Raw genomic sequence first — 57,671 nt, 5'->3', positions numbered from 1 at the left:
CGATCGTAGCCAAGGCTTCCTCCCAGTAGACCTCCAGAGGCAAACAGGTCTTACCATTGAGAAGCACTTCAATCGCTGTGGGAGGTATACAGCAATCGCCGCCTAGTTTACCTTCCTCCTAAACTTGAATTTATTTGGATTCGCAATCATCATCAAAGCCTTTGAATATCAAGCAGGCATTAACGCCTCCAAACCCGAACGCGTTAGAAACAGCAGCAGAAATTTTCACATCTCGTGCCTTACCGGAGATATAATCTAAATCGCAATCAGGGTCGGGAGTTTCAATATTCATCGTAGGCGGCAACCGACCTTCTCGCAACGCCAGTGTGGTGAAAATGGATTCTATCCCACCAGCGGCCCCCAACAGATGGCCTGTCATAGACTTTGTCGAACTGACTGGAATGGTATACGCCCGCTCTCCAAAAACTTGCTTAAGAACCCTGGTTTCTACGGTATCGGCAAACGTCGAGGTTCCGTGAGCATTAATATACCCAATATCATTTTTTGACACCCCTGAATCCTGGATAGCACGCTCTAAACATTTTGTGGCTCCGCTGCCATCTTCAGGCGGTGCGGTAATATGGAAGGCATCACTGTTCATCGCATACCCTGCGACCTCGGCATAAATTTTTGCACCTCGAGATCGAGCCTGTTCTAATTCCTCCAAGACCAGCACTCCAGCACCTTCACCAATCACAAAGCCATCACGATCCTTATCAAATGGACGGCTGGCATGTTCAGGATCATCGTTCCGCCGCGACAAGGCCTTAGCCGAAGCAAAGCCAGCCAGCGCAGTAGAACAGATCGTACTTTCGGCCCCTCCGACAATCATCGTATCCGCCTCACCATGTTGAATCAGACGAAATCCGTCACCGATGCAATTATTTCCTGAAGCACAGGCTGTGACCGCACATGAGTTCGGGCCCTTGGCACCAAAACGAATGGCGACCTGACCAGACGCCAAATTAATAATCACCATGGGAATAAAAAATGGCGTGACACGATCTGGTCCGCGCTCGAGCAACACTTTATGATACTGCTCAATCGCCGGCAGTCCTCCTATTCCTGACCCGATATATACGCCTACCCGATCTTCGTTTTCTTTCGTAATCTCAAGTTTGGCATCATCGACGGCTTCCTGGCTCGCGGCGACGGCATACTGGATGAATGTATCCATCTTCTTAATTTCTTTTTTCTCGATAAAGTCGGCTGGATTAAAGTTTTTCACTTCTCCAGCAATCCGAGAAGGGTAGTTAGTCGCGTCAAAACGGGTGATAGGGCCGATGCCGGATTGTCCGGCACATAAAGCCTTCCAGGTTTGTGTTACCCCAACTCCCAACGGCGTCACCAACCCTATGCCGGTGACCACAACTCGACGTTTTTGGTAATTGGTCATAGTTTAACAACACCTCTTTGCTCATCCGAATCAACAAGAAAGATGTTCGACTGGAACATGAGAGTAAAAGATAACGACCACTCGACGAACACAGAGGCCCTCCGGATAACACAATGGCTTTCCCCTGTGAAATTCATTACACTTTTTCTTTAATGAAATCGATAGCCCCACCAACGGTCTGAATTTTCTCGGCATCTTCATCTGGAATTTCTACATCAAATTCTTCCTCTAAAGCCATGACGAGTTCAACCGTATCTAACGAATCGGCACCGAGGTCATCAACAAACTTTGCATCATGGACCACTTCATCTTCTTCAACACCTAATTGTTCAGCAATAATTTTCTTAATGCGATCTTGCACTTCCATAGCCCATCCTCCTAAATGTCAGATTGTAACCTGAGTATCATTGATCTCCAGAAACTTCGTTATACCAGTTTAGCGTCATTCATGCCATGTGCATGCCACCATTGACATGCAGGACTTGCCCCGTCATATACCCCGCGGCCTCAGACGCAAGAAAACACACGGCTTCAGCAACATCAGTGGGCTGCCCCAGCCGTTGCAGGGGTATTTGCTTTAAAAGCGCCTCTTTGACGTCTTGAGAAAGACCTTGCGTCATGGCCGTATCGATAAATCCTGGCGCCACAGCATTGACCGTCACCGTTCGGCTCGCATATTCCCGTGCCACGGTCTTCGTAAACCCAATGACGGCCGCCTTGGACGCCGCATAATTGGCTTGTCCTACATTCCCGATCGTACCCACAATTGATGCAATATTAATGATACGGCCGGAGCGCTGTTTGCTCATAGAAGACAGGCAGGCTTTCGTACAGTGAAACGTTCCGGTCAAATTCACCTGAAGAACCAGATTCCAATCTTCCTCTTTCATCCGCATCAGTAACCCATCTCTCGTAATTCCTGCATTGTTGACTAAAATGTCAATATGTCCCCATTCTTTTAGAACCTGGTCCATGCTGGCCTTCACGGAGTCCCACTCAGCAACGTTGACTTGTAACGACATGGCCTTACGGCCCGCCCCTTCAATAGCCGCGACCGTATCCTTACATCGCTCAACATCAAGGTCCATCACCGCAACATCTGCGCCGTCTCGGGCAAGACAGGTGGCAATTGTTTGACCAATACCTTGAGCCGCGCCAGTGACCACCGCAACTTTTCCTTCTAACGTCATAATGGTTTCTCCCGACTTACCGTTCTTAAGTACGTCATCATGAAGCCAGAGACGATCGAACGGATTGAAAAGATTTCGTATCAGCAACATTCCAGATCGTCGCATTGGGGAGAATGCGTTTCACAAGCCCTGACAAGACTTTTCCGGGACCAACCTCAATAAAGGTATCAACCCCCATCTTTGCCATACTCTGGATTGATTGCGACCATTGAACCGGCGACGGAAGTTGCCGAATTAACGAAGTACGAACATCTTCAATCTTTATCAATGCCGTTGCTTCAGCATTATTCACCAGCGGGACGTTGAGGTCAGACCAATCCATGGTCGCAACATCCGCCTGTAAACGATCTGCCGCCACTTGCATAAGCGGCGTATGGACTGGAACACTCACGGGAAGTGGCATGACCCGACGAGCTCCCCGTTCTTTTAACAGCGAAATCGTTTTTTCCACGGCCACCTTTTCTCCAGCAATGACAATTTGACCAGGACAATTAAAGTTGGCTGGTGCCACGACTCCCTCAGACTTCGCATCTTCGCAAGCTCGTGTAACTTCTTCTTCAGATAACCCAAGCACCGCCGCCACCAACCCTGTACCTGGAGCCACGGCTTCAGACATGTATTGTCCTCGCTTTTGAACCAGTTTGACGGCCTGAGAAAAAGAAAGCCCTCCCGCTGCCACAATGGCCGAATACTCACCAAGGCTATGTCCTGCTACCGCTGAAGGTTGACATTGAAGCTGGTCAAATAAAGACCGCGCCGCAAGACTCGTGACAAGCAAGGCTGGCTGAGTATATTCAGTGAGATTCAGTTTTTCTGAAGGTCCCTTAAAACACAACGCGGCTATATCGTAACCCAGAACCTGGCTCGCCTCCTGGTACAACTCACGAACATGGGGATCAGCCTCATACAAAGAACGCCCCATGCCAACACTCTGAGAACCTTGCCCCGGAAAAAGGAGCCCAATTGAATTTGTCATAGATTTATAATGTCATAAACGACGGTTGATTTACTTAACAGAGAATCCTAGTGGCCCGTTTTGGTTAATTCATTCCGCTCGGTTGCAACACTGAGTTGACCTAACAAAAAGACAACTCACAGCGTATGGCTGGTTTCCTAACATTTTTAGTACGGGCCCTAGTGGCCCGTTTTGGTTAATTTAGGCAGTGACATTGTTGTCCGAGTCAGGGTCACATAGTGAACTGCCATATTGTTTCACTGGTTTACTAATTTTCGTGGTACAAGCGCTAGTTTCCTGTCACGGTTATTTACGGCAATACCAGCGTTAACGTTGGGTTGAACAACACAATAAGACAGACTCCATAGTAACATTGGGTTGCTAATTTTATAGGTACAGGAAACTAGTCAACAATAAACTCTCCTCCATCGACGCAGATGACGTTTCCTGTTATCCATTGGCTTTTGGGCTGACTCAAAAGACCAATGGCATCTGCAACATCCTTAGGCAACGTGAGTCGTCCGGAAGGATTCTTACGTTTCGCAAGATCAATCATTTCTGCAGATCCTGGGATTTTTCGCAAGGCTGGCGTATCCGTGACCCCGGCCATAATAGCATTCGCGGTAATCCCTAGAGGAGCCAGTTCAAGAGCCAATTGACGAGTGTGAGATTCTAACGCAGATTTGGCCGCAGAAACAGCACCGTAGGTTCGCCAGACACGAGCCCCTCCTGCACTTGTCATTGAAAAAATTCGACCACCACGCCCCATTAATTGCTGCTCAACTAACGCTTGGGTCCAATAGACTAAACTATTAGCCATCACATCTAACGTCATATCAACTTGTGACTTTGAAACCGCTTCTGCTTGAGATTGCGCAATAAATGGCTTTAATGTTCCAAAAGCCAATGAATGTAAGAGGACGCGTATCACAAGGGGAGAACCTGCTTCTTCGGACTTCGCTCGTATGGCAGAAAGAATTTCACCTCGTTTTTCAGAATCAGCAGCATTGGCATTAAAAAATACGGCTGTCCGTCCTAAGGCTTGAATATCTTTAACAATTCGATCCACATTCGGAAGGGTGGTTTTCCGATCTAAGTGTACGCCGAAAATATTTAACCCTAACGAAGCCAATTCCAAGGCAACAGACTCTCCAAATCCACTCGAAGAGCCTAAAATTAACGCCCATTCCCCTTCAAGGGGTTTGATAGTTTCGCTCATAACACCCCCACTTTCATCGTCATCTCGACATCAACAACACCCATCATGATCTCCTTGTTGTCACAGGCTCATGCTATGAGAGGCCGCTCATGATACCCATGAGACGTTCGAGCTGCCTTTATCTTCCTACCATCGAATAAGTCCGGATGCCCACGTGAGCCCCGCACCAAATGCCGCCAATAGCACCAGGTTCCCCTGGCGAACCCGACCTGCCAATACCGCTTCGTCAAGAGCTAACGGAATTGACGCAGCTGACGTGTTCCCAAATCGATCAAGATTGACAACCGTTTTTTCCAACGGAAACTTCAGTCGTTGTGCCACCGCCTTTAAAATACGAATATTGGCTTGATGTGGAACAAAAACATCCACATCATCAGTAGACACGTGATTGAAAGTCAAGACTTCATTGACGGAATCCTCCATGGTCTTGACCGCCACCTTAAAGGTTTCGTTCCCCTTCATTTTGACAAATTGAAGTTTCGCATTCAGGGTGTCCTCTGAGGCCGGAATACGTGATCCTCCACCAGGAACTTGGATGAGTTCCGCATGGTCTCCATCACCATGAAGATGAATAGAGAGGATGCCATCTTCTCCCTCTGACTTTCCAACAACCACCGCTCCAGCACCATCGCCGAACAATACGCAGGTATTGCGATCGGTCCAGTCTGTAATCGACGACATGACTTCTGCACCGATGACCAGAACATAACGCAGTCCTGTTTTGACATATGAGTTTGCTAATGCCAGGGCATACACAAATCCACAACAGGCCGCATTGAGATCAAATGCCGCGGCTCGTGTCGCACCAATGCGCTGTTGAACGAGACAAGCCGTAGATGGGAGAGGAGAATCTCCGGTACACGTTCCAACGATGATCAGATCAAGCTGTGATGCCTGGAGACCGGCCTGGGCTAATGCTTTTTCCGCGGCTTTCGTGGCTAAATCCGAACAGGCTTCCCCTAGTCCCACTAATCGACGCTCTCGAATTCCCGTTCGTTCGACGATCCAGGAATCTGACGTTTCCACCATTTTCTCGAGGTCAGCATTCGTCAGAATACGATCAGGCACATACGAGCCCGTTCCAAGGATTCGACTGTTCATGGCTGAACAACTGGCGAGTGTTCGGGAACGGCCACCTTGAGTCCCTCAGCAATATCGGCGCGAAGCTGTTCAACAAATCCGCCATCTGCGAGCTTATGGGCTCGACAAATGGCATTCTTGATCGCTTTCGCTGAAGAACGACCATGACAAATCATACTGATGCCATTCACTCCGAGCAGCGGGGCCCCGCCAAATTCAGCATAGTCAGTCCGACGACGAAGACGCAGCAACGGACCGGCAATAAAAAGATAGGATAAGCGCCCGAGGCGAGATTGTGCGATCTCTTTCATCAACATTTTCTTGATGGCATCAGCAAGACCTTCAGAGATTTTCAAAGCGACGTTTCCTAAGAAGCCATCACACACAATCACATCGGCATTACCACTGTACACATCACGACCTTCGATATTGCCAATGAAATTAATAGGACTATTCTTCAATAACCGAAAGGCTTCTTTCGTGACTTCATTCCCTTTGGTATCTTCTTCACCAATACTTAAAATTCCCACTCTAGGCTTAGCGATCTCCAAGATATGCTTGCCATATTCATTCCCCATAATGCCAAACTGATAAAGCTGTTTCGCGGTACAATCAACCGTCGCGCCAACATCCAACATCACCGCATTCCCTTGCCGGGTTGGCAGGCTGGCCGCAATAGCAGGACGTTCGACCCCTTGAATCGACCCAAGAAGAAAAAACGCCGAGACCATCGTGGCCCCAGTATTTCCGGCACTGACGACAGCTTCAACATCTCCCGTTTTCACAAGATTTGTCGCAACCCAAATGGAGGAGTCACGCTTCTTTCTCGCAATTGAAGCCGGCAACTCTTGCATCCCCACGGTTTGGGATGCATGGCAAATGTCGAGAGAAGTTTTTTTCCCTTTGATGGTATCGAGGTGGGCTCGAATTTTCTCTTGATCCCCAACTAGAATGATTTCATCGCCAAGCTCTTTGGCGGCTTGCATGGCTCCATCGACGAGTGGAGGTAATCCGAAATCACCCCCCATCGCATCAAGTGCAATTTTCATAATCTAACTGAGTTTTAGTGAGTCACACGATATGGAAAGAGAGACTCATTATCCCTCTTCAACGGCAATAATGGCCATACCCTTATACGTACCGCAATTCAGGCAAGTGGTATGTGGAAGCTTTGGTTCATGACATTGAGGACAAAGGGAGAGATTGGGAGGGGAAAGTTTGATCTGCCCTCGCCTTTTATCTCGACGGGCACGTGATATTTTGTGTTTTGGATTTGCCATGGCAAATTCACCTTCCTGGTCTAGAGACTGAGCCCATTGTATTGTTCGACAACATTCTACTCTATTTAAGGAAAATTTATAATTTCTTCTTTAATTGTTGTAAGGCAGCTACCATTGGGGAAAAATTCATGGTGTCAGCACAGGCACAAGACGACTGGTTGAAGTTCGTTCCACAATGCTGACACAATCCACGACAATCAGATCGACAAAGTCTCTGAATAGGTGTACTGAGAATACACTGCTCACGCAACATGATATCCAGTTCAACTCGTTCGTCTTGGCAGGGATATATTTCCTCAATCTGTTCAAATCCGACATCGGACCACTCATCATCAAGTACGACGGTTGTCGACTCGACTTTTGTCTGGTCCCCTTGAAAAAGGCCTAGACAAGGAATGACCACCAGTTCTTGATAGTCTCCCAGGCATCGGACACATTCACGAATAACGGTTCCGGATAAGGTACCCTTAACACAGACCCCTTCAGGGCTATGATGTACATCACAATCTAAATGAAGAGTACCTGAAATTCGTCCGTCATCCCGGGTGAGCTCTAAGTCATCCTGACTCACATCGTAGCTTAAATGAAACCCCTCATGAGGAATATCCTGAACCAGGAATTTTAACGAGGTCGGCGCAATAGATACTTTTTTCTTCACCATCTCGATCTCACTCTTTGCCTTATACCCGAATCAATACTGTGTAGCTCGATAGACAGGTCTAGGATGATATCTATCGTTCTTCTGCAAACGAGAGTAAAGCAATTTGTCGAGCACGCTTGATTGCAACAGTTAAACGTCGCTGATGCCGCAAGCAATTTCCAGATGTTCGCCGGGGAATGATCCGCCCTCGCTCAGTCAAAAAATTTCTCAGTAACCCCACGTCTTTGTAATCGAGGGGAGTACTATCATGACAAAATCGACAGAGTCGACGTCGTTGAAACAATCGTCCACGTTCCACAAATACTTCTCCTATCTACCCTCAGGAGGAATAATAGTCTGCATCATACGAGGGTTCTTCAACCATATCAGCTTCTCCACTACCTTGCTGGGGGCCGCGCTTTGGCATAAACGTCACATTTTGGGCCACAACTTCATGCTTGCTGCGCTTTTGACCATCTTCAGTTTCCCAACGACGTTGCTGGAGTCGACCATCTACAATCGCTCCGTCCCCTTTGCTCAAATATTGCCCACAATGTTCGGCTTGCCGACCAAACACCACAATATCCACATAGCATACCTCTTCCTTGGGTTCATCAGCCTGCTTATAGCGTCGATTCACCGCGAGAGGAAAATTCACAACAGGAGTACCACTTGGAGTGTACCGAAGTTCTGGGTTTCTCGTCAGATTCCCAATGAGAATGACCTTATTGAACCCGGTCATCTGCCGACCCTACTCCAACTTTTACAGTTTCTTCATTTTCTGTCGTTTCCGTTGTATCGGCTGATGTTTTGACCTGGTCAGGTTGAATTTCAACAGTCAGAAATTTCATAACCCCATCTTCCATGCGATGGAAACGCTCCAGCTCACTCACCGCATTTCCTTTTCCCTCAAATTGAATAATGAGGTAAGTTCCTCGTCGCTCATGCTGAATATCGTAGGCGAGCTTCTTTTTACCTTCATTACTGATATTCAGCACCGAGGCACCAGATCGCACCACAGTCTCTGTAATTTTTTCCGTCAACTTCGCTATCTCTTCGTCAGTTTGCGACGGAGACACAATACATACCGATTCATAGACTTTCATAGATTACCCTCAACAGGATCGCTTAGATAGTTAGGTCTATTCAGGAGGACAAGGGATGAAAAATATCACAGGTGAAAAGAGAGAGTCAAACAATCATATGTTGATAGACCCAACAAGTCAAAAGTCTTTCTTCTCAACCAAGATATGATAGTTCAAGAAGCATGATATTTTGTAGATTCAGTTTCAACTTTTCCTATCATTACTCCAAAATATCACTGAAGACCAAGCTTATGCTTCTGCCTCTGGCTTCTGCTGAATATTAAATTGATTCATCGCAGCTTCAGGCCCGTTCAGGACCAGGACCTCAAGCGCATCAACCGCTCTCGAGAGAACCGCTTCCAAAGAGGCAACTTCAGAGGAAGAAAACGGTGAGAGCACATAATCAGCCACATTAGTATCAGAAGGGGGATGTCCAATACCAACTTTTAAGCGAGAAAACTGATCTGACTTTGAATAGGATAAAATGGAACGGATGCCATTATGCCCACCCGCACCTCCTCTCGTCTTGATCCGCAATGTCCCAAAACTCAAGTCTAAGTCATCATACACAACGACTAAATCGCGGCTCGAGACTTCGTCGCGAAGAAAAAGATCCTCTATGACTACGCCAGTCTGATTCATCCAGGTTTGAGGAAGAACAAGCTTGATATCATGCGAGTCGATTGCTCCGACTCCCTGAAGGGCCTGAGTCCCTTGCCTGAAAGGAATATGCCGTTTTTCGCCAAAACGTTCAACAACCATTCGTCCAACATTGTGACGGGTCGCTGAATACTGTGCTCCAGGATTACCAAGGCCAATGATACACAACAAGAGCTACTTCTTGGCCTCCTTCGCCTTACTTTCCCCTTTCGCATCCCCGGTAGGTGCGGCGGCTTCCGCTTTATCTTTATCAACCCCCTCAGCCTTGGGCTCGGCTTGGCCTCCCTCTTCAACCTCACGAGATAACAGAGCTTCAAGTTTTGCTTCAGAAATTTTGGCAACGACATGTGTCACCATCAACTCTTCGTCATCCAGAACCTTTACTCCCTCAGGAACAACGACGTCTTTTACGTGAAAGCCCTCACCAATGTTCAAGTTTGAAGTATCAACTTCTATATGGTCGGGGATTTGAGCTGGAAGACACTCAATATGAAACTCACGAAGTACATTTTGGAGTACTCCGCCCTCCTTCACGCCAATCGGCGTCTCTCCCATGATCGTCACAGGCACTTTGACACGAAGCGGTTTATCCATCGAAACTTCAAAGAGATCAACATGTAGAATCGTTCCAATGATTGGATCAAGTTGATAGTCTTGTAAGACCGCCACTCGTTGCTCTTGCTTCCCATCTCCCGTCACCTGGACAGTGAGAAGACCGGTGTGACCAGCTTGAGAGAGAATGACATCTCTCGCTACTTTGGGTTCCATTGACAACAACAGAGATTGACCACTTCCATACAATACCGCCGGGATTCTCCCTAAACGTCGCAATTCACGGGCCGGCCCTTTGCCAGCCTTCTCTCGCCTCTCTACATTAATTTCAAATTTCATCGAAAGTTCCTCACTTTGCTCGAACTATTGGCAATCAACGCTTCTCAATGGTCTCTTTTTTTACTACGAAATCTACTTCATACGAGTCAGTCTTCAACAGCGAGTACCGTGAAATTTCATTTATACGAACAAGGATGTAACGGACTCTTCACGATGAATCCTCAATATCGCTTCCCCTAGTAACGGTGCCACTGATAATGCACGAAGCTTGGAACATTGCTGATCTCTGCCATCGAGTGGAATCGTATTCGTCACCACAATTTCACTCAAACACGAGTTCTGCAGCCGATCAAGAGCAGGGCCGGATAAGACCGCATGCGTACATCCAGCAATGGCACTCACGGCTCCGTTATCAATACAAGCTTGAGCTGTTTGGACAATAGTTCCAGCGGTATCAATCATATCATCCAGCAACAGTACACGCTTTCCTTTGACTTCTCCGATAATATTCATCACCTCTGCCTTATTGGCCACCTCACGTCGCTTATCGATTATCGCTAAAGCAGCATCTATCCGCTTAGCAAAGGCTCGAGCTCGCTCTACGCCGCCAGCATCTGGAGACACGACCACAACATCTTCATAGCCCTCTTTTGTAAAATGCTCCAATAACACTGGAGTCGCATAGAGATGGTCTACCGGAATATTGAAAAATCCCTGAATGGGGCCCGCATGAAGATCCATCGTCAAAATCCGTTGAGCCCCTGCAACGGTCAGGAGATCGGCCATCAACTTCGCGCTGATGGGCACTCGTGGTTGATCTTTTCGATCTTGTCGTCCATAGCCATAATAGGGAATTACCGCCGTAATTCTGGATGCAGAAGAACGCTTCACGGCATCCAGCATAATTAGCAATTCCATAATTGATGTATTGACTGGGGCACAGCAGGATTGAATAAGAAAGATGTCAGCTCCACGTACATTTTCCTCAATCCTGACATGGATTTCACCATCACTGAACGTGGTCACCATCGCTGCGCTTAACTCTTGGCCAACATACGCGGAAATCTCCTTGGCCAGGGCCACGTTTGAATTTCCGGTGAATAATTTCAGGTCTTTAGGCATCAAACACCCCTTACTGTCACGACGCAAACACACAACGGCACACCCTTCCTTTGCGGAAAGATGGCAAAGCGTTGTACGTTAATTCGATTTTTATCAGATTGTCAACTGAGAATATTTCAAGGCTGTTGAACGTACACAAAATCTAATTACAGGTCTATTATGACTTAATTCTGAACGAGCGCAAGCCTCGTAGAACGTGTCGGCACACAAAATACTTGTAATTCAGGAGCATTGGTCATCTTATCCCGGGCTTTCACAGCTGCTTGCTCTTCAGAAAACATCCCAAATACCGTCGATCCACTGCCAGACAATAGAGCAACTTCAGCCCCATGGGAACGCAACTCTTCTTTGATCTCACCCAGTCGAGGAGTCTTGGGAAAGAGAGCAGGCTCAAAGTCATTTTCAATGTGCGGAAGAATATCTTGAAAGTCCAAAGCTTCTCTCTGATCAAGTGAGGTTAATTCAGCAGAGAGCTGAGGCACCTGCGATCGAGACTGCGCTATTTGCTGATACGCCCACCCAGTCTCGATCGGGAATCCTGGGTTCACCAACACAATCCATCGAAACCCTGATATCGCAACAGGAACCACTTCTTGTCCCCAACCACGGATGAGAGCTTGTGGCCCGTAGAAAAAAAATGGGACATCACTCCCCAATTCTGCTCCGAGAACCGCCATCTCAGACCAAGACCATTGTAATTGAAACAGTTGCACAAGACCAAAAATGGTGGCGGCAGCATCACTACTCCCCCCACCTAATCCTGCCCCCATTGGAATATGTTTTTCTAAATGAATTGCAACGCCGTCATCAATCCCTGCCTTTTTCAAGACAAGCGCTGCTGCGCGATACACAATATTGTCGACTCCCTGAGGAACGCGACTCGGCTGACACTCCAGCTGAATACCTTGAATAGAGGGCACGGTACGGAGAGACACGTGATCGAAAAGGTCAACCGTCTGCATGATTGACCATATTTCATGGTAGCCATTGGGCAGACGCCCAAGAACCTTGAGGATCAGATTAATCTTGGCTGGAGCCCTGACCTGAACTTCGTAAACGTTAGGCCCCAATGTCATACTCTTTGGGATGGTGTATTCGAAATATTCGCATCTAAATTAAGGAGCCCATAGAAAACAACGGGAGATACATCGCCACAACCATGACACCAATTCCCAAGCCAATCAGGAGAATAACCATCGGCTCCAACAACGAGGTTAACATGGTGACAGTTCGATCCATTTCCCGCTCATACAAATCAGCAATCTGCTCGAGCATCGAATCTAACGCGCCCGTAGACTCACCAACACGAATCATATGCGTGACTAAGGACGGAAAAATCGCGCTTTGCGCAAGAGGCTGAGCAATTGTTTCACCTTCACGAATTCTTAGACGCACATGCTGAATCGCTTCTTCAACAATCCGGTTGCCTGAGACTTTTCCTGCAATCATCAATCCTTCAAGGATGGGAACCCCACTATTCAATAACATTCCCAGCGTGCGGGTAAATTGGACGACACTCGACTTCTGGAACAACCGACTCACAAGAGGTGCTGTAAGAAGAAAAGCATCAACGGTCCTTCTTCCCTTCGACGTATGGTATAGTCGTAATCCTGCAAGTACGAGCACAACACACAACCCTCCTAACAGGAGGACATGTTCTTGAATCCAAATGCTCAAATCTAACACAACCTGAGTCAGCCAAGGCAGCGTATCACCAAATTCGATAAACATCTGATCAAATAACGGCACCACCCACATGAGCATAAACAGGAGAACCAGACATGCAACTCCGAGTAATGTCACAGGGTATGCTAATGCAGAGAGAATCCGCCCTTTGAGCGTTGCCTGCCGTTCCATATATGCCACCAAGCGAAGCAATAACGAATCCATCATGCCCGTGGTTTCGCCCACTTCAATCATATTGACATAGAAATCATTAAAGACTCGCGGGTACTTTCGGAGGGACTCGGCTAACCCCACTCCTCGCTCAATATCTTGATGAACACCACTTAAAATGCGCCGAAGTGACGGACTTTCAGAATGTCGAGACAGCATCGCAAGACATTCAAGAAGTGGAATTCCCGCTTTAAGCATTGTGGCGAATTGTTGCGTAAATGATAAGAGATCTTGAGCTTTAACTCTGGTCGTTCCAAGGTCTTGTATCCATTGATTCCAATTCATGAAACCAGTAGATTTCTGATGCATATGCGTAATCAATACTTGGCGTTGTCGTATCACGGAAACTGCCGCTTTGGCACTTTCCGCAATAATCTCCCCTCGGACCATCTGACCGCCTGGGCTTTTTCCTGTGTACGTAAAAACGGCCATATCATATTCCTATGACGAACGCACCCCGTTAACGAATAAATGACGTGCGAACACAACCATTGGTTCAGTGAGATCGAAGTTGAGTCAGGCGACCGGACATCATTCGCTCTCCACTAGATCGATCGAGTAAACGCGACAGCTCTTCAGGCTGAGGAGTCGAAGCCAACGCAGCCTGGATGGTAATCATTCGACGTCGACAAAGATCCGCTAGCGCTTGATTCATGGTTTGCATCCCATGCTTGGCCTGCCCTGTTTGCATCATAGAGTATATTTGATGAATTTTATCTTCTCGAATTAAATTCCGGATCGCAGGCGTGGGCACTAAGACTTCAATAGCCAGCACACGCCCCCGACCAGTGGCACTGGGAATCAAACGTTGCGAAATGACGCCTTCTAACACCATGGAAAGCTGCGCACGTACTTCATCTTGTTGATGAGGAGGATGGGCAGAAATCAGTCGATTCAGAGTTTGAATAGCCGAATTGGTATGAACGGTCGCAAGAGTCAAGTGGCCTGTCTCTGCGACCGTCAACGCCGCATGAATAGTGTCAAGATCGCGTAACTCGCCAAGACACACGACATCAGGATCCTGACGCAATACTCCTTTTAACGCGGTATGAAAATCCGTTACATCCGTGCCGATTTCTCGTTGCGTAATGAGCGATTTTTTCTGGACGTACAGAAATTCGACAGGATCTTCAAGTGTTACGATATGCGCAGACCGGACTCGATTCACACCATCAATCATGGCCGACAGTGTCGTACTTTTTCCACTTCCCGTAGGTCCGGCAACGAGGAGTAACCCCTGTGGTCTGTTCATTAAGTCCGATAACACAGGAGGAAGATCCAACTCTTCAAAGGAAGGGGCGCGGTGGGGAATCACTCTTAACGCTATAGCGGTCGAGCCACGTTGTGTATACAGGTGACACCGAAACCGCCCATGCGGTTCCACCGTGAGCGAACAATCAACTTCTTTATGTTGAGTGAGTTGCGCCTGCTGTTCATCCGTTAACAGTTCCTTCAGGTAGAGCTGAACTTCTTGATTGGTCAGTGGCGGGCCTTCAAGAGATTGCAATTGCCCATCGACACGAATACGCGGAAGACTTCCCACAGCAAGATGGAGATCCGAGCCTGTACGATCGACCACCATTTGACAGAGACCTTGAAGGGTTCGCATAGAATACTCTCAACACTTATTGTACGTTATCCGCAATAGTGGCAACCAATACTTCATCCACCGTGGTTATTCCGAGTTGTATTTTTTGTAAGCCACTTGCCCGCAATGATGTAAACCCCGAACGCCGGACACAAGCTTTCAGCTCATGAGCCGGAGCACGCAGAAGAATTCGGTCATGCAATTCTTCAGAGAGGGAGAGGACTTCAAGAATCGCCACTCTTCCCTTGAACCCGGTACCATGACAATGAAGACACCCTCGCCCCCGCATCGGCACTACACAGTCTGCCTCTTCTTTGCTAAACCCTAATAACGTTAATTGATGACTAGACACCGAATCCGGTTCTTTACAGGATTCACAGATTTTCCGAATAAGTCGCTGAGCGATAACCAGAGAAAGCGCGGACGAGACAAGGAAGGGTTCAATCCCCATGTCTACTAATCGTGTCACGGCCTGTGGAGCATCAGTCGTATGCAATGTGGAGAGAACGCGGTGACCAGTTAACGCAGCCTGCACCGCAATATTTGCGGTTTCTTGGTCACGAATTTCTCCGACCATCATGACATCGGGATCTTGCCGAAGGAAGGAACGAAGTCCAGCAGCAAATGTCATTCCAATTTCTTCCTTGGTTTGAAGTTGATTAATGCCTGCCAATTGATATTCAACAGGATCTTCTACCGTGACAATGTTCACGCTGGGTGAGTTAAGAAACTGAAGGGCGGAATATAATGTGGTCGTTTTGCCACTTCCCGTTGGCCCAGTGACTAAAATCATCCCATGCGGATCTTCCAATGCCGACATCACTCTCGCAAGACTCTCTGTATCAAACCCCAATTGCGTCAGATCCAGATTGAGATTTGATTGATCAAGAATCCTCAAAACAGCCTTTTCCCCGTAAAAACAAGGAAGAATCGAGACACGGACATCATAGTCTCGGTCGCCAGACCACGTCACTTTCATTCGGCCATCTTGCGGGAGTCGCCGTTCCGCAATATTCAGGTTAGACATGATTTTGATCCGGGCAGTTATGGCCCGATGGACATTTTTCGGAAGATGCATCACTGTACGCAACACACCATCTAAACGAAATCGGACACGAACAAAAGCCGCATACGGTTCGATATGAATGTCACTGGCTTCCGCTTCTCCTGCTTGCTCAATCAGTCGATTCACAAGATGAATAATTGGTGCACGTTCTTCGGCAACATCGACTCCACCTTCGATCTCTTCACCTGATGGCAAGGAAGACGTCACGTCTTTTAAGCAAGCTTGAAGATCGGCAAACATCGGGAGAGAACCTCCCGCATCACCCGCAAATCCTTGGTTCGCACCGTGCGGTGATAAATAATGGTGATTCGGTGCCGTGCTCGACTCATTTGAGGGTATTTCCTGTCGGTTCGCACCATGATCCTCAAAATATTCATTCGGCCGATAGAGTCGACGAATGGCCGCTTGAATATCCGATTCCATCGCCACAATCGGGACGACATGGACGCCAACAAGAAACTTAATTTCATCAAGCACACTGGTATTGGAAGGGTCTACCATCGCTAACATTAGTCTCGAACCAGTCTTACGTACGGGAACCACCGTATATTTTTTCGCCATATCGACGGGAATCAGTGCAAGAAGATCACGGTCAACCTGACATGTCGACAAATCAATCGTGGCAACGCCATACTGCTGACTGAGAAACTGCAGTAATGTCGCTTCTGAGACCGCGCCCATCTCAACAAGAATACTCCCCAAGCGGCTGCCACTCAGCTCTTGAACTTGAAGGGCCGTGCGAACCTGTTCCTCAGAGATTAACTGTGCTTCCAACAAGAGTTGTCCCATCCGCTCACGTATCATAACTCACGCCTATCCTCGTGTTACCCTTAGCTATTAAGACTCATAACTCCTCGATAAAGATAATGAGCACCCGAAGCAACCGTTAATGTAGCCATGACTCCCAATACCGGTTGAATCGTGTAGGCAGGCACATGACCGGTCATCATGAGGACAACCATCGTAATGTAGATCAATTGAAACAAGGTCGTGCCTTTCCCAAGCACGGTCGGGTCAATGTTAACGGGCGATTCCGTCACACGTGCCAACAATGTCCCGGCCAATAGGATGACATCACGACTCACTACCAAGATCACGGCCCAGACCGGCACCAGATGTAAGACCGATAACGTTAAGAAGGCTGACATTAAGAGAATTTTATCGGCAAGAGGATCGAGATAGGCCCCGATTCGGGTTTGTTGATTGGCCATTCTCGCGATCGCCCCATCCAGGCCATCGGTTATAGCAGCAATGATCAGCGTCAGAAGAGCTTGGTTGTAGTGCTCATAGATTAAAAAACCGACAAAAACGGGAACCAAAATGATCCGAAGCACGGTGAGGCAGTTGGGAATATTGAGCGGAATTCCATCAGAAAGTGATACACGGTCCATTTGGCCATCCCAACATAACGTGAAAAACTTTGGCAGGCTTACGTACCCTGCAGAAAGAGTAAGTGTTGCCTCTTTTGGAAGTCAACCAGGAACCTGTTTGCGATGAAACTATTTCACGACTTGCGAGTCGCCTCGTTCAAACCTATAATCACGATCAGGTTCAATCATGAAGTCATTCGATCCGTTTGACACCTATGGAGTTTTCATCATGAGTACCCTTCCCTTATCATTCCGAGTACGAAATGCCGTCGTCGAAAAACATCAATTAGAAGGCACTGATCCAAGCGATCGATATTTTAATCGCTTAATGCCTGTGAAACGTGTCGACCGGGGGTATACCACAAGCATCATGTACGAGGCCTTGATTGTTGAGAGTGACAACCATCGAACAGTCCAAGCTGCCATCACCGATGTCGTGAATAAACTGCAAGAGCACGGATTCACAAAAATCCGAACCAGGATCAATTTCAAAGGACAACGATACCTGGCCGAAAAAGAAACGTGGATCGATTATCCAGACGCCTAACATCACCTGATTGTTACAATCCACACCACAACCGTTTCCTTCTCAACCAACACACTCCTACCCCGTCAACAGATAAGGGGACGTATTTGAGGAGAGCCCCTTATCATCCATCGATTCACATTCATAACGTCATGGTTCATTATTTAAAAACTTATTCGAGGAGTCAGCGCAGATGAAAACACTCAACCCGTATGCTGTCTTATGGTTCTGCCTCTTCGTCGTCGGCTTGTCATTGACGACAGCCGGGGAAAGTATTGCAGACAATGATCTACAGAAATATGAAAATCATGGGTTGTCCTTCCACTATCCCTCCAACCTCAAACCCATGGGCCCAGCCAGTACCAAGAAAATTCAAGGCATGCTCAATCAACAACTCCATGGCATAGGGAATACTCAAGTTTCCGTGATCGCCCTGGATGTGTTGTTAGATCTCCCTGCCTTTCGCGTGATGATCGCGAAAGAACGCTTCGTGACAGAGCCGACGCCCCGCTTCCTGATCGAGGAACGGCAACACTTTCTCGTAGAAGCGCAGAAACGAGGAATGGTCACGTCCTATGGCGAAATTAAAGAAACCACGATTGCCGGCCATTCCGCAATCAAATTTCTCGACCTCGACAAAGGTACTCAAGGCTATGGCAGTCGCGCGAGAATACTCTGTGGAAAAGATACGTGGAATATCACATTCACGGGGCAAAGCCGTGACGCCTACCAACAATATCAAAATCATGTAACCCAGATGTTAAATTCAGTTGCCATTTCAGAAACCTGTTCATAAATGAAAGGAAAGCCCATGCCTACTTTGATTGAAAAAAACTCTGTCGTCCGTATGCATTATACGCTCAAAGACAATGACGGCAATGTCATTGATCGTTCAGAAAAATCGAAACCCCTGTCATACTTACATGGAGCCGGAAATATTATACCCGGACTGGAAAAAGCGCTGACGGGAAAAGGAGAAGGAGACTCGCTGCAGGTCAAAATTGAGCCCACCGACGGCTATGGCGAAGTGGACCCTGAATGTATCAAGATCATCGAAAAGTCGGCATTCGAAGGCGTCGAAACGCTTGAAGCCGGCATGACCTTTGAGGCCAAAGCCCCAGACGGGACCTCACAGCAGATCATCATCAAGAAAGTCGAAGGAGACAATGTCACCATTGACACCAATCATCCTTTAGCCGGGATCATCCTTAATTTTGATATAGACATTGTCGGTGTACGAGAAGCGACAAAAGAAGAACTCGACCATGGGCATACACATGATGGCCATAGCCATTAGATTTCCACGGACGCAACATGATTGCCGCTAATTAGTCAAAAAAGAGTTGCCCTCGATTCGCTAAATTTTGATAGAAAGTTTCTGGCGTATCGCTAATTGAAAACCAGTCAGTGAGTCAGGAAGTGAGCCATGTTCAAAGCCATCGTAGGGACGAGAGGAGCGAGCCGTATCCCAGAGTTTGCTGGTCCCACCTGGGTTTGGCTTCAGTATTTGCTTGGGTTACGAAAACTCGGTATCGAGAGTGTTTGGCTCGACTTCTTGAATTCTACCGATCTGGTTAATCATCACCACAGCTTGGATTATCTCATTGAAAAACATGCCCAGACTGCGCGGAATTTTGGGCTTCAAGATCATTACTGCATCAACTACAACAATGGAGAACGCTACTTTGGAATGACGGAAAAGCATTTGCTGCAGATCGTGGCAGATGCGGAGCTTCTCATTAACATCAGTGGGCACCTCCCACGTCAATCCCCTCTTATACGCATTCCCCGCCGAGCGTATATTGATGTCGATCCTGGATTTGTGCAAATTTGGGCACAGACGACTGATATGGCTCTGGATCGTCATAACTTTTTCTTTACTGTGGGACAGAATGTGGGACATCCAAGCTTTACGATCCCAACGTTGAACATTAACTGGCACACGATTGTCCCTCCGGTGGTGTTAGATGAATGGCCACCACATATCGATGAGCAATTTCAAGGTTTTTCGACCATTGCAGATTGGCGTGGGTCTCAGATCGCCATATTCGACGAGGTGCAATACGGGGGAAAGCGCGAAGAGTTTCTGAAATTTTTACAATTGCCTTTAGTCACAAAGCAAAAAATAGAGCCTGCATTATGTATTGGGTACGATGAGTATGAAGACCTCGCTCTACTCGATCAGCATAATTGGAAAATTAAAGATCCGTATTTTTATGCAGGAGACCTGTATAGTTATCGCGAATTCATCCAATTCTCTAAAGCTGAATTCAGCGTCGCCAAAAACGGGTATGTTAAATCGAACAGCGGCTGGATTAGCGATCGGACAGTTTGCTATCTGGCTTCAGGGAAGCCTGCCCTGGTGCAATCAACGAAATTCGAAGAGCATTTGCCTACCGGCAAGGGCTTAATAACCTTTCAGACATTCGACGATGCCGTAAAGGGAATAGCCGCCATCAATAATGATTACCAATCACATTGTCATGCAGCTCGACAGATTGCGGAAAAATATTGCGATTCAGACCTTGTCTTGGGGTCAATCCTCGAGCAAGTAGGGTTGGAATAAGAAGAAAGCTATCCAGACTTGCCAAAGTATGAAAAGCCTAAAAGTCGTTGCATGTCAAACACATAACTTCCTAAACATCCCGCTTCCAAGATAGATCTTCCTCAAGAATTTGACAAAAATAGGCTTCCAGAAAAAATACGACTGAGCAGGGCATTTCGATAAGATCTTCTTACCTTACCCTCATAATTGTAATTTTCACCATTATGCAGTTCCTTCATACGCTCATTTTCATCAATACAATCCAAGTAATCATTCCATTCAACCTCTCCAGAACTTAGCAGAAAAAATTGTAGTGGAGTTGCCAAAATCTGTGTCGGGTATGTGCATGATGGGAAAGAGTACGTCGATACTGCTCATGATAAATATTATTACTTAATCACAGGCTATGTACGTATCAAGGGTTTTGAAGAGTTATTTCCAAGAATAAATACGTTATCCTAATTTCATCTAATAATGATTCTAACTTTCCAGTGTTCATACAGAAATTTCCACGATGTCTTATAGCGGACAACGCCGCAGTTTAAAGGAAGGTAAAACATTATGAAATTTTTACGAGCTTCTACAATTATGACTACCGCCTTTGCAATCATCCTATCTATTGTAGGCATTCCAGGACCCGCACTGAGTCAGGATGGGAATTACGATTATAATTTCGAACCCTACAATCACCTTCATTACTATGAGGATGAAATTCTTTCAGACCGGGAGCTACGTACCCGCATCATGACGGCACTGTTCATGAGTTCGTTTGTCGAAGATAGCCGTATAGATGTTTCGGTTGACAAAGGCATCGCCACACTCTCCGGTATCGTAGAAAATCGAAAGGCAATGATTGACGCCGAGATAACAGCCTATGATGCTGGAGCATGGAGAGTCCACAATCAGTTACGAGAACCTGGCATGAGGGATCGGTCGTGGAGCTCTAGACGAGATTTTGAACTCAAAGAAAAAATCAAAGACGAGCTGACGTATAGCCTTTTCGTCAATGAAGATCAAATTAACGTGAATGTGCAAAACGGCGTGGCAACTCTCTATGGTGGAGTTGAAAATCGAGAGGAAATTGCCGATGCCATCGATAATGCGTATGAAGCCGGAGCGGAGCGTGTGAAAAGCAGACTATGGATCGATCCAGATCTGTTTTAGACCAATCTTACTATCACCACGCAGATCATTTTCATGCTTAGATGAGGTCAAGGATATCACCATTGACTCCCAATAATCTTGCCGGTGTCGCACTGAATAATGATGAAGACGTTGTTGGCGTTTGGGAATCGACAAAAAATGCCTTAAGGCCCTGCGCATTAAATTCTACCGTTATTTTTCTTTTTCCATGGATTGATCAGGTTAATTTCACATCCTGTAAAGTCTTTAATATTACGCGTGGCAATCGAGGCGTTGTAGTTCTTTGCAATAGAAGCAATCATAAGATCCACTGGATCGGCCTTCAGGCCACCCTGTTCCCGCCTAGCAGATAAGCCCCCATATAAAAGAGCAGCGGCTTCATCAAAAGGGAAGATACGTCCTCCAAAAGCATCCTGAACAAAGGCCCAAAAGTTCTGTTCTAAGGCTTGACGCCGCTTGCCTTTTGGCAAACGAGACAATCCCCGCGTGATCGCAGCGATTGCAATAGCTGTCAACGCAAGATCCTGAGGCCTTTGTGAGCCAATCCATTGTTTAACTTGTGTATCAGGCTGATCTTTCATCAGTTCGGAAATCACATTGGTATCCAAAATAATCATGAACTGAAATCAACCGGCTTGCGGACCGACCCGCGCTTAGGCAGTTTCAGAGCAATGCCTTTGCCACCGCCAAAATACTTATCGACCAATTCAAGAATATTAACAGACTTTAATCCCTTGCCTGTAGAGGCTTGCTGAAGAATATGACGGACATGCGCCTCCAAAGAAAGTCCCGCCTGAGCCGCTTGTACCCGCAAAGCCTCTTTGGCTTTGTCTGATAGTTCACGAATAGTGATTTGTGCCATGAACATCTCCTCATTCACTTATCATCGTAATATTTGATATCAATGATGTAAATACGTTCATTGACATCGAACGCAAAGTAACAGGGTAATAACGGTGATTTAATTTTCTTGTAAATAGAGACCTTACTTGATCTTCTAGGTCATGTAATTAAAATAGAAGGGAATAGAACCGGGCAGTCGGACAACGACCATTTTTTATTAACCCTGACTTATATATTCAATAATAAGAGACCATAAGTATTTGAAAGAAACTGTTGTGTCTACCATGATTATCAATTGTATTTGGTGTGGTAATGAGTTAGCTAAAGAAACCGAAACTAAAGACCATGCATTCCCTCGAGGACTCGGAGGGACTTTAGATGAGAACCTATGGGTGCCGTCGTGTAAGGACTGCCAGACGAAAATTTCTCATGCCGAAACGGAAGTTCTGACTCGATCGGAATTTGCCATTCATAGACTTGCAAAAAATCTCAAGCCAAGAAAACCAAACGTGCTGGCCAGCGGACTCATCGAACCCAAGATAAGCCTTGTTAAGAACCCTCAAATCAAGAAATACATAGTAGTGAGCTTCAGGCTGGGTGAAACTCACCCAAAGACACTTCCAGCTCTCGAGATAGACCCAAAGTCGGGAGAGGGTTTTATTCATGCAGAGAAAGCAGATGACGCCAACCGCCTTCTCAGAAGCATCAAGGATGAGCTCTCTAAGAAACCCCGAGAGAATAAACTCGTCTTTGAGATGGGCACTCACCTACTCCAAAGGCTTGATCAGGAGGTCCCCGCCGACCCAGACTTCCACCCACGAGTCTACCTCTCTCGCAGGGATCGCCTTTATGTCTGCGCAAGAGATCCAGAAGAGGCGCTGGCACTGATGCGAAATATCGTGGCTCTCGAAGCAGCTGGCACACTCAGGGAAAGAGACCAGGGTAATTGGCAAACCTTTGAGATTCCAGCGAAAACGTCCCACAAAATCGTCTTCGTATACAAACAAGAGGCTCTTAAGCGTGTCTTGCTAAAGATCGCCTACGCCATCACAGCTGCGCACCTTGTGAGGGAAGGTCAGAAACCACTTGATCTTCCACATATCACACAGGCTGTCATTGGCACAAATGCTCCGGGGCCGGACATCAGGCAAGCCCTAGAGGCAAATACTGAAAAATTGGTTGCCTGGACGGACTGCCTAGTGTGTGTTGTTGCGCCAATTGATGAGCGTCTCCTAGGAATAGTCGGCATATATAGCTCTTGGTTTCTTGTTGATCTCGGTTCTATCAAAGGGGCTCCACAATTATCAGAGCCGTTCGGCGCAAAGTGTAAAGCTGTCAGCAAAAAGAAGCAGAGATGGCTCTCCAAGCAAGAAGCTAAAGAGCTACTAGCAATTTGTCGAAGAGACATCTTTTGAGTAGAAGACATGTCCACTCAAGATAGACTACCTGAATAACTTCTAGAGTTGAGCATTCACCTGAAATGTGGAAGAAGTTATGATCAAGTCTTTTGTCTACTCAATAGCTCTACCAAATTTGATTTTTATGATAAGCACGTTTGAAAAAGAGTCGACTCCAACAGTAATTACGAACCTCACTCCCACTTTATCGTGCTTTAACTTTTCACTTAATTCTCATACTACCGAATCTTCTTTCTAAGAAAAGGCCTCGTCGACAGGAAGCAAGTGGGGTAAAGTGATGGATCTATCTTCCTTTAAGAATTCTAGGCTAGAAGGAGATATGGCGAATGACTTTGGTTATTGGTCTCAAATAGAGATTCCTTTATGGTGTGAACGTCAACATAACTTCATGAATAAACGATCGGCAAATCTTAGTTGTATGGTTGAAATTTTTTGACGTAAAGATGTTACGACCGATCTGGGGCCACATTTATGCACAGAATTACCCGTTAGCCGGATAATTTAACAAAACACCGAAACTTACATATAAGACCCCCTTTTAAATAAATGAGATGATATTTCATCGAAAATAACAATCGTTAAAACCAGCTTTGTAACCGCGCATAGCCTATCCGTCCAGGAAATTCGGATTTAGCCGATAGCCTTTAAGACAGAAGGCGGATCATGCGTAGAATTTGGTTGTCTGGACTTCTTGGAGCGTGTATGTTTAGCAGGTGTGCTGGAGCTCATCACGCGACAGATGGTGAACTCGCGGATCTCTATCTCAGCACATTAGACGATAAACATTTCGTCTGGTGTACGGCGAATTTAGATCAGTGCCAAAAAGATATTGATAACTGGCAACGGACTGAACGAGGCCGTGCAATCTTACGTGAGCATGCCGATGACTTTACTGGTGCTATAGAGATAGGTCATGTCAGTGCGATTCCGGCCAAGTATGGCCCTAATTTATTTCCGAAGAACGGTACTGAAAATCATACACTTAGAAACGCGGTGCCCTATCGTCGGGGTAATAACCAGAACCCCACCCGTTCTTTATTCTAAGTCCTCTCTTCTAACCTACCAGGTTAGCAATACTTATATGAAAAACTCCTGTTTCGTAGGCCTCATTTCGCAAAGGTACTAAGGCACGTGAGAGGTAAGTTTTGAGAACGCAAAACCAAGTAGGAGGAGGCATCCAGTCATGTTTGTTTTGGTTCATTGGTTCCTCTTCCCATGCACAGCACGGAAAAGGCGAAGTTGGCCGTAGTCATAGAGGTCGTGGAGAAGTTCTTTAGCTCCGGTTAAATTTCCAAATCCGGTCTGTGCAAAGGCTGCGGCGATGCGTGTTTGGTGGGCAGGGGTTAATAGCTGATTAATATCGATGGACTCACCGGCTTGGATGGCTTGCTCAAGATGACTATAAATGGTGCTCGTCACCAGGCCACGTTGTTTAGCAATTTCCTCAACCGATTTTCCTGATCGAAAACTGCGTAGGGTCTCCTGAACGGTATTTCCGAGGCTCTTTTTTCTAGCAGCTAACGGTGACTGATTGACTGAAGACTCTTTCGGAAAATTCTGACGTGAATGGGCTCCTAAGTGTTCAGTAATAGTTGAAAGAAAGATTGCCCCGAACTCTTCCAATTTCCGGCTTCCGACGCCGCTAACCTGTAGAAACTCTCGGTCATTGGTCGGATACTCTCGTGCCATCTGACGTAGGGCCACATCGGAGAATACGACATAGGCTGGAACATCTCGTTCATCAGCGACTTTCTTTCGTAGCTGACGTAAGCGGTTAAAAAGCTCCTCGTCATGAGCCAAGTCACCGGACGGTGCAGCCTTCCGTTCTGGGGCACTCATGGGCTTGGTCAGCATGACAGGCTGACGCACTTGGAGGAAGTCTCGGCCTTGAGGTGTCAGTTCCAAAATGGTGAAGGGTTCGGTCGTTTGCTGGAGATACCCAAGTTTGATGAGTTCTCGACAGATGGCGGCCCATTCGGGTCGGCTGTGAACATTCTTCCCTTTTCCATACGCGGCCAGCCGCTCATGGCCCCATCGTCGGACTTTTTCGGTCTTTGCTCCGCTCAATACTTCGATCACATGATTTTGTCCCACACCAAATCCGCTTTTTAGTCGAATCTGCGCAACGCATGACAGAACCGTGATGACGTCTTCTGTCCCGTCATAGGCATCCCTGGGTGAGAGACAGTTATCACAGGCACCACAGTTTTCCTGTGCCACTTCCTCTCCAAAATACCGTAACAATTCGACACGCCGACACGTCGCACTTTCGGCATATTGCACCATTTGCTCTAACTGCGCACGAGCTATTTGCTGCTCCTTCATATCCGGCTTCTCATTGATGAAGCGTTGCTGCTTAACCGTATCCCCGGCACTAAATAGCAGCACACAATCACTTGGCAACCCATCACGTCCGGCGCGTCCAGTTTCCTGATAATAACTTTCAAGATTTTTAGGTAGATCATAATGAATGACAAACCGCACATTGGATTTGTTGATCCCCATTCCAAACGCAATCGTCGCACAGATCACCTGAATTTCATCACGTAAGAATAATTCTTGATGGCGTATACGTTCCTTGGTCGGCAGACCCGCATGATACGGTTTGGCTAAAATGCCATACGCTTGTAATCGTTCGGCAAGCTGTTCCGTGGCTTTTCGGCTCTGGCAATACACAATTCCACTTTCGTGCGGTTGCGCCTGGAGCACAGCCAGCACTTGCTCAGAGGGATTGACCTTGGCTTGCACTCGATACCTAAGATTCGGCCGATTAAAACTGGCCACATAGGAAGCTCCATCTTCCAGTCTGAGAAGTGTACGAATGTCGTCTCGTACCCGGATCGTGGCTGTCGCGGTCAGTGCCATAATCGGTAAGGCAGGAAATCGATCTCGCAGTTCAACCAATCGCCGATATACCGGACGGAAATCATGACCCCATTCACTGATGCAATGGGCTTCGTCGATCGCGAGAAGATTGACTTGCCATTTCAGAAGATCATTCAAGGAACCTGGCAACATAAGCCGTTCCGGCGCAATGTAGAGTAACCGGTAGTCACCACGATGCAAGCTCTGTAACCGATCATGTGACTCCTGCGCCGTTAACGAAGAATTGAGAAAGGTCGCGGCAACGCCATTGGCTTGAAGAGCATCCACTTGATCTTTCATCAGGGCAATCAGTGGTGAAATCACCACGGTGAGTCCCGGTCGGGCCAAAGCCGCCAATTGAAAGCACAGTGACTTCCCTCCCCCTGTTGGCAAAAGCGCAACAACATCACGCCCTGCCAAAGCATCACGTATGATTTCTTCTTGTAACGGTCGAAATGAGGTGAACCCAAAATGTTCTTTTAGCAGAGAGAGTAGAGCAACTTGATTCGATATGCTCGCGTGAGATGAGTTCATGAGGAATTACTATTCGATCACTAAAATGGGTAACATTGAGAAAGGGGATATTCAACTAGAAGGCTTCGGTCAATAAGTCTTCGCAGTTCGTAAATAATCGGCGTTCAGTCTTTACGTTGTTGTTCAATGCTTTCAAGAAAAAAAACATAGCACTACACGATTAGCTCGTGTAAAGTCCTTTATTTGGCGGTACATACCATGTATTCCATTCATCTCTCCCTCAAACAACCATTTCTCCGTATATAAAGGTAATGAAGTAATAGCCACGTTGGAATGCGCAATAGGAAAGTTTAACGAAATGAAAGCCAAGACCGAATAATCTTTTCGAATCTGTCATTTACTCCCGACCAACAGGCCAGACATTCAGACAGAAGCCTAGCGCGAGTCTGGCCTAATCTTTTTCATACCCTCAGGTAAACGCCTCATCATTTACCAATCAAATGTCAGAATCCAAACAGCCTTTCATACGCTCAAGATTCATTCAATCATTAATAGTAAAATTGTACATCAATGAACCGAACACGCTGCTTGCCTCGAATTGTTGAACATTCAGTCCTTCGCATCCACGTTTAATCTGAGGGCAGACTCTAAATTACAACGAACCAAAGAGACTTAATGTTTCTTTATAGCCGCTTTTCCCACGAATGTCATAAAAAAGACAAAGCTGGACGGAGTCTTACATTGAGTACCGACTTGACTCTTCGCTCCCCTCTCTCGGTGATCCATCCAATACACAGTTTCCATCAAATACCTTCGCACGTAGCTGCTTAAAGGCAGAGGGATCTTCCGGGTTGGCTTCATTGCTTCCTCCTTGCTCGCGCTTTTCATGTTCTTTCATCAAAATTGTCCAACCCCTCACTCGATTCCAAACCAATGATCGAGGTCTTAGAAACACTAATCTGGCACAGCTTTAAAAAATGTGATTAGCTGAATAATCCAACGCGCTGGCCTGATTACTAGTCTGTCAGGCCATTAGAATTAAATGTTTGTTCTTGCAGCCTTTTTTTCAGACATGCACGGCTTTCCTGTTCTGCCAGACGATTGAAAATTACGAATGAATACTATTCATTCTTGAGTACAAATTTCACTACGGTCATTTTTGTTTAATGATTATCTCATTGGATTCGACCAAGTATCTGATTAGATATAAAACTGCGTCGCGTTCAGTCCAGCAAGGCACCTTTGATCTACAAAAAACCCTTCGATTTTCTCTCGAGTCTTAAAATAAGTCTGATAAATCAAACCAATCAAATAACGAACAAAATGATGGCACTACACTTGCTCCAATTTAGCTCTTAGAAAGTACTTCTTACATGTACCCAGGCCTGGGAAACGAGAGGAGGAGACGACGGATGAGAAAAGAATAAATCCTCTGAATACGGAGTAGAGGCCACAACCCTAATCCTCTGTCCAACTGGAATTAAAGATGGGCAAAGCCAAAAATTTCTACCATAAGTAACGACGTATTCAGAGGAATGTCAATTACCGTTTCTATCATGAAACCCATGCAGGACACCTGCAAGGAATACTTAGATTAAAGTCGAAAACATTATAAGATATGGGAGATATACCATGGCTATTGATAACCAACTCACTATCAGCAGTAGCACAATCGATGTTTTAACTCAAAACCCTGGCCTCAATTTAACCCTCGGCGATGCTGCGAATTTCACTCTAGAGGGTGGATGCATCCGTCTAATGCGTTACGAAGAGAATTCAGAGGACTTGAATTATATCTTGTTCGACAACGGAAATTCGCTTCGTTCTAGTCAGACTCCGGGATTGAAAGACTTTCGTCAATCCTTCGAATGCGCCGCGAAGCACGGTATGGCAGTGACATACTGTATTTCGACAGACCGGAAGAAAATCAGAATGGTCAATCTGTACCCGTGCCTTTGCTCTTGTGGCTCTAAAGAAGGCAAAGGAAATGGGCGGCGTGCCAACGAAATATTAGGTTTGTCTGGAAGCTAGTCTACCCAGTGGGCCACGGCTGGGCCAACTCGTTTGGCCCAGCCGTGGGTATTGGAATTTTACGCAAGGAAATGGTATTCGATTGTAGGGCCCCTGTGATACTCGCCTTACTTCAGCTCCCGGGCATACGGCAACTATTGAAGTGTTTTTAGTAACTCTCCCTCGTTTAGTAATTACGCTTTTCTTAACAGCTCGTCATAAACCACATCATGAATCATTGGACGAAACTCACGAATCTTATTATTTTCGCGCGTAGGATGCACCCGGTTGGTGAGAAGAATAACTTCCAATTCGACTTCCGGATCAATCCAGATTGACGTGCCGGTAAAGCCAAGATGCCCAAAGGCTAATGGAGAGAAATGTGTTCCCGAAGAAGAGGGGTGCGATGGGGTATCCCAGCCAAGAGCCCAGCTCGAATCTTTGGGCTCTCCTTGTCGTGATGTAAATTGCAGGACAAGCGTCGGATCAAGCAACGAATCACGCCAATGATAGGCGTCTAACCATGCCTTGGTTATAATGCTCACAGCTTCTGTCGTCCCAAATAATCCAGCATGCCCGGCCACCCCACCTAGCACGTACGCATTTCCATCATGAACTTCACCTTGCAAGAGCCGTCCTCTCCAAGATTCCTGCTCCGTTGGGACAATATCCGACAATGACCGTTCATGAGAAGACGAATCATAGACCTCTTCTTTAAAGACTAGCATGCGTGCATTGAGGGGATGAAAAATTCGTTCCGCACAATACCGGCTCAACGATTGTTGAGTCACGGATTCAATCGCAAGTCCTAAAAGAATAAATCCAAGATCGCTATAGACACTTTTGGTTCGAGGCTGATATTCCAACGGTTCTTGAGCAATGGCTCTCAAGACATCATGACAACGTGCCTGTCTTGTCGTGTCTTTTGATAACACTCCATTCTGAAGCACGACCCTCTCATAATACGGTCGCCAAGCCGGCAGGCCTGATCGATGACACAGCAAATCACGAATGGTTGCATGTTCAATTGAGCTTCCATGTAATTCCTGCAAGATCGACCCGATGAATTGCTCGATCTTCAGAACGCCCTCTTGGACCAGGCAAAGAATGGCGGTTCCCGTGGCCAAAGGCTTCGTCAAGGATGCCAGATCGTAAACGGTATGCAGAGTCGTCGGGTGATTGAGAGTAGAACGAGAAGTTAGGCCGACCGCCTGATGATACTTGATTTCCCCATGGCTCCTGACCAATAAGACAGCACCAGGAAAAGCCTGGCCATCGACTCCTGCCTGCAATGCCCGGGTGATGGGATCGGTCTTGTCCATCGGACACTGATCTGGAACATGCACAAGAATGAGTTAGACTTCTGGAAGGCTTTCTTGATCGGCATTGTAGGCCGACTCTTCAACTACGTCAGGAATGGGATCGGCATGTTCTTCGACTTCGATCAAGCGATGAAACGCGCCCAACGTTGAACGCAACCGCTCAAGAACAAGAGCCCGCTGGCGACGAAGATCCGCAATCATTCGTCTGAGCTCCATCAAATCGGTGCGACTTTGGGCAAGAATTTCTTCGGCTTTCAACTCGGCCTCCTTCACCACAAGTTCCGCGTCGCGTTCGGCTCCCCGTTTCAATTGATCCACGAAAGTTTGTGTCGACATTAACGTATTCGTCAAGGTGGACTCGGTCTTTTTGAGATTAACGAGCTCATCGTCCTTGGACGACATTTTCTCTTTCAGTGCAGTATTCTCCCGCGTGAGGCTTTCAACCGTTTCTGCGACTTCCTCCAAAAACTGGTCGACTTGCCGCTTCTCGTAACCACGGAATTGTGTATCAAAAACTTTATGTTGAATATCAAGTGGTGTAATTTTCATGATGAACTCTCTCAATGCATCCGTACTGCCAGTTCAAACAAAGAACGTACCACGGCATATTGCAAAAACATAATGATGAGGATAGCAATAATTGGAGAAAAATCAATGGTCATACCATATCCCAACCGTCGTCGAATTGCAAAAAGTACAGGTTCCGTCGCTCGGCTGAGAAACTGCACAATGGGATTATAGGGATCAGGATTCACCCAGGAAATCAGCGCACGCGCAATGAGGATGTACATGTAGATGGTTAAAATCCAATCCAACACATGAGCCACGCCTTCGAGTATATTGCCGGCAATAAACATAACCCTCCTTGCAGTACGGCTTCGTGAGCCAAACCTTCTTTCGATCGTCTATATTTTTTCTACAGGATTCCTGGTGCCAAAGAGAGCCGTTCCTACTCGTACGATTGTGGTGCCTTCTTCTACAGCAACCCGATAGTCCCGGGACATTCCCATAGACAGTTCATCCATCTTCGTACGCTGAAAGTCTCGTTGTTTAACGGTATGGGCCATCTCACGCAGTTCACGAAAGTATGGTCGTGCGGTTTCACAATCTTCAGACCATGGTGGAATTGTCATGAGGCCTCTCACCGTCACATGCATCATACGTTCAAATTCCGGCAAGGCGTTCAACATGTCAGACGATGAAAACCCACCCTTCGTCGACTCTCCACTGACATTCACCTGCAACAAAATATCCTGCGTGATTCCCATATCGTCCGCATGTTTGTCCATGGCTCTCGCTTGCTCAAGGCTTTCTACTGAATGAATGAGGTCAAATTGCCCAACCACATCTTTAATTTTCCGACGTTGGACCTGTCCAATAAAATGCCAGGACACATCAACAAGATCCTGCAAGGATTCTTGTTTCTGCTGAGCCTCTTGAAGTCGATTTTCCCCAAAAGTCCGAATGCCAGCAGCATGCGCATGACGCAATCGTTCAGCCACAACCGTTTTCGTGACAGCGACTAATAGGATGTCTTGGGGATCTCGCCCCGCAAGTAGTGCTGCCTGATGAATCGACTGTGTAACGCGTTGAATATTATCTGCAATTGAACAAGACACAGGCTCCGGCTTCACCATTCAAAATTCAATGATCAAATTCGCGTTGATTCTATTGTAATCCGAAATTGCGGTTTCGTCACTCGACGATCTTCAATCTTATGGTTTTAGCATGATTCCACTCAACATCGTTCCGTTAACCCGTCCCTCTCTTCTGTACGAAAAATATTTACTCGCATCGCATTGCGTACAGGCATCACTCCGACTAATGGATGTCACCGCTATGCCCTGATGCTGTAACTGCTGGAGTATGAGTTCTTTCAGATCCACCTTGGCATGTGTTGCAGAAGTTGGCATTAATACCTTGTTCCAAAAGGGATAGTTCGCTTTAATAGGACTGATGACTGGATCATCAACCTCAAAACAACAAGCCCCAATCGAAGGGCCAATCGCAACACGGAGATGCTCCTCTTTCGTCCCATACTGATGCTTCAGAACGGAAATCGTTTCTCCTACGATTCCAGCCACGGCACCTCGCCATCCAGCATGAACCGCCGCCACTACACGCAACTTCAGATCGGCAAAGAGGACGGGCACACAATCAGCCGTGCGGACGACGAGCAGAACATTCGGCTGTCTGGTGACGAGCGCATCCCCTTCTTGAGCAATCGTCGAATTGGCGTCAAGCTGTTCGTCAAAGACTAATACTGTTTTCTCGTGCACTTGCTTGACAGAAATCACGCAGGGATAATCCGGTGGGACAGGGGTGACCTGTCCCACTTGGACTGTCTTGACGAGAGCAGCCGGACTTTGTCGTGTTCCAAAAAAATGGACAAAACCGTGCTCGGAAGGAAAACACTCAGGGAATGAAAGAGAGTCCACGTCCTTGACCTTTACTTAAGGCTGGGCTCTCTTCAGGAGCCTGTCTCTGATAAAGAGCTGACCTTCGCTATCTCCCTATGAATCTGATGATTTCCTCAAAAAGGTTGGCACATCCCAATCGTCATCGACGAGCAGATTCCCATTTTCTTGATGAGCCCGTTTGGGAGCGTACCGCCGCATGAACGTCGGACGATCTAATTCCTCATCCGCATAACCACGGTCATTGGCCACAGGTGCGAGAAGCGGTTCATCGGCTGACTTCACAGCCAGAGCTGGAGCTTCGCGTGGAGGCGGAGGAGGAGTCTCTCGGACAACCTCTCGCTGCTGAGTACGAGTAAACCCTGTATCTTTTTGCTCAAAGCCCGTCGCGATCACCGTCACGATAATTTCATCACCTGCCTCAGGATTGATGACTTGCCCCACAATGATATTGGCCTGAGGATCAGCGGCTTCCTTCGCAATCGTCGACGCTTCATCAACTTCATGCAGGGTCAAACTGGGTCCTCCAGAAATGTTCAAGAGAAGGCCTCGAGCCCCTGCAATACTTCCATCTTCCAATAGAGGGCTCGAGATGGCCTGCCTGGCAGCTTCACTCGCCCGGCTCGGACCTCGCCCAACACCTAACCCCATCACCGCTCGCCCGGAATAACTCATCACGGTTCGCACATCCGCAAAATCAACATTCACAAAACCCGGCGTCGTGATCACATCGGAGATGCCTTGGATTGCTTGACGCAACACATCATCTGCAACCTTGAAGGCCTCAAGAAGAGGAGTACTTTTATCGACTAAGGTCAGAAGTTTTTGATTGGGAATTACCAGCAACGAATCGACATGTTTTTTTAATTCACGCAAGCCTTCTTCTGCATAGGCCGTTCGTCGATGACCTTCATACTGAAACGGTTTCGTCACCACGCCCACGGTCAACACGCCTAATTCACGAGCAATTTTGGCAGCAATCGGCGCCCCACCGGTCCCAGTTCCTCCACCCATTCCGGCCGTCACGAAGACCATCTCGGCATTCTCGAGGGCATCTCGAATTTGCCCTTCGCTTTCCAAAGCCGCTTCTTTCCCCACTTCGGGTCGTGCGCCAGCGCCTAATCCGCGCGTCCGCTCAGGACCTAACTGAATTTTAAACGGAGCCTCAGACTTTTCCAGAGCCTGAACATCCGTGTTCGCGACCACAAACTCAACTCGATTGAGCCCTGCCGCAATCATCGTATTCACCGCATTACAACCCGCCCCACCTACTCCAATCACTTTAATGCGAATGGCAGATGAATCTTCCTCTGAAAATGAAAACATGATGGCCTCCTTTCGCCAAGCTCAATAACCGAACCGTAATAAAACACGTGTAGACTTATCGTTTCGTCAATATGGAAATGCCGATCTTCAGTACACTCAACATCATGGACCTTAGAAGAAACTCATGACCCGGTCTTTCATGCGATCCAAGACCGAAGACCACCGTCCTCCTCCTATGCTTATTCCTCCGACTCCCACCCCTTGCAACACATGTTCATGGCTAATCGCATGTAGAATCAATCCGACTCCTGTTGCATACATGGGATTGCTCACCACATCTCGTAATCCCCCAATACCGGTCGGACCTCCACTTCGAACCGGTAAGTCCAAGATTCGTTCTGCGGCTTCCGCCATACCGGGAAGCAGCGAAGTCCCGCCGGTAATGACTCCACCAGCAACGAGCATGCCATCATACCCTGCACGACGAATTTCTCGACGGACGAGATCAAACATCTCCTCCACCCGCGGTTCAAGGATCTCAGCAATACGACTGCGTGAGACCAACCGAGGCGGGCGACCTCCCACACTCGGCACCGCAATGCTCTCTTCATCGCTGACTTGTTCAGATAATGAGACGCCATGCAGGATTTTAATTTTTTCAGCATCAGCATGAGAGGTGTGCAAGACCACCGTCAGATCCCTCGTCAAATGATTTCCCCCGATCGGAATCACGGCCGAATGACGAATACTCCCGTCGACATAAATCGCCACATCTGACGTCCCGCCGCCAAGATCAATCATCACCACTCCAAGATCCTGCTCTTCCGGTGATAACACCGCCGCACTGGACGCCAACGGTTGCAGGACAATATCAGCCACATCAAGTCCAGCTCGATTGACACACCGAACAAGATTTTGCGCAGATGTCACCGCCCCGGTCACAATATGGACATCCACTTCTAAGCGTGACCCGGCAATCCCAATCGGATCACGAATGCCTTCGAGGTCATCCACGATAAACTCGCGCGGCAGCACATGAAGCACGCGACGATCAGCAGGAATAACGGCACCACACCGGGCCGTTTCAATCACCCGATTCACATCACCATTCAAGACTTCTCGTTTTTTCAGCGCCACCACCCCGTGCGTACTTTCGCTCGCAATGTGACTCCCGGCAATACCGGTATACACCGAATTAATTTGCACTGCGGCCATCAACTCCGCTTCTTCCACCGCCTTCTTAATGGACTCGACGGTGCTCTCAATGTTGACGACCACACCTTTACGAAGTCCACGCGACGGGCTGTTTCCGACACCGATCACATTGATCGAGGTATCGTCAAGAACCTCTGCCACCACGGCACAGATCTTTGTTGTTCCGATGTCTAAGCCGACAACGATGCGCTCTTTCTTCGACATGTCTATCACTCCCTTTTTCGAAGAATCACTTTTCCTGGATACCGCAAATCCACTTCTGTCGCCTCATGAGTTATTTGTGTTTCAATGGAAGGATACAACGCTTGAAACCTCTGCCACTGGGCTTCAATCGAATCTCCGAATTGAAAACGAAGATCTTGTGTGTCCGCGACAATTATCGACGGCTGGTCGACATGTATTGTCGGAACGGCGGTCAATCCACTCGACAATAAACGTCCGATCAGAATGCCATCACGAACCTTCTGCTGAACCTCGTGATCTCCAGCTACAGCAAAATCTCCAGGAATCCCAAGTAACGTCGGTAATCCAGGAAATTGATCCTTCTTGGACACAGAAAGAACGTGGGCCTGATCATCGAGGAGATAGCGAACATTTTCAGACTGCCAAATGGCTGCCGGTACTCGTTCATCAATTCGAATAGCCAAAGTATGCGGGAAGACTCGTTCAACCACCGCATTCCGAACCCAAGGATGTGACTTGAGATGCGAGATAATCGATTCCGGCTGAACCTCAAACAAGCTTGTTTCAGGCGAGAGATCAAGTTTCGCCAAGACGTCTTTTCGCTCTAATTCCTTCAATCCCACGATCGTGACATGCTGAACAGTGGTCAAACTCATGGCCACAGATTCAACTCGATCAAATTCCCACACTCCCACGATGCAAAGAGTCGCTAACACCATGACCATGACCCAACGCATCAGTTTCTGCCAAATGGTTTTCTTCCGAGTTTGGCGTCGTCGTACGGGGCTGCGAACGGGTTGATTTTTTCGTACTTTATTCTGGCGAGGGCGAAGCATCAGCAGACCTTTCTTTAGGCAAAGAGACTCGGTTGATTCTTCATCGCACTCTTGAGCATACGCTCAACAAGTTCATCGTAGGTTAAACCAGCCTGAGCCGCGGCCATTGGAAGCAGACTTCGCTCGGTCATACCTGGAATGGTATTAATTTCCAAAATGACTGGACGACCTTGCCGGCTCAGCCGAAAATCCACCCGAGCCGCCCCTTCACAGCCAATAACCTCATACGCCTGGACCGCCAGAACTTGCATTCGATTCAATGGCCCTTTCAGTAATGACGCAGGACAGACGTAGCGAGTATCAGACTTCTTATATTTCGCCTGATAATCATAGAATCCCCCAGGCGCTTGAATTTCGACTGCAGGAAGGGCTTTGCCGTCAATAACACCAATGGCAATTTCACGGCCTTCGATATAGCTCTCGACAATGGCCTTCGAATCATATCGATACGAACGACGAAGGGCCGAGCGCCACGTCTTGGAACTCCTGACAATCGAAACCCCAATCGTGGAACCTTCGCTACTGGGCTTCACCACCACAGGCCACTTGAGTCCTGCAGGGAGGATTCGCTTGGGATATTCACGATTCAAAACAATCCCGCGAGGAACAGGAATACCATTCGCCTGTAAAATTGATTTCGTCGACGCTTTATCCATGGCAATCGCGCTGGCCCGCACACCCGAACAGGTATAGGGAATTCCCAACACTTCAAGAAGACCTTGTACCGTCCCATCTTCACCCCCACGACCATGCAAGGCGAGAAATGCGACCTCGATCTTTTTGGACCGTAACGACCAGGGTAAGGTTGAATCAGCTTCAATTGGTTTCACGTGATAGCCTCGCCGGGTCAGCGCCGCACACACGGCATTCCCTGTCTGTAACGAAATGTCACGTTCCGCCGATCGCCCTCCCATAATCACGCCAACACGAATACGTTTTTTAGTCATCATTACCCTACGCACACCTATGACGATTCTCCAACAGTCTTTAATTCGAGCTCTAAAGTCACTCCGGATTTTTGCGATACGATGCGCCGAATTTTCCGAATGAGACGCATCACATCCCCTGCCCGGGCTTGACCCACATTGACGATAAAATTTCCATGTTTCGGGGATATTTGAGCATCGCCAATTCGAGTCCCTTTCAGTCCTGCCTGTTCAATTAACGATCCTGCAGACTGTCCTTGAGGATTCTTAAACACTGAACCGGCATTCGGCAATGTCAGCGGTTGAGTTTCCTTCCGGTACCGAAGATAGTGCTTGGTGAGTGACTCCACCTGCTCCTTCGTGGTCTGAGTCAACTGAAACCATGCCCCGACAATGACGCGCTTAGGCACACGGGCATATCGGTAAGCAAACGATAACTTTGACGCGTCAATGCATTTACGTATTCCAGCATCTGTTACGAGTTCTATCGCCGTGAGCACATCCCGCATTTCCCCAAGCTTCGTTCCCGCATTGGTGATCACGCCCCCTCCCACTGTGCCAGGAATACCAGCAGCCCATTCGAGGCCTGACAACTGATGACGAGTGGCATACCCTAATACCGTCGGCATACGCGCACCGGCCTGAGCATAGAGCACATGATGGGGTTCAAGCCGAATTTGGTTGAGTTGTTTTAGTTGAATCACAATACCTCGAATTCCTCGATCTCGGATCAACACATTCGTGCCGCCCAAGACAAACACCGGCACGTTGCCCATTTTGGCCTGGCGAACAAGCCGACATAGGTCGTCAACATCAGCTGGAAAGACCAAAGCATCAGCAGGCCCACCAATCTGCAAGGATGTATAGGCGGCCAAGGGCTCATGAAATTTGATTTCTCCATTAATACCTTTCAGCACTTGTCGAAAAGACCGTCTATCAAATACGTCGGTGTGCCCCATTGCGTCATAACAACATGCGGCTATGAGAGACTCGCTAACAAGTCTTTACCAAACTTCCAAATGTCTCCAGCGCCAAGCGTGATGACGACATCACCCGGCTGTAAATTCTTTTTCACCTGCTCAACAAGATCCGAACTTCCATTGACCCAATAAACCGAAGCATGCCCGGCTCCCCGAATCTTATCCGCCACTAATTCTCCTGAAATTCCAGGAATCTCAGCTTCTCCTGCTGGATAAATATCGGTCACATAGACGTCATCTGCCTGTTCAAACGCTTTAGAAAATTCATCAGCGAGATCGCGAGTCCTCGTGTAACGGTGCGGCTGAAAGACAGCCACGACTCGACGATCCCATGCCGACTTTGATGCCGCAAGCGTGGCCCGAATTTCTGTCGGGTGATGACCATAATCATCCACCACCATAATCCCAGCCTTTTCACCTCGTATGTGAAACCGCCGCTCGACTCCCGAAAAGGCGGCCAACCCATTTCGTATGAGGTCCACCGACACATCCAATTCCAACGCAACGGAAATAGCAGCCAACGCATTCGACACGTTATGACTGCCCGGAATGGGTAGACGAAACGGCCCTAATTTTTTCCCTCGAAAATGTGCACGAAATTCAACGGCTCGATCATTCGCTTTCATATCCGATGCATAGACATCTGGCGTGAGCGATCCGCCAAAGTCATGCAATCCATAGGTTTGATACCGTTTCGTTATCTTCGGAAGGAGACCGCGGACCCACTCATCATCTGCACAAAGAATGGCCAAACCATAAAACGGAATTTTATTAATGAATTCCAAAAAGGCTTCTTGAATGCCTTCCATAGTCCCGTAATAATCAAGATGCTCACGATCTAAATTCGTGACCACCACAATTGATGGGGAAAGACGAAGAAACGACCCATCACTTTCGTCAGCTTCGGCAATCAACAGATCACTTCGCCCAAGACGAGCATGTGTCCCAACGGCATTCACTTTCCCGCCAACGACAAATGTTGGGTCAAGCCCTGCTTGCGCCAAAATCGTGGCGACCATTGACGTCGTTGTGGTTTTCCCGTGAGCACCCGCAATCGCGACGCCATATTTCAACCGCATCAATTCGGCCAGCATTTCAGCTCGTGGAATAACTGGAATGACTTTCGCTTTTGCAGCTCGGACCTCCGGGTTAGAGTCCGGAACCGCGGAGGAAACCACCACGACTTGCGCGCCTTCCACATTCGATTCCTGATGACCAATGAACACTTTCCCTCCGATCGCTTCCAAGCGACGGACTGTATCCGATTGATTCATATCGGACCCAGACACTTTATAGCCTAAGGTCAGCAGCACTTCGGCAATCCCGCTCATGCCGCTTCCCCCAATTCCTACAAAATGAATATTTTGAATTTTCCTAAACATAATTCCTCTTTCCGCCCTCGGCGACGCGTTTCTCGTCTTACGCCATCGAACGCATCAAGTGCTGACATTCCTGAATCATGAGCATGGTCGCATCAACCTTACGACCGTCCAGGCTTTTCGCACTCATTTCTTCCAAGCGTTCTGGCTGACTCAAAAGTTGTTCAATCTCTTGAGCCAGGCGTTCACCCGTGAGCTCAGATTCGAGAATGACCGCCGCTGCCCCCGTCGCCTCCACGGCCCTTGCATTTTTTTCCTGATGGCCATGTGTCGCGTGAGGGTATGGGATCAAAATTGATGGTTTCCCACAGGCCGCCAGCTCCGCGAGCGACCCTGCCCCCGATCGCGAGACCACGAGATCAGCTGACTTGAGTACCTGAGGCATGTCATACAGGAAGGGCACAACCTCCACCTCGAACTCGGATTTTTTGTAAGCCGACTGTATCCGTTCATAATCAGACACACCGGTTTGATGTATGAAGGAACACGTGTCCTGAAGAACAGAGGAAACTCCAAGTGCTTCGACCACGGCCGTATTAATCGCCTTCGCCCCCTGACTTCCTCCAAATACCAACACGATTTTCTTCTGTTGATCCTGTCTCTTTTCCGTCTTTTGAAAAAATTCTTCTCTCACCGGAGTTCCCACAATCCGAACTTTGGCACTGTTAAAATGCTCTTTGGCTGTGTCAAAGGCCAGAAAAACACGATCAGCAATCGGACCTAACACTCGATTGGCTAATCCAGGCACAGCATTCGGCTCCATGATGATGCGACGGATGCCCAACAAAGCTGCTGCAAAAACCACAGGCGGACTAAAATACCCGCCGGTTCCAATCACCAAGTCTGCCGATCGATCACGCAGAATTTTCATCGACTGCCAAATCGCTTTGGGAAGCAACAGGACACTTCGTACACCACCCCAGACTCCAAGGCCCACAATCCCCTTGACATCAATATGGGCTACAGCAAACCCTTCATGAGCTAAAATAGTGTTTTCTAAATGTTTTCCAGATCCGACAAATGTGATCATATTCTCAGGATTTTGTCGTTTAAATTCTTTTGCCAGAGCAATGGCGGGGTACAAGTGACCTCCCGTTCCCCCTGCCGCAATGACGATGTTCTTGGGCACCATTGACGTTCACCACCTACACCAACCGCAATCCCAGAACGCCTGACATCCACTGAGTCACTAAATTTTCCCTACTCGTTGACGAGCCACGCTGAGTAAGAGCCCGACAGCCATCAAACTGGTGACAAGCGAGGACCCACCGTAGCTTACAAACGGCAGGGTTAGCCCTTTTGTCGGCAACAAACCGCTGACCACCCCGGCATTCATGAGCACTTGGATACCAAGTAAAAACGTGACACCAAGAGCGAGATACCGGCCGAACATGTCAGGTGCCTGAGCCGCAACGCGAAACCCTTTCAACAGCAAGACCACGAACAACCCAAGAAAACAAAATGTTCCAACGAAGCCCAGTTCCTCTCCGATCAAAGCTAGAACAAAGTCAGTATGGGCTTCCGGAAGAAAACCACGTTTTTGCCCACCAAGCCCCAAACCCTGCCCAAACACCCCTCCATTATTAAAGGCAATAAACGATTGAAGAAGTTGATGGCCGGCACCCAGAGGATCGGCTTCAGGATGTAAAAAACTCGTGAGTCGCTCCAACCGTTCCGGAGAATTGACGATTAAAGCCGCTGAAGGAGGCAACACCACCAAGGCTATGGTCGACAGGTGAAGCAAGCGAGCGCCGGCGACATACAACATCCCAATCAATACCAACCCTAAAACGACTGGAGTCCCAAAATCTTCAAACACCAGTAAGCCACACACCACACCAACGACGAGAATAGGCTGAAACAATCCGTCCTGCCATTTGGTGATTCGCATGTCTGACTTTGCTAAATAACTGGCCAAATATAGAACGACAACCAATTTACTCAACTCGCCAGGTTGCATTGAGAACCAAGAGAGATCAAGCCACCGCCGTGCGCCGTTATTCTCCACACCAGCAACTAATACGAGCGCCAATAACGCCAGACATCCAATGAGAAGCCGAGGGATATAAGGCCGCAACACGGTGTAGTCTATACGAGCAATGAAGAACAGTGCGCTAAACCCTATCGCCAACCACATGGCTTGCCGAAGGAAAAATAAGGTTGTAGAGGACTCAAATCTCACGTTAGCGGTATACCCGCTCGCACTAAACACGGCAATCAGACCGCCGAATGCCAATACAATCGTCACACCAAGAATGACCCCATCGAGTGAACGGAAAAAGGTCGATCGATGCGGTTGATCAAATAATCCAGCCCAATTCGGGGTCATGGTCGACATGTTTTTTTTGCGAAAAACGATTGCTCCCATACGGGTTCCAATATTCATGATAATTCGTGAACCAGCCGTTTAAATTCTTTCCCACGATGGTCATAGTTTCTGAACATATCGAAACTGGAACAGGCAGGAGAAAATAAGACGACATCGCCAGCAGTCGCCTCTTTTCGGGCATACCCAATGGCTTCAGAAAGACTTTTGGCTCTCATCATCGGCCTGACGTCATTCAAAGAACTCATGATGCGCTGAGCCGCTTCGCCGATGACAATGACCATTTTGACGTTGCGTTGAATCAGGTCATGGAGTTGTGCAAAATCTCCGCCTTTATCTTTCCCTCCAATGATCAGAAGAATCGGCTCATCAAAGCTGGCGAGAGCTTTTTTTGTCGCATCAACGTTCGTGCCTTTTGAATCGTTATAATATTTGACATCTTGATGATCACGAACAAACTCCAGGACATGTTCCGCCCCATAAAACGAACCAAGGACCTGACGGATACAGTCGAGTGGACATTCGCACAGAAGACCAACGGCCGTCGCGGCAAGTACATTAGCCAAATTATGGTCACCTCGCAGGGCAATCTGCCCTCGCTCCGCCACCGTATAATCCACACCATCAATCCTGGCCCTGACGGCGGATCCCTCCATCCACACGCCAGCAGTCAACGAACGACCAAGACTACATGTGACGACCGATGAGGGAAGAGATTCGGCATGCGCTGCAATAAGAGGATCATCCATGTTGATGACGGCAAAATCTTCCGCCGTTTGATTGCGAAACATCTTCCATTTTGCCGCCTGGTATTCATCAAAAGAGGCATGACGGTCAAGATGATCCGGAGTGACATTCAAAATAGCCGCAATCCAAGGATGAAAATGCTGAATGGTTTCGAGTTGAAAGCTTGACGCCTCGACGACTGCATAGTCATATGGCAAATCCGAAGACGCACGGCCCCCTTCCTTTGCCGATAGATGAACTAAGACAGCCTCAGACAACGGTACCCCCAGATTTCCACCAACGAAGGGGGTCTTTCCACTGGCTTGCAAGAGTTCTCCTATCAATCTCACGGTTGTGCTCTTCCCATTCGTCCCAGTCACAGCAATAATGGGAATTTCTAAAAACCAACAGGCCAACTCCATCTCCCCAATGATCGGAATCCCCTGTTGTTGAGCAGGCACGAGGGCAGAATGATTGATAGACACTCCAGGACTGAGGACAATCCAATCTACCCGCTCCAGAGCGGTCCCCCACTCTTTCCCGGTAACAAATCGAATAGATGCTTGCGTCAACGTGGAGATTGATTGAGAAAGCGCTTCTTCCCCCTGCTCATCGACAATTGTCACATTCGCCCCAATTGCCTGCAGCAATCGCGCCGCGGCCACACCGCTTTTCCCCATGCCGACGACGGTCACGACTTGACCGCGAAGATTAGGACATCCAGGCTTCATGGTGTCATTGAGGGAAGGCATCGTATGTGGATATTCCAAGGTCGCTAACATAAAAAAGTACTAGCGAAGCTTTAAGGTACTGACACTCAAGAGTCCTAAAATAATCGCAATAATCCACAGACGGACCACAACCTTAGGCTCCTCCCAGCCTTTCATCTCAAAATGATGATGAAGAGGTGCCATCAAAAATATGCGTTTGCCGCGTGACTTGAATGACAGCACTTGAAAGATGACGGACACGGCTTCCATAACAAACACCCCCCCCACGATCAGGAGCAACAACTCGTGCTTACAGACCACGGCCACAGTTCCTAAGGCCGACCCGAGCGGCAAAGAACCTACATCACCCATAAAGACTGAAGCGGGATAGGTATTAAACCAAAGAAAGCCCAGACTGGACCCCACTATAGAGGCTGTCAATACGGACAATTCTCCAGCACCTTCGATATGGGGAATCAACAGGTAGTCAGCAATCAACTTATTTCCGACCGCCCACGCCACGATCGTATATGCCATGGCCGCGATGACCGTTGGTCCGATGGCCAAACCATCTAGCCCGTCCGTTAGATTGACAGCATTCGAGCACCCGACAATCACTAATATGGCAAATGGGACATAGAAGAGACCAAGATCAGGCGTGAAATTTTTAAAGAACGGGACACTCAATTGGGTCGAATACCCTGGTGAAAAATAAAAAAACATGGCGATCGCCAATGCCACAGCTCCCTGACAAGACAACTTCTGCACGGCGGTCAGTCCTTGTGAGCGACCTCGAAGAATCTTGATGTAGTCGTCAACAAATCCAATCAACCCAAATCCCACAATCGCTAACAACACCAACCAAATATAGAGATTTCTGACATCGGCCCAAAGCAGTGTTGTTAGAAGAACGGAAAAGATAATGAGTATACCTCCCATTGTCGGCGTACCCGTTTTCCCTAAATGACCACTTGGGCCATCATCTCGAACCCGCTGACCAATTCCCAATTCTTGGAACTTTTTAATCATGGGTGGCGCAAGAACAAACGCGATCAGAAACGCCGTAATCGCCGCATAAATCATGCGAAAGCTTAAATACCGAAAAACATTGAAGATGGCATATTCAGTGTGGAGCGGATACAGCCAGAGATACAGCATAGATGAGACCTAACGTAAAATTTGACACACCCTGTAGTGACACCAGCAACGAACCATGCTCAACTCTTGTTAGTCCGCGCCATGAGATCTAAAACTTTTTCCATTTGTACACCACGTGACGCTTTGAGCAGTACGACATCCCCGCGACGGACGATTTTCCGCAATACACCTGCCGCATCCGACACATGTTGAACGTGACAGACGGTAGACGCGGACATTCCCTCTTTCCTTGCCCCATCCGCCAACATGGCTCCGAGCTTCCCGCAGGTAATGAGATAGGCAATGTCTTTCCTGGCCACATAGCGTCCAATCTCTTCATGAAATGCTGATTCGTCTACTCCTAATTCTCGCATTTCCCCCAACACAGCAATTGCACGTTGCCCAGGCGCCAGCTCAACGAGCAAATCAACGGCAGCTTCCATTGAAGCTGGATTAGCGTTGTAGCAGTCATACAGAAAGGTCACACCCTTCACACGATGAATTTGCGACCGCATCGAAGCCGCATGCATCTGGCTCAAGCCTAACGAAATATTCGCAGTTGAAAGTCCTAAGGCATGGCCCACCGCTGCACCAGCCAGGGCATTCGAAACATTATGGTTGCCTGCCACACGCAATTGAACATGAAGAGAGCGGGTTCGTTTCGGAAGATGGAGACGGAACGTCGAACCGCGTGGCTGCACTACCACGTCGCTTGCTCGCACATCCGCATGAGGAGAAAATCCATACGACAATACTGGGCAGGACGCTTGTCGTGCAAAACGTTGAAAGTAGGCATCGTCAGCGTTCAATACGGCCACGCCATCAGAAGGAAGGGCCGGCAGCAGTTCCGCCTTGGCACGAGCCGAGGCATCGACGGTTCCAAAAAACTCAAGATGATCAGGACCGACATTGGTAATCACACCAACTGTCGGTTGCGCTAATTCACACAGTCTGGTTGTTTGCCCTTCTTGATCCACTCCCATTTCAATCACGGCCGCCTCGTAACGACGCGATACCCGCAATAAGGTATGTGGGACTCCAATACTGTTATTAAAGTTCCCTTTAGTCTTAAGCGTACGCCAACGTTTGGCCAACACATGACTCACCATTTCCTTGGCTGTGGTTTTCCCATTACTCCCTGTTACGGCAACGAGAGGAATGGAAAACCGGCGACGATGATACGAAGCGAGATCTTGATATGCGCTTAGAGTGTCATCCACCCCAATCACAAACGGTGACATAGATGAATGCGTTCGTGATCGACGTCGTATCCAGGGTGATAGTGATGCCCACGCGGTTCGTGAAATCATCGCACCGACAGCTCCCTCGTTCATCGCGCCTTTCACAAAACGATGTCCTTCAAAATGTGGACCATTTAACGCCACAAACAGATCTCCTTGACGAACCTGGCGGGAATCCGTCGTCACCCCTCGAACCCGAGCTCGAGAAGTCGGCCACAACACCTCACCTCCAGTTGCTTGAACAATTTCTTCCATCGTAAAGGAGGCCATGAAGCCAAGACCCTTCGCTATTTCAACCGAAGTCGTTGTCGTAGAGCTTTACTGGCAACTTGACGATCATCAAAATCCAATCGGTTCGCCCCAACAATTTGATAATCTTCATGTCCCTTCCCGGCAATCAGCACAATATCGTTTGACTCTGCGGCATCGATGGCCGTCTCAATAGCCTCTCGACGGTCAGGAATCATTCGATAGTCTGAGCGCATCGGTTGGGGAATTTTAAAAATTCCTGCTTCAATATCGTGCAAAATTTTCATGGGATCCTCAGTTCGAGGATTATCTGACGTCAGAATTGCAAGGTCACTATGCCGAACGGCCACCTGCCCCATCTTTGGGCGCTTTCCAGTATCACGGTCACCACCGCATCCAAATACCGTAATGATCTTGGTTTTCTTTAAAGACTGAGCGGCTAATAAGACCCGAAGCAGTGCATCTTCCGTATGGGCATAGTCCACGATGACCGTAAAGTCTTGTCCCTGATCAATACGTTCAAATCGCCCCGGAACATTCTTGACCGATGCTATTGATGATTCGATGGCCTGAGGCGACAAACCCAACTCCAGTCCCACCCCTATCGCGGCCAACACGTTATACACATTATGTTCGCCAACCAGTTGACTGCGGATGGACAACGCTCCATGCGGAGAGTTCACCTGAAACTGCGTTCCATCAAGCGAGAAACCGATATCACATGCTTGAATGTCGGCATCAGCGCGAAGACCATACGTCCAGACCGGCACATGACAATTCCGAACAAGTTTGACACCCCACAAATCATCTACATTCACCACGGCTTTCTTCGGAGTCGCCTTGTGATTTGGCATCAAGAGTTCGGTGAATAGTAATTGTTTCGCTTCAAAATACGTTTCCATATCCACATGAAAATCAAGATGATCTTGCGTCAAATTCGTGAACACCGCCACATCAAACTCGCATCCCGCCACCCGCCCTAATGCCAACGCATGTGATGAGACTTCCAAGATAGCCGCATCCAAGCCTGCTTGAGTCATTTCCCCCAACAGCTTTTGCAACTGCACCGCACCAGGAGTTGTGTGAGAAGCCGGATAGAACTCTGACCCAATAAAATACCCGACCGTTCCAACGACACCAGTTTTCTTCCCTCCACCTTCAAGCAGCGCACGAATCAAGTGCGTCACTGTTGTTTTCCCGTTGGTCCCTGTCACTCCAATCATGCTGAGGTGGAGAGAAGGATCTCCATGAAGACGCGAGGCCAAGACGCCAAGTGTATGCTTTGAATCTTTTACAATGACGACGGGAGAGGATGGATCCTTGGTAGAATTAATCTTCTTATCTAGACTTTTCGATACAACATCTTCCAGAACGATCCCGGCTGCTCCATTGGCCCAAGCCTGCGCAGTAAAACCATGACCATCGACCTGCGTTCCCTTGACTGCGACAAACACGCTCCCTCTCTTCACCTGTCGAGAATCATCGGTGACATCCAAGACTTCTGCATTGAGGTTACCTTTGGTATCGAGAGGGTGAATCGGCTGAATAAGTTCGGCAAGCGTCATAGCTAATGAATGTCCGCTTAGTACAATCCTGCGACTTTCACAATTCCACCGTCTTTTGGCATCACCTGCAGATGACGCAGGGCTTTTCCCGCAACTTTACGAAATACCGGCGCGGCAACCTCTCCACCGTATCCTTTGCCCTCCGGTTCATCAATAACGACAAGGATCGCGAGTTGAGGGTCTTCAGCTGGAACAAAGCCCACAAAAGATCCAATGAATTTTGTTCGCGAATAGGTTTTTGTTTGTGGATCAACTTTCTGAGCCGTACCGGTCTTTCCCGCCACAGTGTAATCGAGCAACGCCGCATTCTTCCCCGTCCCTCGTGCCACCGCGTTAGTCAACATCGCCTTCACGGCTTCCGCAGTTTCATAAGAGATTGGATTACGTCGTATCTCCATTTGCTGATTCAAGACCACGTTTCCTCGGGAATCCTCAACCTGTGCGACAACAAATGGACGAAGCAGTGAGCCTCCATTGGCCACAGCCGACATCGCCGTCAAGAGTTGAATGGGCGTGACGCTCACGCCTTGCCCAATCGCTAAAGATGAGAGAGTTCGGGAATCCCACTTTTCAACCGGCAGCAGCCTGCCTGACGATTCACCCGGTAAGTCAATTTCTGTTTGTTCGCCAAAACCAAATGCTCTCAAACTTTGATAGACCCGTTTTTCCCCTAGAGCGTATGCCATTTTTGCCATGCCGATATTACTGGAATGCATGATGACCTCGTTCAGCGTCATCCACCCATGCTTCGAAATATCATGCATGTTGGTTCCAGCTATGGGCATCTTGCCCTCGCCGCAATAGATTAACTCTTCTGGGCTCGACTTACCTTCTTCAAGAGCTGCCGCGGCAATCACGGCTTTCAATGTCGATCCCGGCTCATATGGATCAGTCACCGCACGATTGACGTAGTGATCTCTCGACCAATTCTGATAATGATTCGGATCGAACGTAGGGCGAAGTGCCCATGCGAGCATGGCCCCGGTCCTTGGATCCATAACGAGAACCGCCCCTCGCTTGGCCTTGGCCTGATTCATGGCGTCGTCCAATTCTTGCTCGGCAATATATTGAATCACTTCGTCGATCGTCAGGGTCACACGGTAGCCCTCGTGCAGACGCTGCCCGACGTCATGAACCAACGCAATCCTGCCTCTCGATGCATCTCGCTGAAACTGAACAATCTGTTTCTGACCCCGTAAATACGAATCAAAACGCCATTCCAGCCCCTCCAACCCCTGACTATCTTTCCCGGCAATCCCCATCAAATGCGCCAAAGCCGTACCCTTGGGATAAAAACGATGTGATTCCATTTTCACCGTAATACCAGGCAAGGCCAACGCCTGAACAGACTTCGCTTCTGGATCTGTCAACTTGCGCTTTAATTGAATGTTTTTCTTTTTCTTCTGCAACGTACGAGTTAAGGATGAGATGGGAATATCCAAGATGGGAGCAAGTGTTCGGGCAACCAGCGCATGATCTTGAATTTTGGCCGGCTTTGCATACACGGATGGCACCCTGGCATTGATGGCATAGGTACTTCCGTTTCGGTCAACAATGACACCTCGACTTCCCTTCACTTCCACATTTTCAAAATGTTGCCCGCGCGCTTGAAGTGCCCCCTCATTCGCTTGAATAACTTGCAAAAAAAACAGACGTGAAAAAATCACAACAAACCCGACCAACAATCCAAAACACACGACGGCTGTTCGAAACCGGCAGACCTGGTTCACATTTGCGGCATTTGGGTTCATCGTTCAGTCCTTCAGCTATTGACCTTGCGCGAGCTGCATCGCCTTTTGAGGAGGCACTCCATTTCCTGCAATCGCCGTTTCAGACGCCACCATCACAATCTGACCAGGCTCAGGCATCTCCAACTGAAACCGTTCTTTCGCAGCCTTTGCAATCTTCTGAGGAGCCGTGAGTTGCGAGAGTTGAAGCTGCAAGGCTTCTCGTCGATATTCAAGGGCAATCTCTTGCTGTTTTAATTGTTCAATGTCGTGTCCGACTCGCATAAGGTCCACCCGCATCCACACATACAACAGGCCAATCGCACCAAAAAACACGACCATCATCGTAAAACCACTTCGCTTCATACGCCTTCTTCTCCCATCACACGCTCGGCGACTCGCAGCTTTGCACTTCGTGACCGGGGATTACGTTGCTGTTCCTCGCGTGTTGGCGTGAGCGGCTTCTTGGTGAGACGAGACAATTGCGGACTGGGCTTCGCGGATAACTCACGAAACGTCTGTTTCACAATTCGGTCCTCTAGGGAGTGAAACGCTATGACGCACATTCGTCCACCAGGCCCCAACAATGAGCTGGCATCACGCAAGACATCAGCCAACCCGTCCAATTCCCCATTGACGGCTATACGAAGAGCCTGAAAAGTTCGTGTTGCACAGTGAAGACGTCCTCGTCTGGCAGGAATAGGAATGGCACGTCGAACGATTTCAGAGAGACGACTCGTGGTCGTAATAGGCTCTTGCCGCTCTTGTACGATGGCACGAGCAATTCTCCTTGCAAATCGCTCTTCGCCATATTCACGAAGCACACGCTCCAATGCCTTTTCAGGAATATGCACAAGAAATTCGGCCGCCGTCGGCCCAACCGACTGATCCATTCGCATGTCCAAGGGGCCATCTTTCATAAAGCTGAACCCGCGGTCTGCCTGAGTCAATTGAGGAGAGGAAACCCCAAGATCAAACACAATGCCGTCAACACGTGAAAACCCGGCCTCGATAGCTATGGATTTCAATTCCGTAAAGTTTGCATGTCGGAGTTCCACACGATCTTGAAAAGGCGCAAGAGCACGACGGCCCCTCTCAATCGCTTGAGCATCACGATCTATACCTAATAGTTTCCCGGTATTTCCGCTAGATTCAAGAAGCTTTTCTGCCATCCCACTCATTCCCAGTGTGCAATCGATATACAGTTTGCCTGGAGCTGGAGAAATCCAGTAAAGTATCTCATTTAAAAGGACAGGGACGTGTTCATGCTCAGAATCTAGGCACTTCTCAAATTTTCCACTTTCATTTTCAACCATTCAATTTGTTCCCACATCTCGCCACTTCCACTCACAACGCATTATACGGTGTTGCCTGAAGTTGTCAAGGCACAACCTTTGGACATTTAGGAAGTTTTAGATACCAAAGTAGGCCTTTCCAGGCTCAGCGAATGCGGGAATTTCATGCATGAAATATAAGTAAAAATACTAGATATTTGCAGCTTATTTTGAGTGGGATGTACAACTGGCCAGAAGCACTGTAAGGGCATTTAAGGTTACCGTACAGCTCTAGACTGGCACGTCCAAGACGGCTGAACGCCTTCAAGCACTGTTCATGGTCTTCCGTAATCTGCAAAATTTACAGAACAAACCTCCTCTTCCATTTTGTCAAATGACCTTCATATGAGAAAGCTTGTAATTCCCTGCCCGCGATCAACACCTCAACACAAAGACTCAATTCTCAATCTATGCCTCAGACTATTATCTCAAGAGATACTCAACGTATCCGCTCCTAGAGTCAGAAATGGCCCATAAAACTTCCCCACTGACTCCTCCCTATTCAAACAAACGCCTTTCATATCAGAGAATCAACGAGTTACAGCACGAGCAGCGAGGCCACCATTCCACAACTCCCCTGTGGCATGTGAACTGCAGACAATAAGAATGTAACACTCAACTCTTAAAAGAAATCATCTTACTTCAATTCGTGAGAGGAGTGAGAAGGGTAAGAAGAGAAAGAAGACTCAGAAAAAGAGAAGACAAAACTAATGGATATTTCCAGCTATCCAATATGCACGAATACAAAGGAGCAGCAGCGTACGTTCGTTGAGATAGACAGGCATAGCTGTGACTTCTTCAGTCATACAGCAGGAGGAGATTGACCATGAAAACTTCATATCAATATTTACAGCAATATCTTTATCTCGCTTCGATCGTACCTCTCATCGGATCACTATCTGGCTGTAGTACCGTTGGGCAATGCATTGCGTGGGAAGAAAGACCGATTACGCACAGCATCTGCAGTACAGGTTCAACACAGGACGGGTGCGGCGTATCCCACACCACCAATACCTATACGACATTTGAAAAAGTTTGCACAGCGCGACTTGCTCCAGACACTACAGAATTCATTGCGCAAAGGCCATCTCCACGATAATCCAACGTGACCAACATTAGGATGACTACGGTTAGACGAAATCCGGCAATGGGCAATCCTCTACCTGGACATGACATGATTACGATTTTTCAACAATACGTCGATAAAGAAATTATGCATCGCTCTCGTTCACGCAGAGACGAATCTACGAACCACACAACAGGAGAAGACCGATCATGAAAACGTTATCCAATCTTCTACACCATTATCTTCGCAGCGCCGTCGTCATGATCCTCTTTGGGCTTGCGTTCTTGCTTCACAGTTGGAAGCAGTTTCGTTTAGGAAGGGATTCCAGCGACGCATAGCGTTCAAACAATCGATCCAGCAGACGTCGGGCCAAAGCACCTTACAGCAAATGAACTCGGATCATGGCATACAACATGTTCGAGCACATCGCTAACAAAATGGCTTCAAAACTACATCCTTCAAGATTTCCCTCGCCTTTTATCTCAGAAGCCTTCTTGCAACGTTTGAATTTCCCTCAGCGTGCGAACAGATGCTTGTTACCCCCACAGACTAGTGAAACGCCTTGTTGGTGAAAATTCAGGTCCCAAACTCATCAGTCTACTCGCATGAGATATTTCATCCAGCACACACGTTGACGCGTTGGGAATGCAGGGGAAAACCAACGCCCCCATTAGTGAACATGCACAGGCCCACGACTTTGCGATTCCTTTTAAGGAAAATGATTCTCGACCACGTATGTTTGCCTATTGTGCACCGCTCAAAGTTTCTTTCGCTCATTGTTTGTGACACTTGCAAGGTTGCTGTTTGCAGTGCATCCTGACTAAGGATGATACAGAGCTTCAGACATAAGGGGCTGAAAAAGTTATTTGAAAAAGGTGAGGCAAAAAGCATTCGTCCTGATCACCTAGAAAAAGTGGAAAATATTCTCTTCGTGTTAAATCGTGCTCGCAAGTTTGAAGATATGGATTTACCAGGATTTAGGCTGCTCCCTTTAAAAGGAACCTTGAAAGGGCATATGCAGTGACCGTTCGGGCAAACTGGCGCGTGACTTTCCGTTATAAAGAAGGGCACGCACATGACGTGGATTTAATCGACTACCATTAGGAGGTCAATATGCGTATGAAGACTCCTCCGCATCCAGGAAGAATTGTTAGACAGGAATGCATTGAGCCGCTAGGGTTGACCATCACCGAAGTGGCAGAGCGACTTGGCGTCACCCGCCAAACCCTCGATAAACTCGTCAACGGCAAAGCAGGCATTTCGCCGGAAATGTCCATACGGCTTTCTAAAGCCTTCGGCAGTAGCCCCGAGATGTGGCTTGGATTGCAGATGGAATATGATCTGGCTCAAGCTGAAAAAACTGCCAACAGGATTAAGGTGAAAAGAATCGCACCCAAACACGCGATGGTTTAATCGATCGCTTCAAGCAACGGCGGGGCCGTCGGCATGGCCAACCAGCCCGTTCCGCCTCATCCCTAGGCACTCATAAATAAAAAAGGAGAATGTCCCCTTTTTCCGCGCGTTTTAAAATTTCGGCCTTGTCGCGAGAGTAAGCTGCCACGACCAATAGTTCCAGGACGTTGAGTAGCCCGGTCTCCAAACGCTCACCTAATGTGAAACGTCGAGCCCTCGGAAACTTGTCCAGTTGTGGAATGAGCCTAAGAAGGGGTTCATGGCACGACTGCACGGCCTGAGGAACATGTCCTCCGGATTCATGGTGAGCTTGTCGAACCATGTCCCACGTCGCTTAGCTTTCCTCACCCTTCGACATGCTCAGGGTGTAGAGAAAAAATAGTATAAAGATTAGAGGGCTAAAATTCTGTAGACTGGCTCACGATAGATGAAACTCCATGGCTTCCTTTGGTCATCCTTAAATGCCGTCAAAAGGCTTTTGTGTGTGAGTTCTAAGGTGAGCCAGCCTGGGCGAGACGAAAACCAATGGTGAAGCTGCGGTTGGCGGAGTAGGACCCGCCACGGTAGGACGTCCAAAGGGACACCGGTCTGCCGTCCCAGGAACCGCCGCGAATCACGCGCTGGGTACAATCCCCGCTATCTACTTCTAACCAAGCAGAACCGTCTACTGGACCCCCTTTATATGTAACGTGTAGGCAGTCCTCTACCCATTCCCAGACATTCCCGCTCACATCTTTCAACCCAAAACTATTCGCTTCTTTCGAACCAACTACCGCAGTCCGATTGCCAGAATTAGCTTGATAGATCGCATACTCCGAGAGTTGATCTTCATCAGAGGTTCCCGCCCAGACCTCTTGCTTATCGCCACTACGCGCGACATATTCCCATTCAGATTCCGTTGGCAATCGGAAACGCTTGTTGGTCGCCTCGGATAACCATTCAGTATAGGCTTTGGCATCTTCCCACGACACATTGATGACCGGGCGCAAACCACGCCCCCATCGTTGATCATTCGGAAGTGCTCGTCCAGTCGCAATCGCAAACTTATCATATTCCTCAAACGTCACTTCATATTGACCCATTGAAAATGCTGGAATCGTGACCGTCCGAACAGGGTTGCGCCAGGCCTCACCCAATCCTTCCACATCACCCTGTCGAAAGATTCCAGTAGGGATTGAAACCATTGTCGGGTCCACGTGAATGCTCACGACTAACGATTGAACTTTTAGAAGGGCCTGATCCAGATTATAGCCTTTTTGCCAAAGCCATGAGATCCCCCCAAGTACAAGAAATATTGACAAACCTGCCACTATCCGAAGCTGTCTGGCGATCCTACTGGCCTGAAGAAATTCTCGTGTGAGGGCACTATCCGTTCCACCTGCTTTCTGAAAGTCTTTGTATTCTCCACCGGTGGCCAACCCGCTGAACCAGGGCTTCTTCATGTCTTCCCATTTCTGCGCACGACTCTCTAACAGCGTTCGATCCACAAGTGCTTTCTTGTTCTTTTCAACATACTCCTTCAACGCTGGCCACGCTTCAAAGAGCTTTTCATGGCTGATGGAAACCGTAGCGGCCTCGCTCTCACCTTCCGTGCGGAGAAGACGTTCTCCAATCAGCAGGTCTACGACTTCTCCTACATCCCCTGCGAACTCGGATTTCAGTTGACGATTTCTCGTGGGTACACCTTCTTCCTTCTGGACTTTTGCCAGGGTCTGGAAGATTTTCGGCAACACGGCTTGTGCTTTGACGCCCACAGACTGCCGAATTTTTTCTTCTACGGCTTTGACATGTTCCCCGATCGCTCCTGCGACACCACCGAGATTCTGGTACACCACTTCACTCAACTCGTGATCGGATCGTTTCTTAAAGAGCTGTTCTAGGACAAAGGCCAGCAATGGCAGATTGGCAGAATTGGCCTCCGTATCATGAATGAGTCGACTTGAAAAGGTTTCTGAAATCGAGAGGCCTGCGGCTTCTGCTGGCTTCATGATCATATCTTGCATCATGAAGGGTTCCACTCGCCCGAGGGCATAGTGCCCTTTCCCATTCAATATTTTCACCATTTCTGGATGTCGATGACAGTAGTGCAGGTGATCGCTTCGAATGGTGGCAACTACTCGCAAGGTCTGTTCTTGGACTGCGTGATATCCTGCGCCGTAAACAATTCCTCCATTTGATCGATGAAGAGCACGAGATGTTGGCGAGCAGTCCCATCTTTGATGATGCTCCTGAGATATCCCATGAGTTTGCTTGGATCTTGTGCGAGATCATTGGCAATGGCGTCTGGACTTAGCCCTGCACGCGAGGCCATCGAACCAAGCCCAGCCATCAAAGAGGTGAACGGGTGAGCAGTCTGACTCGGCACCATCCGCACCGTTGCACAACTCTCATCGACTGACAATCCATTCTCCTCTAATTGAGGAAGAATACCCGCATCAACCACCGACGACTTGCCAACCCCTGAGTCTCCGCTAATGATCATGAACCGCCCTTCGGGACTTCGAAGACGATCTAGAATTTCGCGAATGTCTGCGTCCCGTCCAAAAAATACTGATGCATATTTGCGGGTAAAATGCAGGAGCCCAGGATAGGGCGAGCCCTTCTCTTCAATATCCCAGGTAACTTCCGGCGGCTGTTGAGTTGTGTCAGGATTTTCTGGGCTGCCGTTTTGCGATTCTTCCAGGAGCCTCGTCACCGCAGACTGAACCTGACTGGCCAGTTGATGGGGCTCCGAAAAAAAACTCACCATCTTTTCCGTCAACAAGTACTCCCGTAATTGATTAATAGGCTGGCCCTTCAATGCATCGATGAATTTCGGAGGCCACGGCACCTCTTCACTCACCGCAAACGTCAGGCAGGGTTTACCGAGTCGCTCAGCTTGCCGAAGCTCAAGTTCGGTAATAGACGCTCCGTCAGGATTATCATGTTCCACTGGTGGTACATAGCCGTATCGAAACCCAAACAGTCCCACATAGATGTCAACTTTCCCTATATCCTCAAGGCATTTTTTCATGGGACGCTGATCTTTCGCGACATACTCCTCCATCGCAATGACATTGTGACCGGATTGACGCAACGCCTCAAACACCACACGGCGATAGTCCTTCAAATCTTCGAATGTGGAAGAGAGATAAATGGTGGCCATGGCTAATTCAGTCGATTAAATATTCACCCGCTGAAATTCACATACCAGGCAGACGTTGTACAACGCACGTATCCTGCATAGACTGAAAATTTTGTCAACAGTTGCAATGGAACAGGTGGGGGTTGAAGCTCATGCTGTATGAATGATGAAGTGTTCGATGGCTGTAATATCTTTACCCTCCACTCAGTCCTCTCCCTTCTATAGCGAAACGAGTAATGTATCGTTGGATACGATAGTTCTCTGACCTAAGCATGACTTATGGACAATCTCTACTGAAGGCTCACACCCCTTAATGATTACCTTACAAACATCCAAGCTGACACAGCGCGACAGCACACCACAGAATTGCGAATGTTCATTGGTACGGCTATAGGGAGAGGATGAGAGGGGGATACAAACCGGCAAGAAAAATTATCGAGAGAAGCGGTATTCTCTCTGATTTATATATGATCGTTGAAAAAACAACTGGTACCTAAAACTTACGAACTTGCCGTTTTTTGTCCAATGCGAAAGATGACGAATTCCGCTGGCCTCACTGGCGCTATTCCAATTTGGCAGATGAGACGACCATTGTCGATGTCATTCTGCGTCATGGTGGTGCGATCGCATTTCACAAAGAAGGCTTCTTCTGATTTTTTCCCTAGCAGTGCGCCTTGCCTCCACTGACTACTCAGAAAGTTTTCGATCGACATTCTGACCCTCGCCCATAAGGATTCATTATTTGGCTCAAACACTACCCATTGCGTACCTTTTGCGACAGACTCTTCGACAAACACGGCCAATCGTCGGACGGGGACATATTTCCATTCGGGATCACTCGATGTCGTCCGCGCACCCCAGACGCGAATGCCCCTTCCTGAGAACGCGCGGATGGCATTCACGCCTCGACGAGTCAATAACTGCAATTCCGCACTGTTGACCTGAACCGGCAAATCCAAAGCACCTCGTAGCACTTCGTTCGCTGGAGCCTTATGCACACCCTTGTTCAGATCCGTGCGGGCATAAACCCCAGCTATATGTCCGCAAGGCGGAACAAGTTTCTTTCGTCCAGTCTTGGGATCGCGATTGTTGATCCATGGCCAATACATCGCGGCATAGGAAGAAGCGACAGGCGGACGCAAGGATCGTGGCGACATTGTCTTTGCCGCACTCAAGATCGCAAAGCGATCCTTCATTTTTTCACAATGGGCGACGAGGCTTTCCGATAGTCCACCTACATCATGCTCATTCGGGGCACACAGAAGAGAGACTTCGTCCATACCTTCCAATGCGCGCAACCCTCGTGGAGTTCCAGATTTTCCACTCA

The 57,671-nt window shown here is 48.0% G+C and carries 60 protein-coding genes (1 of these 60 only partly in view); 12 read left to right on the top strand and 48 right to left on the bottom strand.

What is annotated here, in order from left to right; all coding sequences use genetic code 11:
* Positions 1–130 precede the first annotated feature (130 nt).
* From fabF to ACWQXP_RS18575, 20 genes are all read right to left on the bottom strand, one after another.
* Entirely contained in the window at positions 131–1,396 is a 1,266-nt protein-coding gene (fabF, locus tag ACWQXP_RS18670; protein ID WP_454064365.1) for a beta-ketoacyl-ACP synthase II, read from the bottom strand.
* 136 nt (positions 1,397–1,532) lie between these two features.
* Positions 1,533–1,763, bottom strand: a complete 231-nt coding sequence (acpP, locus tag ACWQXP_RS18665) for an acyl carrier protein (protein ID WP_447970494.1) — start codon at positions 1,761–1,763, stop codon at positions 1,533–1,535.
* Between the two features lie 79 nt (positions 1,764–1,842).
* A complete protein-coding gene (gene fabG, locus ACWQXP_RS18660; protein ID WP_454064364.1) occupies positions 1,843–2,586 on the bottom strand; it encodes a 3-oxoacyl-[acyl-carrier-protein] reductase in 744 nt (247 codons plus the stop codon).
* A 37-nt stretch (positions 2,587–2,623) separates the two neighbouring features.
* Complete coding sequence (gene fabD, locus ACWQXP_RS18655) at positions 2,624–3,562, bottom strand: ACP S-malonyltransferase (RefSeq protein ID WP_454064363.1); 939 nt, start codon at positions 3,560–3,562, stop codon at positions 2,624–2,626.
* A gap of 382 nt (positions 3,563–3,944) precedes the next feature.
* On the bottom strand, positions 3,945–4,760 hold the full coding sequence (locus ACWQXP_RS18650; RefSeq protein WP_454064362.1) for an SDR family oxidoreductase: 816 nt from the start codon (positions 4,758–4,760) through the stop codon (positions 3,945–3,947).
* 126 nt (positions 4,761–4,886) lie between these two features.
* Positions 4,887–5,861: a beta-ketoacyl-ACP synthase III gene (locus tag ACWQXP_RS18645; protein ID WP_454064361.1), complete on the bottom strand. Its 975-nt coding sequence runs from the start codon at positions 5,859–5,861 to the stop codon at positions 4,887–4,889.
* Positions 5,858–6,889 (bottom strand): phosphate acyltransferase PlsX, encoded by a 1,032-nt coding sequence (gene plsX / locus ACWQXP_RS18640; RefSeq protein WP_454064360.1) that lies wholly within the window; start codon positions 6,887–6,889, stop codon positions 5,858–5,860. The genes ACWQXP_RS18645 and plsX overlap by 4 nt, the downstream gene beginning before the upstream one ends.
* Before the next feature lie 48 nt (positions 6,890–6,937).
* On the bottom strand, positions 6,938–7,120 hold the full coding sequence (rpmF, locus tag ACWQXP_RS18635; protein WP_447970488.1) for a 50S ribosomal protein L32: 183 nt from the start codon (positions 7,118–7,120) through the stop codon (positions 6,938–6,940).
* Positions 7,121–7,196: 76 nt separating this feature from the next.
* Entirely contained in the window at positions 7,197–7,781 is a 585-nt protein-coding gene (locus tag ACWQXP_RS18630) for a YceD family protein (RefSeq protein ID WP_454064359.1), read from the bottom strand.
* 70 nt (positions 7,782–7,851) lie between these two features.
* On the bottom strand, positions 7,852–8,094 hold the full coding sequence (rpsR, locus tag ACWQXP_RS18625) for a 30S ribosomal protein S18 (RefSeq protein WP_454064735.1): 243 nt from the start codon (positions 8,092–8,094) through the stop codon (positions 7,852–7,854).
* A gap of 6 nt (positions 8,095–8,100) precedes the next feature.
* Complete coding sequence (locus ACWQXP_RS18620; protein ID WP_454064358.1) at positions 8,101–8,502, bottom strand: single-stranded DNA-binding protein; 402 nt, start codon at positions 8,500–8,502, stop codon at positions 8,101–8,103.
* Positions 8,486–8,866 carry a 30S ribosomal protein S6 gene (gene rpsF / locus ACWQXP_RS18615; protein ID WP_454064357.1) on the bottom strand — a complete coding sequence of 127 codons (381 nt, stop codon included), beginning with the start codon at positions 8,864–8,866 and terminating at the stop codon, positions 8,486–8,488. Before rpsF ends, ACWQXP_RS18620 begins: the two co-directional genes overlap by 17 nt.
* Positions 8,867–9,094: 228 nt before the next feature.
* Positions 9,095–9,676: an aminoacyl-tRNA hydrolase gene (gene pth / locus ACWQXP_RS18610; RefSeq protein ID WP_454064356.1), complete on the bottom strand. Its 582-nt coding sequence runs from the start codon at positions 9,674–9,676 to the stop codon at positions 9,095–9,097.
* A gap of 3 nt (positions 9,677–9,679) precedes the next feature.
* Positions 9,680–10,396: a 50S ribosomal protein L25 gene (locus tag ACWQXP_RS18605; RefSeq protein ID WP_454064355.1), complete on the bottom strand. Its 717-nt coding sequence runs from the start codon at positions 10,394–10,396 to the stop codon at positions 9,680–9,682.
* A 120-nt stretch (positions 10,397–10,516) separates the two neighbouring features.
* A complete protein-coding gene (locus ACWQXP_RS18600) occupies positions 10,517–11,458 on the bottom strand; it encodes a ribose-phosphate diphosphokinase (RefSeq protein ID WP_454064354.1) in 942 nt (313 codons plus the stop codon).
* A 164-nt stretch (positions 11,459–11,622) separates the two neighbouring features.
* Positions 11,623–12,528 carry a 4-(cytidine 5'-diphospho)-2-C-methyl-D-erythritol kinase gene (ispE, locus tag ACWQXP_RS18595; RefSeq protein ID WP_454064353.1) on the bottom strand — a complete coding sequence of 302 codons (906 nt, stop codon included), beginning with the start codon at positions 12,526–12,528 and terminating at the stop codon, positions 11,623–11,625.
* A 40-nt stretch (positions 12,529–12,568) separates the two neighbouring features.
* A complete protein-coding gene (locus tag ACWQXP_RS18590) occupies positions 12,569–13,786 on the bottom strand; it encodes a type II secretion system F family protein (protein WP_454064352.1) in 1,218 nt (405 codons plus the stop codon).
* Positions 13,787–13,850: 64 nt separating this feature from the next.
* Positions 13,851–14,963, bottom strand: a complete 1,113-nt coding sequence (locus tag ACWQXP_RS18585) for a type IV pilus twitching motility protein PilT (protein WP_454064351.1) — start codon at positions 14,961–14,963, stop codon at positions 13,851–13,853.
* Between the two features lie 16 nt (positions 14,964–14,979).
* Positions 14,980–16,812, bottom strand: a complete 1,833-nt coding sequence (locus ACWQXP_RS18580; RefSeq protein ID WP_454064350.1) for a GspE/PulE family protein — start codon at positions 16,810–16,812, stop codon at positions 14,980–14,982.
* 26 nt (positions 16,813–16,838) lie between these two features.
* On the bottom strand, positions 16,839–17,399 hold the full coding sequence (locus ACWQXP_RS18575; RefSeq protein ID WP_454064349.1) for a CDP-alcohol phosphatidyltransferase family protein: 561 nt from the start codon (positions 17,397–17,399) through the stop codon (positions 16,839–16,841).
* 208 nt (positions 17,400–17,607) lie between these two features.
* Between ACWQXP_RS18575 and ACWQXP_RS18570 the strand changes: the two genes are divergently transcribed.
* From ACWQXP_RS18570 to ACWQXP_RS18550, 5 genes are all read left to right on the top strand, one after another.
* The gene (locus ACWQXP_RS18570; RefSeq protein WP_454064348.1) at positions 17,608–17,925 is read left to right on the top strand and encodes a hypothetical protein; all 318 of its coding nucleotides are present in this window, start codon (positions 17,608–17,610) and stop codon (positions 17,923–17,925) included.
* Between the two features lie 172 nt (positions 17,926–18,097).
* Positions 18,098–18,700 carry a hypothetical protein gene (locus tag ACWQXP_RS18565; protein WP_454064347.1) on the top strand — a complete coding sequence of 201 codons (603 nt, stop codon included), beginning with the start codon at positions 18,098–18,100 and terminating at the stop codon, positions 18,698–18,700.
* Between the two features lie 15 nt (positions 18,701–18,715).
* Entirely contained in the window at positions 18,716–19,201 is a 486-nt protein-coding gene (locus ACWQXP_RS18560; RefSeq protein WP_454064346.1) for an FKBP-type peptidyl-prolyl cis-trans isomerase, read from the top strand.
* Positions 19,202–19,330: 129 nt separating this feature from the next.
* Complete coding sequence (locus ACWQXP_RS18555; protein WP_454064345.1) at positions 19,331–20,470, top strand: hypothetical protein; 1,140 nt, start codon at positions 19,331–19,333, stop codon at positions 20,468–20,470.
* A gap of 540 nt (positions 20,471–21,010) precedes the next feature.
* On the top strand, positions 21,011–21,613 hold the full coding sequence (locus tag ACWQXP_RS18550) for a BON domain-containing protein (RefSeq protein WP_454064344.1): 603 nt from the start codon (positions 21,011–21,013) through the stop codon (positions 21,611–21,613).
* A 158-nt stretch (positions 21,614–21,771) separates the two neighbouring features.
* Here the strand turns inward: ACWQXP_RS18550 and ACWQXP_RS18545 are convergent, their stop codons facing one another.
* The gene (locus tag ACWQXP_RS18545; RefSeq protein WP_454064343.1) at positions 21,772–22,209 is read right to left on the bottom strand and encodes a PIN domain-containing protein; all 438 of its coding nucleotides are present in this window, start codon (positions 22,207–22,209) and stop codon (positions 21,772–21,774) included.
* On the bottom strand, positions 22,206–22,454 hold the full coding sequence (locus ACWQXP_RS18540; RefSeq protein ID WP_454064342.1) for a FitA-like ribbon-helix-helix domain-containing protein: 249 nt from the start codon (positions 22,452–22,454) through the stop codon (positions 22,206–22,208). The genes ACWQXP_RS18545 and ACWQXP_RS18540 overlap by 4 nt, the downstream gene beginning before the upstream one ends.
* A 265-nt stretch (positions 22,455–22,719) precedes the next feature.
* On the opposite strand from ACWQXP_RS18540, the gene ACWQXP_RS18535 reads away from it, so the two are divergent.
* A complete protein-coding gene (locus ACWQXP_RS18535; protein WP_454064734.1) occupies positions 22,720–23,850 on the top strand; it encodes an HNH endonuclease in 1,131 nt (376 codons plus the stop codon).
* A gap of 666 nt (positions 23,851–24,516) precedes the next feature.
* Complete coding sequence (locus ACWQXP_RS18530; RefSeq protein ID WP_454064341.1) at positions 24,517–24,897, top strand: hypothetical protein; 381 nt, start codon at positions 24,517–24,519, stop codon at positions 24,895–24,897.
* Positions 24,898–25,050: 153 nt separating this feature from the next.
* On the opposite strand, the gene recQ is transcribed toward ACWQXP_RS18530, so the two are convergent.
* Positions 25,051–27,252, bottom strand: coding sequence for a DNA helicase RecQ (gene recQ, locus ACWQXP_RS18525; protein ID WP_454064340.1), 2,202 nt, complete (start codon positions 27,250–27,252; stop codon positions 25,051–25,053).
* A 676-nt stretch (positions 27,253–27,928) separates the two neighbouring features.
* The gene (locus tag ACWQXP_RS18520) at positions 27,929–28,090 is read right to left on the bottom strand and encodes a hypothetical protein (RefSeq protein ID WP_454064339.1); all 162 of its coding nucleotides are present in this window, start codon (positions 28,088–28,090) and stop codon (positions 27,929–27,931) included.
* Between the two features lie 734 nt (positions 28,091–28,824).
* Between ACWQXP_RS18520 and ACWQXP_RS18515 the strand changes: the two genes are divergently transcribed.
* The gene (locus ACWQXP_RS18515) at positions 28,825–29,223 is read left to right on the top strand and encodes a hypothetical protein (protein ID WP_454064338.1); all 399 of its coding nucleotides are present in this window, start codon (positions 28,825–28,827) and stop codon (positions 29,221–29,223) included.
* 173 nt (positions 29,224–29,396) lie between these two features.
* On the opposite strand, the gene ACWQXP_RS18510 is transcribed toward ACWQXP_RS18515, so the two are convergent.
* From ACWQXP_RS18510 to rsmH, 20 genes are all read right to left on the bottom strand, one after another.
* Positions 29,397–30,524: a serine hydrolase domain-containing protein gene (locus ACWQXP_RS18510; RefSeq protein ID WP_454064337.1), complete on the bottom strand. Its 1,128-nt coding sequence runs from the start codon at positions 30,522–30,524 to the stop codon at positions 29,397–29,399.
* 33 nt (positions 30,525–30,557) lie between these two features.
* The gene (locus tag ACWQXP_RS18505) at positions 30,558–31,073 is read right to left on the bottom strand and encodes a DivIVA domain-containing protein (protein WP_454064336.1); all 516 of its coding nucleotides are present in this window, start codon (positions 31,071–31,073) and stop codon (positions 30,558–30,560) included.
* 11 nt (positions 31,074–31,084) lie between these two features.
* Complete coding sequence (locus tag ACWQXP_RS18500) at positions 31,085–31,381, bottom strand: YggT family protein (RefSeq protein WP_454064335.1); 297 nt, start codon at positions 31,379–31,381, stop codon at positions 31,085–31,087.
* Positions 31,382–31,429: 48 nt separating this feature from the next.
* Positions 31,430–32,143, bottom strand: a complete 714-nt coding sequence (locus ACWQXP_RS18495; protein WP_454064334.1) for a YggS family pyridoxal phosphate-dependent enzyme — start codon at positions 32,141–32,143, stop codon at positions 31,430–31,432.
* A gap of 96 nt (positions 32,144–32,239) precedes the next feature.
* Positions 32,240–32,962: a peptidoglycan editing factor PgeF gene (gene pgeF / locus ACWQXP_RS18490; RefSeq protein ID WP_454064333.1), complete on the bottom strand. Its 723-nt coding sequence runs from the start codon at positions 32,960–32,962 to the stop codon at positions 32,240–32,242.
* Positions 32,963–33,037: 75 nt separating this feature from the next.
* The gene (gene ftsZ / locus ACWQXP_RS18485; protein ID WP_454064332.1) at positions 33,038–34,267 is read right to left on the bottom strand and encodes a cell division protein FtsZ; all 1,230 of its coding nucleotides are present in this window, start codon (positions 34,265–34,267) and stop codon (positions 33,038–33,040) included.
* A gap of 111 nt (positions 34,268–34,378) precedes the next feature.
* On the bottom strand, positions 34,379–35,626 hold the full coding sequence (gene ftsA, locus ACWQXP_RS18480) for a cell division protein FtsA (protein WP_454064331.1): 1,248 nt from the start codon (positions 35,624–35,626) through the stop codon (positions 34,379–34,381).
* Between the two features lie 5 nt (positions 35,627–35,631).
* Positions 35,632–36,441: a cell division protein FtsQ/DivIB gene (locus tag ACWQXP_RS18475; protein ID WP_454064330.1), complete on the bottom strand. Its 810-nt coding sequence runs from the start codon at positions 36,439–36,441 to the stop codon at positions 35,632–35,634.
* 14 nt (positions 36,442–36,455) lie between these two features.
* Entirely contained in the window at positions 36,456–37,391 is a 936-nt protein-coding gene (locus tag ACWQXP_RS18470; protein ID WP_454064329.1) for a D-alanine--D-alanine ligase, read from the bottom strand.
* A gap of 14 nt (positions 37,392–37,405) precedes the next feature.
* Positions 37,406–38,326: a UDP-N-acetylmuramate dehydrogenase gene (gene murB / locus ACWQXP_RS18465; protein WP_454064328.1), complete on the bottom strand. Its 921-nt coding sequence runs from the start codon at positions 38,324–38,326 to the stop codon at positions 37,406–37,408.
* 20 nt (positions 38,327–38,346) lie between these two features.
* Entirely contained in the window at positions 38,347–39,729 is a 1,383-nt protein-coding gene (gene murC / locus ACWQXP_RS18460) for a UDP-N-acetylmuramate--L-alanine ligase (protein ID WP_454064327.1), read from the bottom strand.
* A 37-nt stretch (positions 39,730–39,766) separates the two neighbouring features.
* Positions 39,767–40,858, bottom strand: coding sequence for an undecaprenyldiphospho-muramoylpentapeptide beta-N-acetylglucosaminyltransferase (murG, locus tag ACWQXP_RS18455; protein ID WP_454064326.1), 1,092 nt, complete (start codon positions 40,856–40,858; stop codon positions 39,767–39,769).
* Positions 40,859–40,915: 57 nt separating this feature from the next.
* The gene (gene ftsW, locus ACWQXP_RS18450; RefSeq protein WP_454064325.1) at positions 40,916–42,112 is read right to left on the bottom strand and encodes a putative lipid II flippase FtsW; all 1,197 of its coding nucleotides are present in this window, start codon (positions 42,110–42,112) and stop codon (positions 40,916–40,918) included.
* Entirely contained in the window at positions 42,109–43,530 is a 1,422-nt protein-coding gene (murD, locus tag ACWQXP_RS18445; RefSeq protein WP_454064324.1) for a UDP-N-acetylmuramoyl-L-alanine--D-glutamate ligase, read from the bottom strand. The genes ftsW and murD overlap by 4 nt, the downstream gene beginning before the upstream one ends.
* A 39-nt stretch (positions 43,531–43,569) precedes the next feature.
* Positions 43,570–44,646, bottom strand: coding sequence for a phospho-N-acetylmuramoyl-pentapeptide-transferase (gene mraY / locus ACWQXP_RS18440; protein ID WP_454064323.1), 1,077 nt, complete (start codon positions 44,644–44,646; stop codon positions 43,570–43,572).
* Between the two features lie 59 nt (positions 44,647–44,705).
* Complete coding sequence (locus ACWQXP_RS18435) at positions 44,706–46,136, bottom strand: UDP-N-acetylmuramoyl-tripeptide--D-alanyl-D-alanine ligase (protein ID WP_454064322.1); 1,431 nt, start codon at positions 46,134–46,136, stop codon at positions 44,706–44,708.
* A gap of 17 nt (positions 46,137–46,153) precedes the next feature.
* Entirely contained in the window at positions 46,154–47,680 is a 1,527-nt protein-coding gene (locus tag ACWQXP_RS18430) for a UDP-N-acetylmuramoyl-L-alanyl-D-glutamate--2,6-diaminopimelate ligase (protein ID WP_454064321.1), read from the bottom strand.
* Positions 47,681–47,697: 17 nt separating this feature from the next.
* A complete protein-coding gene (locus tag ACWQXP_RS18425; RefSeq protein ID WP_454064320.1) occupies positions 47,698–49,431 on the bottom strand; it encodes a peptidoglycan D,D-transpeptidase FtsI family protein in 1,734 nt (577 codons plus the stop codon).
* A 15-nt stretch (positions 49,432–49,446) separates the two neighbouring features.
* Entirely contained in the window at positions 49,447–49,773 is a 327-nt protein-coding gene (locus ACWQXP_RS18420; protein ID WP_454064319.1) for a hypothetical protein, read from the bottom strand.
* The gene (gene rsmH, locus ACWQXP_RS18415; RefSeq protein ID WP_454064318.1) at positions 49,770–50,723 is read right to left on the bottom strand and encodes a 16S rRNA (cytosine(1402)-N(4))-methyltransferase RsmH; all 954 of its coding nucleotides are present in this window, start codon (positions 50,721–50,723) and stop codon (positions 49,770–49,772) included. The genes ACWQXP_RS18420 and rsmH overlap by 4 nt, the downstream gene beginning before the upstream one ends.
* An 844-nt stretch (positions 50,724–51,567) precedes the next feature.
* Here rsmH and ACWQXP_RS18410 point away from each other — a divergent pair.
* The 4 genes from ACWQXP_RS18410 (at position 51,568) to ACWQXP_RS18395 (ending at position 53,220) form a co-directional block, all read left to right on the top strand.
* Positions 51,568–51,840, top strand: a complete 273-nt coding sequence (locus ACWQXP_RS18410) for a hypothetical protein (RefSeq protein ID WP_454064317.1) — start codon at positions 51,568–51,570, stop codon at positions 51,838–51,840.
* A gap of 176 nt (positions 51,841–52,016) precedes the next feature.
* The gene (locus ACWQXP_RS18405; RefSeq protein WP_454064316.1) at positions 52,017–52,145 is read left to right on the top strand and encodes a hypothetical protein; all 129 of its coding nucleotides are present in this window, start codon (positions 52,017–52,019) and stop codon (positions 52,143–52,145) included.
* A gap of 488 nt (positions 52,146–52,633) precedes the next feature.
* Positions 52,634–52,831 carry a type II toxin-antitoxin system RelE/ParE family toxin gene (locus ACWQXP_RS18400; RefSeq protein ID WP_454064315.1) on the top strand — a complete coding sequence of 66 codons (198 nt, stop codon included), beginning with the start codon at positions 52,634–52,636 and terminating at the stop codon, positions 52,829–52,831.
* Positions 52,832–52,920: 89 nt separating this feature from the next.
* On the top strand, positions 52,921–53,220 hold the full coding sequence (locus ACWQXP_RS18395) for a HigA family addiction module antitoxin (RefSeq protein WP_454064314.1): 300 nt from the start codon (positions 52,921–52,923) through the stop codon (positions 53,218–53,220).
* 70 nt (positions 53,221–53,290) lie between these two features.
* Here ACWQXP_RS18395 and ACWQXP_RS18390 read toward each other — a convergent pair whose 3' ends face one another.
* From ACWQXP_RS18390 to ACWQXP_RS18375, 4 genes are all read right to left on the bottom strand, one after another.
* Positions 53,291–53,542, bottom strand: coding sequence for a hypothetical protein (locus tag ACWQXP_RS18390; RefSeq protein ID WP_454064313.1), 252 nt, complete (start codon positions 53,540–53,542; stop codon positions 53,291–53,293).
* Between the two features lie 169 nt (positions 53,543–53,711).
* A complete protein-coding gene (locus ACWQXP_RS18385; RefSeq protein ID WP_454064312.1) occupies positions 53,712–55,343 on the bottom strand; it encodes a formylglycine-generating enzyme family protein in 1,632 nt (543 codons plus the stop codon).
* The gene (locus ACWQXP_RS18380; RefSeq protein WP_454064311.1) at positions 55,334–56,365 is read right to left on the bottom strand and encodes an nSTAND1 domain-containing NTPase; all 1,032 of its coding nucleotides are present in this window, start codon (positions 56,363–56,365) and stop codon (positions 55,334–55,336) included. The genes ACWQXP_RS18385 and ACWQXP_RS18380 overlap by 10 nt, the downstream gene beginning before the upstream one ends.
* Positions 56,366–56,844: 479 nt before the next feature.
* On the bottom strand, positions 56,845–57,671 hold the 3' portion of the coding sequence (locus ACWQXP_RS18375) for a phage tail sheath family protein (protein WP_454064310.1). 322 nt of this gene lie beyond the right edge of the window; only the last 827 of its 1,149 coding nucleotides appear in the window; its start codon lies beyond the right edge, outside the window; the stop codon is at positions 56,845–56,847.

Source organism: Candidatus Nitrospira salsa, from assembly GCF_965152625.1.
This window is presented reverse-complemented; position numbering and strand designations above follow the sequence as displayed.

Bases quoted from the DNA above. Each gene is read 5' to 3' on its own strand.
- ACWQXP_RS18430 (WP_454064321.1), bottom strand. From the start codon at position 47,680: ATGACGCTTGCCGAACTTATTCAGCCGATTCACCCTCTCGATACCAAA.
- ACWQXP_RS18630 (WP_454064359.1), bottom strand. From the start codon at position 7,781: ATGGTGAAGAAAAAAGTATCTATTGCGCCGACCTCGTTAAAATTCCTG.
- mraY (WP_454064323.1), bottom strand. From the start codon at position 44,646: ATGCTGTATCTCTGGCTGTATCCGCTCCACACTGAATATGCCATCTTC.
- fabG (WP_454064364.1), bottom strand. From the start codon at position 2,586: ATGACGTTAGAAGGAAAAGTTGCGGTGGTCACTGGCGCGGCTCAAGGT.
- ACWQXP_RS18560 (WP_454064346.1), top strand. From the start codon at position 18,716: ATGCCTACTTTGATTGAAAAAAACTCTGTCGTCCGTATGCATTATACG.
- ACWQXP_RS18510 (WP_454064337.1), bottom strand. From the start codon at position 30,524: ATGGACAAGACCGATCCCATCACCCGGGCATTGCAGGCAGGAGTCGAT.
- ACWQXP_RS18550 (WP_454064344.1), top strand. From the start codon at position 21,011: ATGAAATTTTTACGAGCTTCTACAATTATGACTACCGCCTTTGCAATC.
- ACWQXP_RS18580 (WP_454064350.1), bottom strand. From the start codon at position 16,812: ATGATACGTGAGCGGATGGGACAACTCTTGTTGGAAGCACAGTTAATC.
- ACWQXP_RS18530 (WP_454064341.1), top strand. From the start codon at position 24,517: ATGCGTAGAATTTGGTTGTCTGGACTTCTTGGAGCGTGTATGTTTAGC.
- ACWQXP_RS18565 (WP_454064347.1), top strand. From the start codon at position 18,098: ATGAAAACACTCAACCCGTATGCTGTCTTATGGTTCTGCCTCTTCGTC.
- murC (WP_454064327.1), bottom strand. From the start codon at position 39,729: ATGTTTAGGAAAATTCAAAATATTCATTTTGTAGGAATTGGGGGAAGC.
- ftsZ (WP_454064332.1), bottom strand. From the start codon at position 34,267: ATGTTTTCATTTTCAGAGGAAGATTCATCTGCCATTCGCATTAAAGTG.
- ACWQXP_RS18435 (WP_454064322.1), bottom strand. From the start codon at position 46,136: ATGGCCTCCTTTACGATGGAAGAAATTGTTCAAGCAACTGGAGGTGAG.
- rpsF (WP_454064357.1), bottom strand. From the start codon at position 8,866: ATGAAAGTCTATGAATCGGTATGTATTGTGTCTCCGTCGCAAACTGAC.
- fabD (WP_454064363.1), bottom strand. From the start codon at position 3,562: ATGACAAATTCAATTGGGCTCCTTTTTCCGGGGCAAGGTTCTCAGAGT.
- fabF (WP_454064365.1), bottom strand. From the start codon at position 1,396: ATGACCAATTACCAAAAACGTCGAGTTGTGGTCACCGGCATAGGGTTG.
- ACWQXP_RS18515 (WP_454064338.1), top strand. From the start codon at position 28,825: ATGGCTATTGATAACCAACTCACTATCAGCAGTAGCACAATCGATGTT.
- ACWQXP_RS18380 (WP_454064311.1), bottom strand. From the start codon at position 56,365: ATGGCCACCATTTATCTCTCTTCCACATTCGAAGATTTGAAGGACTAT.
- ACWQXP_RS18475 (WP_454064330.1), bottom strand. From the start codon at position 36,441: ATGCTTCGCCCTCGCCAGAATAAAGTACGAAAAAATCAACCCGTTCGC.
- ACWQXP_RS18620 (WP_454064358.1), bottom strand. From the start codon at position 8,502: ATGACCGGGTTCAATAAGGTCATTCTCATTGGGAATCTGACGAGAAAC.
- ACWQXP_RS18575 (WP_454064349.1), bottom strand. From the start codon at position 17,399: ATGGACCGTGTATCACTTTCTGATGGAATTCCGCTCAATATTCCCAAC.
- ACWQXP_RS18520 (WP_454064339.1), bottom strand. From the start codon at position 28,090: ATGAAAGAACATGAAAAGCGCGAGCAAGGAGGAAGCAATGAAGCCAAC.
- rsmH (WP_454064318.1), bottom strand. From the start codon at position 50,723: ATGGTTGAAAATGAAAGTGGAAAATTTGAGAAGTGCCTAGATTCTGAG.
- ACWQXP_RS18650 (WP_454064362.1), bottom strand. From the start codon at position 4,760: ATGAGCGAAACTATCAAACCCCTTGAAGGGGAATGGGCGTTAATTTTA.
- acpP (WP_447970494.1), bottom strand. From the start codon at position 1,763: ATGGAAGTGCAAGATCGCATTAAGAAAATTATTGCTGAACAATTAGGT.
- ACWQXP_RS18600 (WP_454064354.1), bottom strand. From the start codon at position 11,458: ATGCCTAAAGACCTGAAATTATTCACCGGAAATTCAAACGTGGCCCTG.
- ACWQXP_RS18405 (WP_454064316.1), top strand. From the start codon at position 52,017: ATGAAAACGTTATCCAATCTTCTACACCATTATCTTCGCAGCGCCGTC.
- ACWQXP_RS18540 (WP_454064342.1), bottom strand. From the start codon at position 22,454: ATGGCACAAATCACTATTCGTGAACTATCAGACAAAGCCAAAGAGGCT.
- ACWQXP_RS18425 (WP_454064320.1), bottom strand. From the start codon at position 49,431: ATGAACCCAAATGCCGCAAATGTGAACCAGGTCTGCCGGTTTCGAACA.
- murB (WP_454064328.1), bottom strand. From the start codon at position 38,326: ATGGGGCACACCGACGTATTTGATAGACGGTCTTTTCGACAAGTGCTG.
- ACWQXP_RS18505 (WP_454064336.1), bottom strand. From the start codon at position 31,073: ATGAAAATTACACCACTTGATATTCAACATAAAGTTTTTGATACACAA.
- recQ (WP_454064340.1), bottom strand. From the start codon at position 27,252: ATGAACTCATCTCACGCGAGCATATCGAATCAAGTTGCTCTACTCTCT.
- ACWQXP_RS18410 (WP_454064317.1), top strand. From the start codon at position 51,568: ATGAAAACTTCATATCAATATTTACAGCAATATCTTTATCTCGCTTCG.
- ftsA (WP_454064331.1), bottom strand. From the start codon at position 35,626: ATGTCGAAGAAAGAGCGCATCGTTGTCGGCTTAGACATCGGAACAACA.
- ACWQXP_RS18420 (WP_454064319.1), bottom strand. From the start codon at position 49,773: ATGAAGCGAAGTGGTTTTACGATGATGGTCGTGTTTTTTGGTGCGATT.
- ACWQXP_RS18605 (WP_454064355.1), bottom strand. From the start codon at position 10,396: ATGAAATTTGAAATTAATGTAGAGAGGCGAGAGAAGGCTGGCAAAGGG.
- ACWQXP_RS18400 (WP_454064315.1), top strand. From the start codon at position 52,634: ATGATACAGAGCTTCAGACATAAGGGGCTGAAAAAGTTATTTGAAAAA.
- rpmF (WP_447970488.1), bottom strand. From the start codon at position 7,120: ATGGCAAATCCAAAACACAAAATATCACGTGCCCGTCGAGATAAAAGG.
- ACWQXP_RS18395 (WP_454064314.1), top strand. From the start codon at position 52,921: ATGCGTATGAAGACTCCTCCGCATCCAGGAAGAATTGTTAGACAGGAA.
- ACWQXP_RS18645 (WP_454064361.1), bottom strand. From the start codon at position 5,861: ATGAACAGTCGAATCCTTGGAACGGGCTCGTATGTGCCTGATCGTATT.
- murD (WP_454064324.1), bottom strand. From the start codon at position 43,530: ATGCCTTCCCTCAATGACACCATGAAGCCTGGATGTCCTAATCTTCGC.
- ACWQXP_RS18390 (WP_454064313.1), bottom strand. From the start codon at position 53,542: ATGGTTCGACAAGCTCACCATGAATCCGGAGGACATGTTCCTCAGGCC.
- murG (WP_454064326.1), bottom strand. From the start codon at position 40,858: ATGGTGCCCAAGAACATCGTCATTGCGGCAGGGGGAACGGGAGGTCAC.
- ACWQXP_RS18590 (WP_454064352.1), bottom strand. From the start codon at position 13,786: ATGGCCGTTTTTACGTACACAGGAAAAAGCCCAGGCGGTCAGATGGTC.
- ftsW (WP_454064325.1), bottom strand. From the start codon at position 42,112: ATGAATATTGGAACCCGTATGGGAGCAATCGTTTTTCGCAAAAAAAAC.
- ACWQXP_RS18535 (WP_454064734.1), top strand. From the start codon at position 22,720: ATGATTATCAATTGTATTTGGTGTGGTAATGAGTTAGCTAAAGAAACC.
- plsX (WP_454064360.1), bottom strand. From the start codon at position 6,889: ATGAAAATTGCACTTGATGCGATGGGGGGTGATTTCGGATTACCTCCA.
- ACWQXP_RS18570 (WP_454064348.1), top strand. From the start codon at position 17,608: ATGAGTACCCTTCCCTTATCATTCCGAGTACGAAATGCCGTCGTCGAA.
- ACWQXP_RS18585 (WP_454064351.1), bottom strand. From the start codon at position 14,963: ATGCGAACCCTTCAAGGTCTCTGTCAAATGGTGGTCGATCGTACAGGC.
- ACWQXP_RS18545 (WP_454064343.1), bottom strand. From the start codon at position 22,209: ATGATTATTTTGGATACCAATGTGATTTCCGAACTGATGAAAGATCAG.
- ACWQXP_RS18470 (WP_454064329.1), bottom strand. From the start codon at position 37,391: ATGATGACTAAAAAACGTATTCGTGTTGGCGTGATTATGGGAGGGCGA.
- ACWQXP_RS18555 (WP_454064345.1), top strand. From the start codon at position 19,331: ATGTTCAAAGCCATCGTAGGGACGAGAGGAGCGAGCCGTATCCCAGAG.
- ACWQXP_RS18500 (WP_454064335.1), bottom strand. From the start codon at position 31,381: ATGTTTATTGCCGGCAATATACTCGAAGGCGTGGCTCATGTGTTGGAT.